This is a genomic window from Dapis brunnea BLCC-M229, from assembly GCF_050015995.1.
Taxonomy (GTDB): domain Bacteria; phylum Cyanobacteriota; class Cyanobacteriia; order Cyanobacteriales; family Microcoleaceae; genus Trichodesmium.
On the sequence record NZ_JBNHEP010000269.1, the window covers coordinates 1 to 51,698 of the forward strand.

Here is a 51,698-nt window from a genome sequence, read left to right on the forward strand (position 1 = left end):
ACCCTACTTCCTACTTCTGATATGTAGCAAACTTTTTTATAATTGGGATAAAACTTTTTAGCATATACACTCTTCCTTGTAACTTTTAACTTCTTTAAAATGCTATAATACCAATTTTAAAAAAGAATGTTACGAATAATAAGCACTATTATAAAGACTCAATAGTCCATGTCTATTTGACGAAAAAGATGATTTACGACATAAAAAATGGTATTAAACTTATTCATTCTGACTCCTGACTCCTGACTTATAAGAAATAGCCTAGCTATTTATAGCCAACATTTATAAATTTCGTATAATACCAATTCCCATGCATTAATGCTATACTTAGATAACACTTCAGTTATTAATTAATTAATTAACACAGACCGAATATTTTTTTTTGCTAATTATTAGCAAATTAATGTTAATTATTAATATTTTTACTTTTCTCCTACTACCCTACTCCCCTGCTCAATAAAATGTAGAAAAGTTTTTGATAAATGGTATAATATATCCCAGTTTTACGATTAATAAACAGATGCTCGAAAAGCGTCAAACAGAGTTAAATTAACTTCTAAATATCAAAAAAATAAGCACTACTATCAGAATAATCGCGAGGCTTTAAATAACCTAAATTTACCATTTTCAGTATAACTTTTTCTTTACTTTCTACAACTGTTTCCAAGTCAGTACGACATTCAACATCAGGGTTAACTGGTGCTTCATAAGGTAAGTCAATACCAGTAAATTCTTGAATTTCTCTTGCTCTAGCAAGTTTGTAAAGTCCTTTTTTATCCCGTGTTTCACAAACTTCTAGAGGTGCATTAACATATACTTCAATAAAGTTGCCAATGCGTTTTTTTACCTCAGAACGAACTTCATTATAAGGAGAAATAGCAGATACTAAAACAATCACACGATTACGAGTTAAAAGATGGGCTAAAAAACCTATTCTCCGGATATTTTCATCTCGGTCAGCTTTACTAAAACCCAAACTTTTACCAATGTCTTGACGTACAACTGTACTATCAAGAATTTCTACTGTGTAACCAAGCGATCGCAACTCTTCTGCCACAGCAAAACTTAGGGTGGTTTTGCCAGCACAGCTTAAACCAGTAAACCATACCGTTAGACCAGTTTGATTGTTATTTTCCATGCACAAAATCCTCTTAAAAACAAAGTTTAAATCCTGACTAAAAAAAGGGATTTAAAGTTCTATTAATCTATTGACTTAATATTTTGACTATGATAACATTAATATTTAGCTTGTAGCAATTAAAATCTAATTTTCACCAGATGTAAATACTAAATCAATAATAAAAAATTATAGTCAACTAACAAGATTATCTCAATCTCCCTAAATAAAGAATCTACCAGTAAATCTTTTCAATAAAAATTTAATTTTTAATCCTTCCTGTTCCCTGTTCCCTGTTCCCAACTTCTGTAACAAGTATAATCAAATCTCCACGTCAAAACTTATTCATATCAATGGAAAATATCAAATATCTTCGTACTTGGTTACGCATATCTCGTCAACCTCAGTACCGTTGGCTTTGGTTTGTAGCTGCGGCACTAATATATATAGGTATTCTTCTGTTTCCCATGACAGGAGTAGAAAAAGAAGCAAAAGGAGCTTTAGCAGTATTTGGAGTTACAGCTTTTCTGTGGGCAACTAATACTCTACCAGTAGCAGTCACAGGCTTAATGGTACTATTTTTAATTCCCCTCAGTGGCAGTATGTCTCCCACAGAAACCTATGCCTATTTCGGTAATAAAGCAGTATTCTTTGTATTAGGAGCATTTATTCTAGCCAGTCCTATTCAACGTTCCGGACTTAGCACTCGTCTTGCTCTAACAGTAGTTTCCCGTTTTGGCAATACCCAAAATACCCTAATTGCCTCTATCTTAATTCTTTCTGCCCTAATGTCCTTTGTGATTAGTTCCTATGCAGTCACGGCCATGTTATTCCCGGTGGTTATAGAAGTTGTTCAAGCAGCAGGTGCAAAGCCAGGTGGACGTTTTGGTCTAGCAGCATTTTTAGCCTTGGGATGGGGTTGCGGTATAGGTGGTATTGCAACTTTACTGGGGGGAGCTAGAGCACCTCTAGCATTAGGAGTGCTCCGCAGCACAACAAAAGCAGAATACGATATTACTTTTGCCGAGTGGTTTATTTGGTCTATTCCCTTAGTTGTCCTCATGTTAATAGTTTGTTATTTTCTACTATTACAAATAGGAAAAGGTCAAGTAGTTTCTTTATCTAACGCCCGAAAATTTCTCGGAATTAGAGCAAAAAGCCTTGGTGCAATTTCATCAAGAGAAGTTGGTACATTGGTATTAGTGACGGGAATAGTTTTATTATGGATTTTTAGAGGAAAAGCTTGGGGACTAGATACAATAGCTTTCTTTGGGGTTATGTGTAGCTTCATTTGTGGTTTGGCAAGTTGGCAAGAAGTAGAAGAGGATGTTAACTGGGGTATTTTTTTGATGTATGGTAGTGCTATTGCTCTAAGTGCAGTTTTAAGAGATACAGGAGCAGCACAAGCATTGGCAGAAACTTTATTGGGATCGTGGATTAATTCTGGTATTGTTTGTTTTGTGGCAATGGTTTTGATTATTACTTTTTTGACAGAGGGAATGAGTAATGCTGCTGCAGTAGCAGTTTTGATGCCAGTTGGACTTGCTTTGGCTGCTAAATATGGAATAGACCCAAGGGCAATGACATTGGGTATTACTTTGCCATCGGGTTTAGCTTTTCTGTTACCAGTCAGTACCCCGGTAATGGCCATTATTATGGGTAGTGGTTATGTGTCGCCTTCTGAAGCTTTTAAGCGTGGGTTGTTGCTAAAATTAGTGGGGACTTTGATATTCTTGGCAATGGCGAAATTTTATTGGCCTTTATTTGGGTTGGGAGTGTAAGACATGAGTATCTGGTTGGTGGTTGCAAATCCCTATGCTTACGATAAAGCAATGTGGAAAGCAGTTTCAGAAGCACAACAAAATCAAACTAAATTGAGAGTTGTGTTTTTTATTAATAATAACTCAATTCATGATGTTATTGGTGAATTGGGGCAAAGTGGTTGGTTGGGATCTAATCCTTTGCATAAACTACAAAACTCTATGTTGGAAGGTTATCGTGCTTTAGCTGGTGATGTTTTGAAACGGGTGAAACGTAAAGCGAAAGAAAAGGAAGTGGAATTAGAAACTCAGGAAGTAATAGAAAAAACTACTATAGAGGAATATATCTTTGAGCTTGTAGAAGAAGGTGCAACAAAAATTGTGATTGCTGGTCCCCAGTTACTTACTGCTAAAATCGGAGACTTACCAAATATAGCAGAGTATATTGAGGAAGATTAGGAATTTTAACGGACTCAGAAGTTAGAAGTCAAATTCTCACTTTATTTTTTTGATCGAATGATGATGAATTTTAGACTAGGAAATGTTTTTATAACTGTTCCTCGTTCTCTTTTCCCTACTATAGTTGAATCAATTTATGTAGTGAGTAGTATATGAAACTGAAAAATTTATTAATTGCATTTATGGGGATATTAACTGTGGGAACCGTGACCAGTTGTACTGGGAATAGTGACCGCCAAGAAAGTTCCCAGGAAGAAATTAAAATAGGTGGTTCTTCTGAAGGTTATCCCATTATCGAAATATTGGTAGATGCTTATGAAAATGACTCTATTGAAATTACCTTTATGCCTAGTAGTCAAAGCAGTGGTGGTATTAGAGGTGTTCAGGATGGCTTAATTAATATCGGGGTTATTAGTAAGCAACTGACAGCAGCAGAAACACCAGAAAATCTTAAATACATACCCATAGCAAAAAATTGCCTGGTTTTGATTACTAATGAAAATGTCAAAGGAGTTTCCAATCTCAGCACCGGGGAAATTCAAGGTATCTACAATGGTACTATTAGCAACTGGAAAGAGTTAGGGGGACCTGATGCTAAGATTGTCTTATTAGACATACCTGAAGATGAAACAGAAAAGCAGATTTTCCGAGAACATCATTTAGGAGAAAATCTTCAAGTTGTATCAACAGCGATTCTTTTTCAAGAAGTTCATCATATTCTTGAAGCTGTAGCAACTACACCTTACAGTATTGGTATTATGTCAAATTCGGAAAAGCTAAAAGAGTTGACTATTAATATACCCAGTATTAATAATATTGTTCCTAACAAGACTAATATACAGAATCGTAAATATAAAATGAGTCAAACTATTGGAATTATTTTTTCTCCTCAAGCTACTTCTGGAACTCAAGAATTTATTGATTTTGTTGTCAGTCGAGAAGCTAAGGAAAAATTAGAATTAGCTAATTACATAGTTGTAGACAAAAATTAGGTCTGAAACAATATTCTTTTCAGACGCCAATATTTAGATATCAATAGGGATATGCGATCGGCAGTCAGCTTTCATTAGCGAGAAGCTTCAGAGGAAACCTCGCCATATGCAATCGACCAAGAGAGCGGTTGTTTGCCGAGCATTCTGTAGGATGGGATGGATGGGTTACCTAACCATATCCAATCGACCAAGAGAACAAAAAAATTCCTTTTAACCAATCCTATCTGTTTTAAAAAGAGGTAATAATTAATTATTAATTATTGAACGCTTTTAGGGAACACTTAACTGGGAACAGGGAACAGGTGGGAGTTTCAGTTTTTTTATCTACTTTTTGATTACCCGTAACCTATTTAGGATTTGGTATAGTAATACTATAGACCTCTCCGGAAAAGAGGGAACACTTAACTGGGAACAGGGAACAGGGAACACTTAACTGGGAACCCACCCCTAACCCCTCCCAGGAGGGGAGTAATTGATAATTTATGGATAATAATTGATTCTATTTTTAATTTTCACCAGATGTCTTATGAGAAAAAAAAGATTTTTGGTGTAGGGGTTTGGTAGATAAACCCCTACAAATTTTTATGCTATCTATCGAGCTTTTTTTGAACTCATTGAAAAAATAATATTGATTCATGGAGCAATCAATCTGATACTAAAAGTTAACCATCAATTTCAAAGTTTTGAGGAATATTTATCATACAATGATAATTCAGAAAATTTTTATGAATTATTTAATGGAGAATTAATTGAAGTGCCTCCAGAATCAGGTTTAAATGTTGAAATTGTTAATTTTTTATTGCTGAAATTTGCTTTACTTTTAGGTCATCGTAGAGTCCGGGGTCAAGGATTAAAATTGGAGGTGAGAGGTGAACCTAAAAATCCCTATACCGATCTGACTATTATCCGAGAAGAACATATTCAACAATTATCAAAACGGAATACAATTCGCCTGTCTATGTCAACTCCTTTATTAGTTGTTGAAGTTGTTAGTCCTGGAGAGTTACAAAGAGAAAAAGACTATATTGCTAAAAGAATTCAATATCAAGATTGTGGTATTCCTGAATATTGGATTGTTGATCCAGAAACTCAAGGCATATTAGACTAATTTCATAAAATATTTCTACAATGTGCTTGTTCTTAGGAGTCAACCCACCCCTAACCACTCCCTAGTGGGGAACTCAGTCGGACCGAGTCAGTCTGTAAGAATTTATAATATTTATTTGTTCTGAGAGTAAAACTGTTCTATTTTTGACTAAAAATAGTCTGATAACTATAATAAATTGTTTTTGATTAAGGGATAATTTGATTTCTACTCCCGAGGTAGGCAGCAAATTTACTAACAGTTTGGTGATTACTTTACTGTAACTATCTTATTTTAATTTGCTATTAGTCTTAGAATTAACAGGAACAACTTATGCAGAAGTTGGAAGCTTTTCTGATAATGATTTAGTATCATCTCCTGGATTTATGGCCATTATTTAAAAGTTTCCGCAGTCTTTGATAGAGAAAATTAAGTAGCGATAGAACTCCTTTACGCTTTGCGATAAAACTACGTTTCGCTTTCGCGATCGCCGACGTAACAAGAGAAAGAGCAAGGGAGTAAGGAAAAGTTTTCTGGCCAATGGCAGATGACTGTCATAGAATGGGATATAGAGTATGATTAATATCTATTTCTCTATAGCAATCCGCGCATAGGTTGTGACAAATTAAAAAGTAAATAAAAAAGTTGAAACTCCCACCTGTTCCCTGTTCCCAGTTAAGTGTTCCCTAAAAAGCAGTAAGATTTTTGCCACGAATAAAATAGGATTGCTATATTCGATCTGCTAATGAAAAATAATAAAAAAAATGATTGGGATGAAAAACCAAGTAATTATCCATAAAAAGGTATTTAATAGATGTTTATTTCCTTTAATTGAATCAGTGAAAAATATTCAGTTCAACCCTTATTCAAATCTACCTTTAAGACAAAAAATTAGTTTGCCGTTTGTTTTAGTATTCCTGGGAATCTGGATTTCAGGAACCTTGAGTATTGGTTATTTCTTTGCTCGATATACTGAAAAAAAGGAAATAAAAGAAGTCAAAAATATTGCTTCATTGGTTTTAAGAGGATTCCAAAAAAAAATTAAGCAGATGTACTTAGATGCTAACTTACTGGTGGAGGTAACAAAAGTTCAAAAAGCATTAAAATCAAAAAATACAACAGAAATTTTACAACAATTATTACCTTTAAGAATAAAATTATCTCTAGATTTAATGCAGGTTGTAGATAAAAATGGCAATCAGTTAGCAGATTTGCGCAGTTCCACACTTTACCAGGCAAAAATCGCTAATCAAACAGCAATTTCACAGGTGATTAATGGGGTAGATTTCTCTAGCGTTGTTGCGGCAGAAAAACCAGCACCATCTATATTAATAGGAACTGCACCAATTAAATCTAATCAAGGAGTTATTGGCGGTATTATTGTTGGTAGAGCTGTCAGCGATAAATTACTAGAAGAAGTAACTAAAGGAATAAGTGAAGATATTATTGCTTTGCAAAATGGAGAAATAATTGCTTCTAGTTTCCCAAAAGCTTACACTTTTTCTGATGAAATAATTCAAGAATTATCTCATAATAACTTAAAAAAAATTAAAATTGGCGATGAATTCTACATTACTAAAACTATAACTATATTAGGGTTAGATGCTACTGAATTAGAATTAGTTATCGTATCTTCTATAACAGATTTAGAAGTAACAAAAAGAAATTTTTGGATTTTGATTGGTTCATTATCTTTCCTAGGATCGGTAATAGCTATTGTAGTGGGTTACTTAGTATCAAATTTAATTGCAAGTCGAGTTAGTATAATGACTAACGCTACAGAAAAGTTAGCTAGTGGTGACTTAAAAATTAGACTTCCTGTTATCTATAACGATGAAGTAGATAGGTTAGCCAAAGGATTTAATATAATGGCAGAACAACTCGAAGCACGGGAGCGAAAAATTCAACATCAAATGCAACAGTTAGAAGAAACTTTAGAAAAGCTGTTGACAACTGAAGGAATTTTAGGCAGACTTTCGAGTAATCAAGCTCAATTAGTTCATACAGAAAAAATGTCAAGTTTAGGACGTATGGTAGCAGGAATTGCTCACGAACTTAATAATCCTGTGAGTTTTATTTATGGGAATGTTGACCACGCAGTTGAATACTTTGATGAGTTATTAGAACTGATTAATGTTTATCGGCAAGAATATCCTGAACCTACACCTTTAGTTAATGATATTCTCTCAGAAATAGATATAGAATTTTTGGAAGAAGACATACATAAGTTATTAAATTCAATGAAAAATGGTGCAGATAGAATTGGTAATATAGTGAGAAATTTGCGGACTTTTTCCAGGTTAGATGAATCAGGGAAAAAGTCAGTGGATATTAATCAAAATATTGAGTCTAGTCTGTCAATTTTGCAGCATCGTTGTTATTCTTCTAAGAAGATAGGAAATCAAAGTGAGAGGCAAATTCAGATTATGAGAGAATACGGGGATTTGCCTCCAGTTGTTTGTAATGCTGGTAAGTTGAATCAGGTATTTTTCAACATTATTGAAAATGCTATAGATGCTTTGGAAGCTTCAATAGATAAGGCAGAAAAAATTAAGAATCCGCAAATTTTGATAAAGACAGAAGTGACAGATACTAATTCGGTAAAAGTCAAAATTGCTGATAATGGTTGTGGGATGAAAGAGGAAGTTAAAACAAAGATATTTGACCCTTTTATGACTACTAAATCTGTCGGTTCAGGAACTGGTTTAGGATTGTCTATTAGCTACTCAATTGTGGTGGATGAGCATCAGGGAAAGTTGAGTTGTATTTCTGCTCCAGGAGAGGGAGCGGAGTTTTTAATTGAGATTCCCATTTACGGAAGTTAAAAGTCAAAATCAAGGGAATAGGGAATAAGGAATAGGGAAGAGAAAAAAAATACTGTATCTTATTAAAGGAAATAGAGAATAGGGAAGAAAAAAAAATATTGTATATAGCAATTCTATTTCATTTGTAATATTTTGGTGGCAGTTAGGAGCCAGGAGTCAGGATTTATAATTTTCAATTTATAGAATAAAAGTGCTAGGATGATTCATAAAATAAATTTAGTGCCATGGAACAGGAAATATATAGTCAAGCTGTAGCTAAATCTCGTGCTGAAAAATATCAAGAGGCAATTCAAGATTTTAGTCGAGTTATAGAAATTAATCCTAACTTTGCTGCAGCTTATTATGGTAGAGGTTTGGCAAAGTTTGATTTAGGAAATAGAGAAGAAGCAATAGTAGATTATACTCAAGCTTTAGCAATCAATCCTAATTATATAGATGCTTATTTAGGTCGTGGTATTGCTAGGTTGATACTAGGAGATATTTTGGGAACTATTACAGATGCTAATCAGATAATTACTATTAATGGTAACTATGCTCCAGCATATAAATTGTTAGGTAATGCTTACCGTAAACAAGATAATCAAGCAGATGCAATTGATAGTTTTAAGCGTGGTGCAGAATTGTATTTAGAACAGAAAGATGCTGTTAATTGCCGGAAATGTTTGGATAATATTAAACAGTTGCAAAATTTAACCTCTACTTCTGCCAAAACTGACACTAATGTTCAGTGGGAAAAAGGTGATAGTAAAACATTTTTAACTCGAATGTTGAGAAGATTTGAAAAAGGCGATCGCCAGGGAGCAATAGCAGATTTAAACTGGGCATTAAAAGTAGATGCTTCAGATTCTCAAGCTTATTGTTGTCGAGGAATTATTCGTTATAAACAAGGGGATAATTTAGGGGCAATATCAGATTTTAATCAAGCTTTGCAATTTAATAATCAAGATGTTTTAGCTTATCGAAATCGGGGTATGATTCGTAGTCAAATGGGAGATTTTAAAGGATCGATCGCTGATTTTGATGCTGCTTTAAAAATTGAACCAAATAATTCATTTATTTATGTCACTAGAGGCAATGTTTATCGGGATATGGGTGGGTATCAAGAGGCAATAAAAGATTATGAACAAGCATTAAAAATTAATCCCAATGAAGCTCAAGCTTTTTATAACCGGGGAATTATTTATTCCCGTTTAGAAGAAATGACAAAAGCTATAGATGACTATCAGAATGCTGCTAAATTATTTGGGGATGCTGAAGACTGGAAGAATTATCAAAAAACTTTGGATAATTTGAAGAAAATTCAGACAACTGTACCTCGTGAGAATCAGAATATTGAGGAAGATACTAAGTATAAGCAACTAGAACAACAACTGTTAAGAATGGTTGGCGGATATTGGGAAATGGCAGAAAGATTAATTGCAAAAGTTCAAGAAAAATATCCTGGTAGAGATAGGATTTGGTATTTAGAAAAAGTTATATCTGATTGGCAGCAACAGCAGGATAGTTGATTCATTAAGGAATGAGAATTTTATTATCTACATAAGTTAAATTGCCTAAGTTCCATACCGTATGAGTTATGAAAAAAAGTTCTGTACTTTATTTAATTCTCATTCTTAATTGATAATTAATAATGGATAATTACCTTTGGTTAAAACCGTAACGGAATTAAATCTAAAGAAATCTTATTTCTTTTTTTTCTCTTGAAACAGAAGGCAATAAAGTCGAATTGATTAATTATCAATTATCCATTGGTAATTTGATGATACAGCATATTTCGGATAAATGAGGTACAAGGTAAATGGTGAAAGTATTGTAGTGCGGGCATCTTGCCCGCAATGGGTGTACCTCATAACAACGGAAAGCGCTGTAAGTATTTCCTGCGGAATGCTGCACCAAAAACTATTAGCAGTCAGCTATAAGCAATACCTAAGTGCGGGATCTTGCCCGCTATTAGTGTACCTGAGTGAATGGTAGATGGGGATGAACAACACCACTTCATGGGAGCATCTTGCTCCCACTGTTGCCTTGAGAAATACTAACCTTCAAAGCTTAAGTCCTGTTACCATAAGTCATGTTGCGATCTATAGCTGAGAAAACTTGATTTTTAGCAGTTTCGGAAGTTAAACATTCACAGACTAACTGAGCTACATCAGCTCGATGAATACTTCCTGCAATTTTATAGTCTGTAGTTAAAAAACCATTACCTGTAGCTGGTTCCGACTTTAAACCACCGGGACGAATAATAGTATAAGTTAATCCACTATTAATCAGGTGCTGCTCTGCTTTTTCTTTTTCTAGCAAAACCGGACCGAGAGTTTCTAATGCTTGGGGTGGTAAAGCAATTGCACTTTCACCGCTACCGATAGAGGAAATGAGAATAAACTGTTGTACCTTAGCTTTGACAGCAATATCAATCAGATTTTTATTACCCAAATAATCAGCACGCTCACCATCTTTGGGTAAACCACCAATAGTGCTGATGACTGTGGCGATCTTTTCCTCTCCTAGCATTGCAGTTTCCACAGATGCTATATCTAAAGCATCACCTATGACAACTTTAATACCCATTGCCTCCAATTCGAGTTTAGTATCGGGTGAACGTAATAATGCTTTAACTTTGTGATTTTCTGCAATTAGGCATTTAGCAATTTCTCGCCCTACCCCTCGACTTGCACCAGCTAAAAAAATGTAAGATTCAGATGTCATATTTGTAATATTCTTTTTTTACGCTTGGTATTATATAGCAATTCCCAAAAAGCGTGAGGTACAAAATTCTTTGGTTTTAGGGAGTAGGGAGTAGTAATTCTGGTTCCGTAGGAATAGATAAAGAAGAAACGCAAGTGTACCTCATTAGGCTGGGAAACGCTATAATGCTTTTCATTAGATAAGCTAAGACATATTTAAACTGGGTATTAGCAAACTAGGGAAGAAACCGTAAAACCCTCCCCCCATCTCCCTATCCCCCCATCTCCCCATTAGCGACAATAACCAATTTAGATGCTTAACAGCTTAGTTAATTATGACTCAAGAGTCGTAGGGATTAATGGCCATTAACTCCTAAAGGTTTTTGTTTGTAACTTGAGCCATCAATCTGAAAAGCACTATAGAACCCATTTGGGATCTATTTAGAGATGGGGAGATGGGGAGATGGGCGCATTTTTCTACCTTTTTCCCTATCCTATTTCTCTGACTCCTGACTCGGTCCTCCTGAGTCGGTCCTCCTTTGCCAAAAACCCGCAGCTTTGCAGAGATACACTTAGAGCTTCTATAAAGCAGTCTAACGATTCTTAGTACAAATTTATCGCGCTTGTAATCCTTAATCTGCTGAATTTCCTGTTAATTCAATGGCCCGTTGATAAGCTGCTACAGACTCGTCAAGTTGACCTATTTCTTGTAAGGCATTTCCTAATAAATGGTAAACTTCTCCCATATCTATATTATTCTCACTTTCAAGAAAAGTTCCTTGAGTTTTATTAGCATCTAATTTAATGACTTGCTCATAACAACCGATCGCCTCTTGCCATTCTTCTTTTTCTGCTAAAGCTTTACCTAAACCATAGTAAGATTCTATAGATTCAGAATTTAATTCTACTACTTGTCGATAATATTTAACTGCTTCATCCCAGTTTTGTTGAGAGCTAAATATTTCCCCTAAACTATAGTGAGCTTCCCACAATTTAGGGTCTAATTTAATAGCTTGCTCAAAACAAGTTATTCCTTGCTTTGTTTTACCTTCTTCTATTAAACCCTTACCTAAAGTACAGAACTCTTGAGGAGTTGTCCAACTGGGATGTTGGATGAGAGCATTATAAGATAGCTCCGCAGCTTCATCAACTTTTCCTTGAGCTAGCAAAACTTCAACTAAATTGCGATAACCATCTTTTAAGTCTGGAGCAAATTTAATTGCTTTTTGGTAAGCAGTTATAGCTTCTGAGTGTCGCTGCTGTTGAACGTATAATTCTCCTAAACTGACATAAACTTCGGCAAAATTTGGCTTTACTTCTAGGGATTTTTCATAAGCAGCGATCGCTTGGTCTATTTTATTCATCTCTACCCAAACTTTACCCATTATTTGATAAGCTACAGCATCAGGTTTAAGAGAAATTATTTCCTCACAAGTAGCGATCGCTTCATAGAATTTACTGTTGGCTAAATTTGCCTCTGCTTGTTTAATTAAGTCTGCTTGATTAACTTGAGGCGACTTCTCTTTTCCTTTTGTATTTAAAGATGAGTGCAAAATATCTTCAGGATTAATATTTTGGGGTTTACTACCGTTAAGTTCTACCTCTACTTTATTATTACTAAGCTCTTTAGCTTTTTGCTCGTAAATTATAGCTTCATCTAACTTACCCTGACGCTTCAAAGTAGCAGCCAAATTATGATAAGCAGCAGCATAATTTGGGTTTAATTTTATTGCCCGTTGATAACAGGATATAGCTTTAGTGAATTGACTTTGACGACACAGAGTATTACCTAAGTTTAGATATTGGTCGGGGGTAATATTTTCTGGTTCCAAAGTATACGCTTGATACCAACAGTCTGCTGCTTCTGATTGTTTGTCTATCTGAGACCATGCTTTAGCTAAGTTACGATATGCTCCAGCAAAATCTGGCTTGATAGCGATCGCTTGCTGATAACAGGATATTGCTTGCTCCCATGATTCTTCTTGTGCATAGAGACTGCCCAGGTTGGAATGAACTGAAGCATCTTGACTATTCAGAGATATTGCTTTTAGGTAATTTGCTTTTGCTTCCTGACGTTGACTAGCACTACCCATTTTTTGCTGGATATTGCCTAATATTTTGTAAGCTATTGCCAGGTCTGGTTTAACTGTTATTGCTTGTTTACATTCAGCGATCGCTTCTTCATATAATCCTTTTTGGTTATAAGCGGTTGCCTTTTGAATATAAACATCTGCTAGGGCGATCTTTGATGCTAGGGCGATCTCTAATTCTTTAGTATCAACAAGGTGAGCATTTACCTGTATAGCTGTTTGCTCGGAGTCTTCTATTTGGTCAGTGGGGGATAAATTATGTGTTTTATCTATTTGTTGTTCTGTTCTTTTTTTCTGGCTTTTTCCATTAGTATTACTTGAATTTGTTTCATCATAAAATAGTAAGTCTTCAAGAGAAAATTTTGCTGTATCTATTATATTAAAATCTATTTCTGCTTTTAAAGGAAAAGAATTATTTTCACCTTGAAGTCTGGGCATATTTGCAGATAGTTCTAAATCTTTTCTTGAGAATTGATTATTAGCATTAAAAACAGAGGTTACTTTACTAACTAGCTTATTGAAAAATCTAGCAAAATGTTTTGATTTTTCTTGGATAATACCAGGTTTTGTTACTAACTTAGTATCGCTCTGGTTGATTTGATAATTATTTCTTTCTGCATCATATTTATCTGCTATACCATCCTTCAGACTGTAAATATGAGGATTTATATAACCATTATTTCCATAAGTTTTAGATTGTGAATTTAAGTTTTGAGCATGACATTGAAGTTTTAAAGCTTCTCCTAAATTTTGATATGCCGCTGTTAAATTGGGATTAATTTTTATGGCATTGCAGTAGCATGATATTGCTCGATCTACCATATTCATTTGTAGCATAGTATTGCCCAGAATGAAATGTTCTTCTGCTGTTGCTGTTTCTGGTTCTAGAGAATAAGCTCGCTCCCAAAACTCAGATGCTTGTGCGTGCTTACCAACATTAGTTAATGCTGTTGCTAAATAACGGTAAACATCTGTCATATTTGGATTAATTTCCAAAGCTTTTTGATAACATTTTATTGCTTCTTGCCACTGTTGCTGTTGTCCGTACAAACTACCTAAATCTCGATAAATTTCTGGGTCTTTTGGTGCAATAGATATAGCTTTTGTATACCACTGCCAAGCTTCTGCTGGTTTGTCTTGGTTTTGCAGTATTTTGCCTAATTGTTTATAAGCTTCTACACCATCTTGATTTACAGTTGGATTGATTAATTTATTGTTGTTTTCTAGGAAATTATTTTTATTTTTATGTTCCGTTTTATGACGATTTATTCTAGCTGAGTTTATGGGAATAACTGGATTTACAGAAGATAAATGAGGCGATTTTTTGACTGAGCTATGATTAATATTTGATGGATTTGTTATCCCTAATTTAATCGCCTTGCGGTAACAGATATTTGACTCTTCAAAATCCCCGGTTTGGGATAATGCTTCTGCAAGATTTTGATATGCTACTGGGGAATTAGGATTTAATTTTAGGGCGCTACGATAACAAGATATAGCTTTTATTAATTGCTTTTGCTGGAGAAGAGTATTTCCTAAATTTATATATTCTGGTTCTGTGATTTTTTCAGGTTCTAAAAAGTAAACTTGATATTGATAATTTGCTGCCTCCGAAACCTTGCCTAATTTTTGGTATGCTTTGACTATATTACGGTAGGCTGGAGTTAAATCTGATTTGATATAAATTGCTTTTTGATAATATTCAATTGCTTCTTGCCATTGTTGTTTTTTGGCATAGAGAGTACCAATATTAACATAAGCCTCCGGAAAATCTGGTTGAATTTTAATAGCTCGGAAATACCAGTCAAAGGCTACTTTTATCTGCCCTTGGTTTTGGAGAATAATACCCATTGTTTTGTAAGCTGCGGCAAAATCTGGTTGATTTTTAATAGCTCTTTCACAAGCTGCTTTAGCTTCGTCTAATTTCTTTTGGTCTATATAGAATAAAGCTTTTTTGTGGAAGTGAGTAGCGGCTTCTGCCTGATTAACTTTAGATAGCATTTTATCACTTACTGCAGTTTTATTTGTATTGTATCCTTCCAATTTCTGGGAGGGTACAGAGGGATAAACTTTGGCATTAGAGAGTTTTTTCTCAAAAATAATCATATCTTGAGAAGTTTCTTCATTCTTAATAAATTTTAGTTTTTTCGGAGAATCTATTTTGATTATACTTGCCTGGGATAGCATTTTTTCAAGTTTACTAAAATTAATAATAATATCTTCCGTTAGAGGATTGGGATACATGATTTGGCGGATAGGATAATAGGAATATTCTTCTCCAATCAAGTAGTAATACTTTAATCCTAATTGTTGGCTAATGACCCAGTAATAATGTCTGATATAGTTAGGAGACACCAATTCAATAACGGTAGTTCCTAGAGAACAAAAAATAATGTTTGTCAACCCACTACCATGAGGAGAAACTATTATTTTGGCATTGGCAAATAATGTTACTTGTTCTAAAACAGAAAGAGTTTCTAGTTCAATGCTTATAAAGCCGTATTGACTTAATAAATCAACTATTTTTTCTTCATTAATAACTTTTCTATATTTAGCTTTATTCCTACTGATGTAAATTCTTTCAGGATAGGAATCATCTCCTTGATTATTTAATTTTTCTCCTAATGCCAAACCATCTTTAAATAAGCCATGATTGAAATTCTGGAAAAATGTTTGACGATGAAATTCTAGAGCAAATTTTTCTAGCCAACCCAAATGGCTAGGGAAAGACGGAACTATTAATTTTTTAGCTTGAATATAAGGATAGCGATCGCTTTCTATAATTTTTTCTTCTGGAATTCCTAATATCCGGAGAGTTTCTTTTTGAAATGGTTGTTGAATACTATTAATTAAAAACCAATCTATTTGCTCAAAATTTATGCCATTACGTCTTAATATTTCGATCCGGGGCAATATATCTACCATCCAATGAAAATAAACGTTTCCTGATAACCCGGATAAAACTGCTACTGTACCGTTTATTTGCTCTAAAGATGGTAATTTTTCTGTAGTAAAAAACTGATGGTTGTTGATATCGTATTTTTCACATCCTGGTAATTGACCAGGGTATTCGCGGGAGATTTCAGCTAATAATTGATTATTTTCATTAATAATGGCAATGGCATTACAAACCATCCAATTATTTTTTTGCGGAACTATCCATGCTCTACCATTTTCTACTTCTATGACAAATTTTGGTGTTTCTGGAAAGTCAACAGATGAAATATTTGTAGATGTTTGTATTTCTGTTGAAAAAGTATGGATACCATTTCCTAAATGAATTGGTTGAAGTTGTTTAAATATTCTTTTGAGACAAGATTTGCAGTTTAATCCCTGACATTCAGTTTCAGAAATTTTATCCTTGCTATCCTCTAATTTTTTTGACTGTGTAGGGCTTGAGTCTTGGGGTTTAGGTGTGAGGGAGGAAAGAATATTTTTTCCACTGAAATTGGCTGTCTTGGGGTTAAAAACTTCATTATTTAAACGGTGGATAAATTTTATTGGGATTGAATCTCCAAGCAAATTATTCTTATCTCCTAATTCAACAGTTGTGGATAAATATTTTGACTCTAACTCTAGATTCAATATTCTTTTAATGCCGTCTGCGTTGGAAATCTGTGGTGAATTATTTCTTGCTACTAAAACTTTTTCTAATGCTTGGTTAATGGAGTGGTTATCAGGTAGAACAGTCAACCCCAGGCGGTAAATTGTAATAGCCGTATTAAAGCGTTTTTGTTTTACCAAACTGTTCCCTAATTTCAGATACAAATCAACATTAAATGGCTGAATTTCTAATCCTTTTTTGTAATAATTTTCAGCTTGTGAATATTCACCATACTCAAATAATACATTTCCTAAATATAAATAGACTAAGGTTAAATTTTTTCTGACTGCTGCTAAATCTGATTTTTGTAGTGTTATCAGAAATTGAGTACAAGCTATTTTTACTTTTTCTAACTCATCTGACTCTGTAAATAAATCTGTTTGTTGACAGTAACTTTCCACAAAAGGATTATTGTTAATTACCTTTTGCAAATAGGGTATTGCTGCTTCGACTTTCCCTAATTCTAAGAAAGAAAAACCACAATCACTGTAGGCAGAAATATTTTCTGGTTGTTGTTTAATTACTTCCTGAAAATGAACAATAGCTTCTGAGTGTAAACCTTGTTTTTGATATACTTTGCCAAGATTATAACGGGCTACTATTAATTGAGGCTGTAATGCCAAAGCTTGCTGATAATTCGCAATGGCTTTTTCTACTTTTCCTAATTCTAAAAATGCTTTGCCCAAATCATTGTAGAGAGTCGAATCATCTGGTTTTTTAGTAATAGCTTGCTGAAGAATTTCTATAGCTTCCTTATATCTACCTTCCTTAACTAAAATACTTCCCCAGTTACGATAAGCCTGAATTTTAATTAGAATATTGGCAGTTCTATTTTCGCATAAATTAATAACTTTGTGATAACTATAAATTGCTCGTTCTATTAAACCTTGTTGTTCTAAAACAATGGCAAGATTATAATGAGCTTGAATATCCTTTGGGTAATAAGCTATCGCTTGTTGATAATGAGTAGAAGCTCCTAGTAAATTTCCCTGATGGTGAAAAATTATGCCTAAATTATAGTGAACAAATGGAAAATTTGGTACTAAAGTTAATGCTTCCTGGTATAAAGATATGGCTGCTTCAAATTTTCCCTGTTTTTGATATAAAAATCCTCTTGATGCTTTTTCTTGAGGTAACTTTAATATTTCAGGAAATCTTTCTGGAGATTCGTTATTCATATTTAGTTTCAGTAGTAGTGCATTATAATTAATTTTAAACTTTGAGTTTAAGCATTGAGAAGAGGAAGTAAAAGCAATTGATAAGAGACTGCTTGTAAAAGAAATATTAAATCTAGGCGTAGTGGACCGACACACCTAAAATACTGCATTAGCTTTTTTCCTAATCACCTCATCTCCCCATCACCCAATCCCCCCATTTTCTAATGCACAAAATTAGCTGTGTCAGTCTAGTAGAGTGGGTTAGGCGACAATACTTATATTGAGGAAGCAAACTCTTAACCGGGAGCCGTAATCCACCGAACATACGGAATATTAAGCACTATAGCTGTCTTAATCTTTGCTTGTGCATTCACTCTCTAGATTGAAAGAGAATTAAAAGTTATTGCCAAATTAGCTTCCCTTAACCTTAGCAATAATTATTCCAGGACTTACGCAGAAACCGGATTTATGAACTAAAATTTGTATTAAATTAGGGTAATAAACCTGGTTTCTTGGTTGGGATGCGTAATATCAAATCCGGGGGAATAAGACATAAAAAAATTCTCCAATCGTCATAACTGCTAAATCTTTGTGATTCTCTCTCCTCCTGAGGACTTGTGACCCGACCAATCTATAACTTTTTAACAGGATTTGATATAACTTCTATATTCATACCCCGCTCTTAAGGCTATCCCTGATAAGGAACTCCTAAAACCCTTTGATGATAAGGAGATGGGGGGGTGGGGAGATGGGGAGGTGGGGGGAGTTTAGCTTCTAATTAAATACGTTTACTCTCCTGAAATATCCATTGAATGGCAAATTCATAACTTCTTTCTAATGTCCGTGTTTTATGTTAAGAAAGATGTTTATAAAGCACACCTATTAATGGCTGGGTTTAAATTAGACATCTCCAATAATTGCACAGAAATCGTTAATTCTTTTCCCTTACTTCTGTAGGGACGTTGCATGCAACGTCCCTACTCCCTACTCCCTACTCCCTCTTTTCTGAAGAGGTCTATTATTAATTGCTGATAGCTAACTGCTAAGAGCTGAATGTTTATTATATTGTTTCAAAATCATCAGGACCAATATTTAGATTAGAATCTAATTGTATGAATTCTATCGCATTGCCATTTTCATCAATATAGTACATTAAACCTTGGTCTGAGTCGTAGACTAGATTCGCATCTGGGTTTTGAGCAAATTCAGCCAGAGTAGTAAATTCATTGGGGTCGAAATTACCATCAACAATTAACTGATCGAAGCTATTAGCATCAAGTTGTATTTTGTCTTCTCCTGGAGTAAAGTCAGTAAGAGTGTCAACTCCAGCATCTGCGGGAACAAAACTGTTGAGGGTATCAGAGCCAAATTCCTGAGTTCCATCGGGAGTAAATGTCTCATCCTCAAAAAACTCAAAACGGAAGATATCCTCTCCCTCACCTCCGGTAAGGGTATCGCTACCTTTACCACCTACCAAGAGGTCGTCACCTGAACCACCTTCAACTAAATCATCCCCTTTTCCTCCGAAAACTGCATCATCACCGCTACCTCCTCTAACCGTGTCATTACCACGGTTTCCCAAAACTAAATCGTTGCCTTCTTCTCCATCAACTAAGTCATTACCCTCCCCTTCTTCTCCATCACCATAGACACTATCATTTCCAGTACCACCTCTAACATTATCAGACCCTCTTTCTCCAAAAACTAGGTCGTCTCCTTCCTCACCTCTAACCAAATCATTACCTTTTCCTCCACGTATACTATCATTTCCCAGACTACCTCTAATCGTATCAGAACCTTGGTTACCGAGTAATGAGTCATTTCCCAGATCCCCACTAATCCAATCATCATCATCATTTCCGTAGACAGTATCGTTACCTTTACCACTAAAGATAGTATCTTGGTCTCCTCTACCTTCAATTCTATCATCTCTATCAAGACCTAGAATCAAATTCCTGTTATCTGTACCAAACAACGATTCGTTAGCATTATTAATTAAATCGATTATAACTTCTGCATCACTAAATTCACTAGGATCAATTGGTGGTCGCAGGATAGTTGGTTCCTGGTCGCCGAAGTCTTGTGGAATCTCTGGAATTGGAATTGACATACTAATTATTTATATTGATAATTTCATCAGTTAATGCGAAGTTTTAGGTCTAATTAAAGATCGTGACAACCTTTTCCTAAAATCTAACTTCACGAATAAATACTTGGGTTGACATATATCGCAACTGGTAGATTCACACTAATAATTTTTACATCTAAAATTAAGGATTTAAGCAGATAAAAAAACTCGTAATAATTCCTTCATTTAGATATATTGATAATAGTTCTATGTTCTATTCTTGAGAAAATTTACCCACGCGAAACCCGGTTGCGAGGAGAAATAGTTGGTTTGAACAATAAACATCTAGGAGCATAACTGGGTTTTGGAGGTTCGCTATGCGTAAGTCCTGATTTATTTATTAGGTTTTGTTTATATCGTAGACTTTTGATGCCATGATTTTGTTTCTGGATTTAGACTATTGCTACCTAGCTTCAGCATTTAGAAGTTCAAGATTTACTTTTAAGTCGCTTTTGTAATACTTAGAGAATGTTTTTCAAGCTGGTATATTAAAACTTATATATACATTGCTCATCCCCTAATAAATTTATACTATTCCCCACCTCACAAAGGGATTAAGATACTTTCTACCTCCTAAATCCACTAGATACTTTACAAATATCTTCTCAGACTTTTCGCAACTTCCGGTTAATATCTTCAAATTTTGCCAAAAAATTGCTAATGTTACAGGCTTTTTTTTGAAATTACAGCACTTTTTAGGATGGTCAAGTAGATTGTAGTCTTAATCTTAATCTATGTTCCCTGTTCCCTATTCCTTGTCTCCTATTTCTTCCACTCTGTTCTCTATTGCCCTCAAACTGTATAACTGATTAAATAGTAAATATAATAGACCTTTCTGCAAAAGAGGGAGTAGGGAGTAGGGAGTAGGGAGTAGGAGGAAATAATTGATAATTTTTGCGTATGGGATTGATTTGATTTTTGATTATCGGAAATGTCTAATAATTAGCATTCATTTATATAGCCATAAGCTTTGTTTCTCTCCCCTATTCCCTATTTCGTATTCCCGAAAATCAAAAACTTGTGTATCTCACCAATTTTATAATTGCTATGCTGATTATGTTCCAAGAGTGCATCTTGATGGATATTTATAAAATTATAAATTCAATATTTGATGTTGATATTTACTGAGCTTATGTGCGATATTCTCTCGATTAAATCCTGATATATTTACCTTTATAATTAGGTATTAAGTTATGTTTATGAGGAGATTGAATTACCTAACTCATTTCTGACTGATAGTCCTGCCATATGCTGTATAATCTTTAAGAAAAAACAAGTTTTTGATGTTTAGTTTGAGATAAATTCCTATTGGCACTAGAAATCCATCTCACTAACAATTCTATTTAATCTCGAAAGATTTAGTAGAATTGTGTACCTCTAACTTGATACTGCTGGGTTCAATTTGAAAAACAATATTAGATGGAAGCAGTAGAGAAATAATTAAAGATGCAGCAAGTCTACTTATAAGACTGGTTTTTTCTGATACTTTTCAGATAATTCATAGATTTTTCCAATCTTATTAGTTTTGATTTTGTCGCTATCTAATTAATTGTAATTTTGACAATACTAAACCCCTTATTATGAATAACAGGGAATACAACTGTTTAGGGATAAACTTTGAAACGTCCTCTTGTTTATCTTTTTTGTAATACTTAGAGAATGTTCTTTAAGCTGGTATATTAAGACTTATATATATATAGTTCATCCCTTAATAAATTTATCCTATTCCTCACCTCAAAAGGCCATAAGATACTTTCTACCTCCTAGATCGACTAGATACTTTACCGAATAATAAAGGTTTAAAGCCTCTCCTTTTAAGGAGAAAAAGCGATCGTTTGCGCAGCATTCCGTCAGGATGGGATGGATGGTTTACCTAACCATATCCAATCGACCAAGAGAATAAAAAAAATCATTTTGGTCAATCCTATCCGTTTTAAGGAGAGGTAATAATTAATTATTAATTATTGAAAAATATCGTCTCATACTTTTCGAAACTTCCGATTAATATCTTCAAATTTTGCCAAAAAATTGCTAATGTTACAGGCTTTTTTTGAAATTAAAGCACTTTTTAGGATGGTGAGCTACAGTGTAGTCTTAATCTTAATCTTCTGTTCCCTGTTCCCTATTCCTCTAAAATTCCATACCTCATCAAATAGTAAATATAGTAATTAACATTCATCTGTTAACCATCAGCTTTTTTCTTCTTCTGTCATTGTTTCATAGCGAGAATTAAAAGTATGAGGAAAACTAGATCAACTGATATTATCTCCAGTAGAATACTGATAAATAAATAATGACGAGAGAAGATCGAGTTATTTTTCGAGGGCTAATTGACAGGATATGATATAAACATTAGTTCTATAATCAATAATTAACCAGATTTTCAGATAACTATCAATTATTTCATTTGTAGGTATAAGCAAATAATTATGGAAAGTACTACTGCTGCTCTTAAAGAATGGAATGTTGCTGTGAATGCTTTAGAAAATGGTAACACAATTATGTTACTAAGAAAGGGTGGAATTAGAGAACAGGGAGGAAAGTTCAATATTGCACATCAACAGGTATTACTCTACCCAACTTTTGAACATCAACAGCCAAATTTACTCAAATCAAAATATGCCAACCAGGTGCAAATTGTAGATTCTGGTTGGCATCCTGAAAAAATTAAAATTAGTAGTTTTGCTGAGATTACTAATGTTTTACCAGTAAGTAATAAGTCGATTTTAAATAAGTTGTTTTTCTACCATATTTGGAATGAAAAGTTTGTCAGCGATCGCCTCAAATGGAAACCCCAACAAAGGCTTTATATTTTACTTTTGAGAACTTATAAACTTTCTCAAGTTTATGAGATTTTTTACCGCCCTGAATATAGTGGTTGTCGTTCTTGGATTGAGTTAGCTACACCAATCAATATTACCGACTTAGTTCCTGTTTTAAATGATGATACTTATTGGAGCTTATCCTCAGAAATTTGTCAATTTTTTACAGAGTAAATAATTAGGATTGGTATTTCATTAATGGATAATGGATAATTGATAATTACCTCTGGTTTTAACCGCTCGGGAATTGAATATAAGGAATATTTTCTTTGTTTTCCCCTATCCAAGGGGAGGCTTCAAGGCGCGAATTATTTAATTATTAATTATTAATTATTAATTATTAATTTTTCGGTAAGTAAACAGCAGTCAGCTATTAGCCATTAGTTTAAATAATTGATTAACATAATAATGATGATAATGATTGATTAGTGGGGATAAGAGAAATGACTCACTACTGGGTAAACAAGGCTCTGATACGGTTAGAGGTGATTTGGGAAATGATACTATACATGGAGGAAAAAGTTATGATTTGGTCAGAGGATAACATAGAAACTACTTTCTCAAGTATAATCCTAGTAAGGCTTTCATTCTTAGCATACAAATTCGTACCATTACTAAAAAGTTGCTAAACCCATATCATAGTATTTGAAGACTGAGCAAATGTCTAATAAGGAAGAAATTGTAAATTTTTAAGTCTAAAATTTTTAGGTATTAAAGGAATTTTTAGCCAATATTATTAAGGCTAAAACTGATAGGAATATTCTATAGATGTCTATAGTAATCCCAAATAGGTTGCGGGTAATCAAAAAGTAGATAAAAAAAACGAAACCCTGACTTGTTCCCTGTTCCCTGTTCCCTATTCCCTATTCCCTAAAAGGGGTAAGATTTTTATACACAAATAAAATAGGATTGCTATATCAAATGAAAATCACCGTAGTAAGATTGCAAAGGATCTATGAATTGTCAAAAAATAGCCCTAAAAAAGAAAACCAGTCTTATAAATAGACTGGTTACACCATTCATTTTTTTATACTTAATATCAGTACATAATACTGTACAAATATCAAAATAAACTAATTTTTTTGCTCTACTAATTAAGTCATATAAGAAAACGAAAATATATACAAATATTTTTAACCATTAAGGAACTAAGTTTACCTATATTGTGGTTTGCCTTAGTTAAAATAATGGTAGAAAACTTATGAATTTCCCCTCAGAATTAGTATTAATTTTAGATATAACTTAATGGCAGAATATTAACATATTAATGATTAGTCTGGCGTGGACAAAAAGAGCTTTACCGATATATTGGAAAATCTTAACCTATAAAGGAGCTAGTAATTTAACAGAACAAAAATCAGTAATTCGTCCAGTATTAAGACTATTAAAAAAATACCAAATAATGAGCGCAACAGATTTACATTAGCATAGCATAAATTAACAATAAAAGGTTTGAATTTGCCACTCTAACAACAAGGCACGACACTGAAGACAAGTTAAATCCTCAAGTAAACTAAGAATACCTGATTTTGTGGTAGGATAGACAGCGCCCAATAATTCGTTGGATATTGATACTGTGGAGTCTATTTTGGCAACAAAACCGTAAAGTTTTTGATTAGAAAATGAGCTATTAATTGCCCATCCAGTGGTATTGAGGGAACTAAGATGAATAATTGCTACTTCTGTTATTCCTAGTTCCCACTGTAAAATTTTTGGCACTGCTGTTACTGGTGTTTGTCCAGATGGCACTCTACCACCAGGAAAATCTAAAGTTTTCTTTCCCAGACCAGGGCGATATGTAGCAATAGGTCATAATAACTGCTCGGATTGAATCGTTAATATAATTACAGAATCAACCTTTTCTACCCGCCAATAATCAATAATTTGTCCTTGCTTATCTTGCAAATGTTCGCCAATTAAGGTCAACCAAGGAGAACGAATTTCGACAAAACTGTTTGGGTTTTCCCAGGAATTTTTGTTAGTAATATTCATATTTAGTAATCAGTTTTTATTGTACGATTTAAAATAATAAAATTGGCCTAAATAAATTATGCATACCCATATTAATTCTCAATATCTGCATCTGGAAAATGCTCGGATTCATTACCTAGAAACTGGCCAAAAAAATTCAGTTAGTATCTTGTTGCTACATGGAGCAGGTTTTACTGCTCAGACGTGGCAAGAAATAGGTACTCTCGATCTTTTGACTACGCAAGGTTATCGAGCTGTTGCAGTAGATATTCCTGGTTATGGTCGTTCCCAAAGAATATCAGTTTCTAGCTTAGGTTTTTTGCGAGAAATATTAAATAATTTAAACTTAAATTTGCCAATTTTAGTATCTCCTTCTATGAGTGGCAGTTATAGTTTGCCTTTTGTGATTAATTATTGCGATAAACTAGGAGGCTTTGTCGCAGTTTCTCCTGTAGGAATTGAGCGTTTTCAGGATGAATTAAAAGGAATTAATTTACCAACATTAGCTATTTGGGGAAGTAACGATCGGATAGTACCTGTAGCACAAGCTGATTTGTTAGTAGAATTAATGCCAAATTCTCAAAAAGTTATTCTGGATGATGCTGGCCATGCTTGTTATATGAGAAAAACTGAAGATTTTCACAAACATTTAATTAAATTTATTGATACTTGCAAAAGTTAGTTATCATATAATATCAACTGCGGATAATTAGTTATAAGTAAAATATCTTATTTTTGGCTATATAAAGGCTATAGTAGAAAGATAAATTATCTGAAATTATCGTCTATTCCTTACTTTTATACTCTTCCTCTCTAAAAAATATTTATAAGTAATAAGAGTGAACTTGATATAAATATTTAGGAGCTGGTTAAAATAGAAATATGAAATGATTAAAATTTAACAAAAATCTCCGCCTAATTTTAGTTAGTTGTGAGAATGCCCAACTATAAGTTTAAGGTAACTATTTCCGTTTCCCTGCCGGAATTCTCCGCAAACAGCTATTAGCAATCAGCTCTGATTTTTTTTAGGAATTAAGTAAGGATTTGTTTAAGAACACTTATATTAACTGAATATCTACTTATTTATCCTAGAAATTATCTGAAATATATCAATAAATGATTTCTTCCCATTAAGACAATATGAGGGTAATTATAATAAGTGCTGAAGTTCGCACTTATATCAAGTCTCATTAATTAGCCATAATAAAAATCTTTTCTCTGATAAATTTCTCCCTGTTCCCTCAATTTTTTATTGTGGGTATTCAAAGAGACATGATATTACGACCCAGGAGGAAAGCTAAAAGCTGACCGCTGTTTACATAGTATTCCGCAGGAAATGCTGATAATTTAACTTCTTACTTATTCAATCAATATCTATCCTTAAACCCCCCGTAGTATCAAGGTCATAATTTGGTATTTTCTTAACTCAATGATAGTGAAAGAATACGATTTATAAAAAATTTATTCATGGAGTTTTATGCTTAATATAATCTCCGGATAATTAGTTATAAATAAAATATCTTGTCCTGACTATCAAGGAGAAAGAAAAGGAATGTATTTCGATTTCTTTCCTACTCCGACTGCTATTTTATTCCACTTACGCTGCTTTCCTACTACCTTAATAATAAGTATTCAACCGAACATGATATAATAAATTCCTTCTGCTAGTGATTTAAGGATGAATACTACCATCTGGCATTATCGCACCTTTGAGGTCAGTATCTCGGAAGTTTGCACTCTCCAATTTTGCTCCGCGAAGATTGACACCACGAAGATTTGCACCCCGTAAATAAGCTTTGCTGAGGTTAGCATTAGTTAGATTTGCACCCCGTAAGTCAGCACCTTCGAGAGAAGCTTCGCTGAGATTAGCATTCTTCAAGTAAGCACCTAATAGATTAGCATTTTCTAAGTGGCCACCTTCAAGATTAGCACCTTCTAGGTCAGCATTCTCTAAATTAACAGCGCGATAACTATGACCTTTTTGACCTGCGAGTACAGTATCTTTGAGATTAGCTTGTTTTAACTTGGCACCCTTGAGGTTAACACCATCCAACTTAGCATTTTCCAAATTAGCATTTTCCAGATTAGCATTTTCCAGATTAGCACTAAATAAATTTGCACCCCGGAGATTAGCATTTTTGAGGTTAGCATTTTCCAGCTTGGCATAACCTAAATTAGCTCCCCAAAAATTAGTATTTTGAAGGTTTGCTTTATTCAGATTGGCATCCCAAAGATTAGCATATCCTAGATTTGCACCCCAGAGGTTCGCAGAGTGTAAATCTGCGTACCGGAGTTTAGCACCTCTGAAATCAGCATCTGATAAGTTAGCATTTGACAAATTAATTCCTGCCAAACTTGCTTTCCATAGTTCTGCATCTTTGAGAAGGGAATTATTGAGGTCGGCACCATCTAGACTAGCATCTTTGAGGTTAACATTCTTTAAGTTGGCATAGGCTAAATTAACATTACTTAAGTCACACCGAGGACACTGACCTGTTTGTAATAGCACTTGTTGCAAATGTTGTTTTCTCCCATTTGAACGAGATACTTCTAGTTCGTGCCGAGTTCTTAACCATTTATTTTCACCCCAGGTTGTTAGTGCTGCAATGGTACTATAAAGTGCCATGAAACATAGACCAATTGTTGCTACTCCAGTAAATATTTTCTTGGGTTTTTGCGTGCCAAATTGCATTTTTTGAGTTGTTGTATTTTCTGAATTACCAAGATATTTAAGCCTTTTGAGGGCAACTTCAGCATTGGGAAAGCGGGATTTTAGGTTAGGTTCCACCATTTTTTCTAGCCAATTAATAAATGCTAGTTCTACTTTCGGCAGCAATTTTTTGAAATTAATTCGATAGTTATCATTGATTAACTTACCAATATCGCTAGATTTTGTATTGGTTAACAAACAGATTAAGGTTGCACCTAAACTGTACAAATCTGATGCTTCGGTTAGTTCCCGGTTAAACAACTGTTCCGGTGGCATAAATCCTAGAGTACCTTTGACTGCACTACTAACTGCTACATTGCCATACCCACTGCGGGCAAACCCAAAATCTACTAGGTAAACTTTTAGTTGAATACCATTTCGTTCAACTAAGATATTTTCTGGTTTAATATCTCGATGAATAATTGGTGGTACTTGCTTCTGTAGATAGACTAAAACTTCTAATACTTCTTGAGCAATTTGTTTGATTTCTGCTACTGTCCAAAGTTGGGTTTGGGCAAGAGAGGGAGCATTTTTGTACTCTTGCACTAAGCAAAAGCCATTTTCTGTCTCAAATGAATCGAGATAACGGGGAATACTAGGGTGATTTAATTGTTCTAGCAGTTCAATTTCTCTATAGTAACTTTCGTATTCTGCCCAATTGGCAAATTGATATTGTTTTGTGACAACGGGTGTATCGGTGGTAGTATCAGTTGTGAGATAAGTAATTCGACCTCCAGTTTGATTGCAACCTAGTTCTTGTTCAACTTGATAACGTTGGTTAAAAAATTCTGGGAGATTCATCATAATTAGGGATTTTTGTCGATAATTAGTACATTAAGCAGGAAGTTAACTTTGACAATATTGTAGCGTAGAGTTAGTTGTTACATACCTGTTCTAAGATGCCTATACAAAACTGGAAAAATCTTGATAAAGACTATATAATCGATCCTTGATAGTCTCTTCCTCCTATTATTACCTTTAGGTTATCAGTATTAGGACTTACGCAAAATGACGTATTTTTGTCATTACGTTCCCGTAGCGTGTCCGTTGGAAGAAACCCTTCTGTCTTCTGTCCAGCAAAAGACCTCTCCGGAAAAGAGGGATTCATTAATGGATAATGCATAATGGATAATTGATAATTGATAATTACCTCTGATTAAAACCGAGAGGATTGAATATAAGGAATATTGTCTTTGTTTTCCCCTATCCAAGGGGAGGCTTCAAGGCGCGAATTATTTAATTATTAATTATTAATTATTAATCTTCGGTAGGGAGTAGTAGGGGGAAAGAATTAATGATTTTTGCGGGTGGGATTGATTTGATTTTTGATTATCACCAGATGTCTAAAGTATAAGTATTCAGGCGGACATAATATTATTACTCAACCAGAAAGGTGTAACAATTTTTAACGCTCTGAGTGGAGCAGGTATGACTCTATGGTTTAGTTTCGCAATAGACACTCCAGAAAAGAGGGAACAGGGAACAGGGGGGAGTAATTGATAATTTTATAGATAAGAATTGATTTTATTTTTAATTTGTAGTAAAAAAATGTTGTAAATTTTTATACATTAATTTTTTGACAGAGAAAACTTTATCTCAATTGTTCAGTAAAATTACATAGAACATTGCTTAAACTTAATTAAGTTTATCACTTTTTTGAGGGTGTCTATCTTTACTTGTTGTCTGAAAATTTTCCGATTCTGCCACAGATAGAAACTTTTTTTACTATAGACAAGTCTGATATTATAAGAATAGCAGTTTATTAAGTTTAAAAGATTTAAAAAATGCCTAAAAAACTTAAGCAGTTATCAACATAATTCAAAAAATATATCAACAATGACTGAAACTATAAGCGCACTTCAAGTGATTTTTACTGATAACAGTAACGATAGTATAAACGCAGCAACTCCTATAGGTACTCTATTTCCTGAAATACCTATAACTGCCTTGGGTACAATCAATGATTTTGATGGTGTAGACTTCTATCGCCTCACAGTTAATACACCTTTAAATTCAGGAATTGCACTACAAAATCTGACTGGCGATCTGGATGTAGCAGTATTAGATAACAATGGTAACTTAATTGCCAGTGGTAATAATTTAGGGGCATCCAATGAAGCATTTCAGGCAACTTTCTCTACCCCCGGTGAATATTTCATCAATGTTTTTCAAACTTCTCCTGGTATTGCTAGTGACTATGAGTTAGGTCTGTTTCCTGCTAGTGCGAATGTTAATACTACTGACAACAGTAATCAGAACCCAAACACACCAACTTTTTTAGGTACTCTACTTCCAGAAATACCTATAAATCAGTTGGCAACAATCAATGATTTCAACTCTATAGACAACTATCGCATCACAGTTAATACTCCTTTAACTGCTGGAGTTGCTTTACAAAATCTGACTGGCGATCTGGATGTAGCAGTATTAGATAGCAATGGTAACTTAATTGCTAGTGGTAACAACTTGGGTGCATCAAATGAGGCATTTCAGGTAGCTTTTCCTACCCCCGGTGAATATTCGATCGATGTTTTTCAGACTGCTCCTGGTATTGTTAGTAACTATGAGTTAGCGCTATTTCCCGCTAGTGCTAATATTATTCCTCCAGCACCTCCACCTCCTCCAGTACCTCCAGTACCTCCACCAGTTCCAATACCCCAACCAGTAAATGTTAGTATTGAGAGTTTCATAGACAACACTGATGAAGCGGTGAGAAATCTTGAAGATACAGCTTTCGTTTTTAAAGAAGATTATTTGTTAAATGCTACACCAAACACTCCTATAACAATTGACCTGGGCAGTATAAACCCTGGTTTTGACCCTCTATTAGAAGTATATCAAATTCCTCAAGATTCTCTGTTACAAACTAGACAAGGGCAAATACCAATTGCAGCTAATGATAATGGTGGTGGTGGTGTTGATGCTAGAATTGCACCAGACCAGATAATATCAGATATTCCAGGAATTTCTTCTCAGTTAACTCTATCACCAGAATTTAACTATTTGTTGCGCGTAACTTATAGAGAGCTACCTTTGATTGGAGGTTTTACCTTAAATGCAAGTGTTGATAATGGTTTTGTTAGTTTGACTAGGGTTCTATTGGGAAATACTATCCCCCAACCAATTATCGGAGGAGATTTATTAATCAATGGTTTGTTTAATGAAGGAAACTTTTTTTAATTACTCAGAATAACCTGAACCTGGTAAATTCTTAGGGACACAGTAATCTTGTTTCCCTATTAAAATTATCACTCACTTATATCATCTCATTGCAAGATTTGACATTCTCTCTCGGTTAACCACAAGGAATATAATATATACAGGACTTACGCAAAATATCATATATTACACAATATGTAGGGGTTAAAGGCCATTAATCCCTACTAGATATGGTGGCTCTTTGTAAGTCCTGATATAGTCTGGTTGACAAGTCGTCCGAAGCAACCAAAGGGAAGCAATCTCCCGCCACCCTTGAGATTGCTTCCTTTCACTCCGTTCCAGTTGCAATGACTACAATAACTAATCATCCAGATTTGATATAATGAGAAGATTACTCAAACTGAAATTCCCTTGCTCGGTGATAATTCAAAATTACCATGATTTATATGAAATCGGGTTATACAATTATCGCACTCTCTAAGTCCACTCAACATAGACTTTCCATAGAATACCCACCCTCAAATCCTTCTTTTGTCCTGACTCCTGACTCCTAACTCCTGTACGTTAACAATTTGACGGCTCCCCGACCTGACTCCTCAATCATACGATAACTAACTTTCTATATAAGTCTTGATTACTTTCCTCCCTAGGAATAGGGACAACCAGGTACTTTCAACAGAACCCTAAATATGGCCTACAAGCAGATATAAAGGGCACAAAAAACTTAAATCGATTTGATCGATCCAAAAACTTACTTTTATGTTACACTGTAGTATGTATCCAAATGATGCTAAAAAAACCATAATTTTTGGCTAGTCTTTTTCAGGAGATTCTATGAGAAGACAACTAAACTTTAAGCCTTATTTGTCAACTATTGCCAAGAGTTCGGTTATCTCTCTGTTGTTGTAGTTGCTTCTTAAGTATATCTTGAGCGATTATGGAATGGAGTCGATAATTAACTAAACGAATAAAAATTTTACCAAAGTTTTGCGGAAATTGAGAAAGATAAGTTGGAGTTAATTTCAGCTCCTAATAGTTTTAAGGAAAAATTAAGATTTTCTACCTATAGAACTAACATTTTATTCAGGAATTTAGTTTAAGCTTGTATTACAAACAAGAAAGACAAACTCATAATTAGTTTACTTTACATGGAAACTGAATTATAAATTTTATCAATATAAATCATGTAAAAATTTAATTTTTCTTATATTTCCATGCAAAAATCAAGATAGTAAAGTCCAATTATAAAGTTTTTCTCACTTTATAGCATTTTTGGGGGATGGGCAAGCCTATCCTCGTGTAGTTGTCTCTATATATACTCCCACTATCAGGAGCCAATTATAACTACTGCAATATTTATTAAAGGAGTTTATTACAAAAATGTCAAAACTAAATCAAGCAAATAAAACTCAAAAGACAACTAAAACTAAATTTAGCGGTAGCTCTTACTCCTCAATGGATACAGTTCGTACTTATTTACATGAGATTGGTCGTGTACCGCTCCTAACTCGTGAGGAAGAGATTATTTATGGTAAGCAGGTACAGCAAATGATGCAACTGCTGGAGTCAAAAGAGAAATTAGAGGAAAAAATAAATAGACCAGCAACTGGGCCTGAATGGGCAGAATATGTAAGACTAAGTGTAGAAACACTCCAGCAAGCAATCAAGCAAGGTCAACGTGCTAAGCAAAAAATGATTGAGGCTAATCTTCGCTTAGTAGTGGCGATCGCTAAAAAGTACCAAAAGCGAAATATGGAATTCTTAGATTTGATTCAAGAAGGTACTCTTGGTTTAGAACGAGGAGTAGAAAAATTTGACCCTACACGGGGCTACAAATTTTCTACTTATGCTTACTGGTGGATTCGCCAGGCAATTACTAGAGCGATCGCACAACAAGCTCGTACTATTCGCTTACCGATTCACATTACTGAAAAGCTCAACAAAATCAAAAGAGTTCAGAGAGAACTAATTCAGAGTTTGGGTCGTAGTCCTACTCCTTCTGAGATTGCCCAAGCTTTAGAACTAGAGCCATCTCAAATTAGAGAATATCTCTTGATGGCCCGTCATCCTATTTCTTTGGATTTACGAGTTGGAGATAATCAGGACACTGAATTGCAAGAACTTTTAGAGGATGAAACATCTTCTCCAGATGACTATATCACTGGTGAATTGTTGCGTCAAGACTTAAATACCCTACTGGGAGAATTGACCGAGCAACAACGTCGTGTATTGATATTGCGTTTTGGTCTTGAGGATGGTAAGGAGATGTCCTTGGCTAAAGTGGGAGAGAGACTTCAACTCAGTCGTGAGCGAGTTCGTCAACTAGAGCATCAAGCTTTGGCCCATTTGCGCCGTCGTCAGGCCAAGGTACGAGAGTATGTAGCTAGCTAGGTATAGCAGTCGAAGCAAAGAGCACGGATATTACTAAATAGACATCTCCAGAAAACACTTAACTGGGAACACTTAACTGGGAACACTTAACCCACCCCTAACCCCTCCCAGGAGGGGAGTAATTGATAATTTCTGGATAATAATTGATTTTATTTTTTATTTTTGGAGATGTCTAATGCTAAAAATCACTCAGAGATGACTTCTGACTTCTGACTTCTGTACGTCGCCAATCCGACGGCTCCCCTATGCGCGTAGCGCTATATGAGTATCTTCCTAGCATAGATCCCTCTATTGTTAATCTCAAATTGACATCATTCCTTGTGGATATAGTTATTTTTAATGATTATCTCCACAAGGAATTTTATTTGAGAAAAATAACTTTTGTTTCAGTTGAGTAAGCAACAAAAATTGTTAAAAAATAGACCTTTATGCTTTAATACGGGTATGATAATGGTGTAGATAATAATTTAGCAATATTCGTGATTTTTAGGTTAGTGGCGATCGCAACCTACTCTATATTGACTTATGGTGTAGTTAATAGGCCAGTAATACAGTATAAATCTATTTCTGTTAAGTTTAAGGAAGAAAGGCCAAAGTTTTCTTCAGAAATAGACAATGATAATATGCGAACTGATGGAATTTACCTTTTTGGTCAGTCTAGGCAGCCAGAGCAAATTCAGAATGAGTATTTTGTCTTCAAGTTGAAAAATGGTAAGGTAATAGGTGCTTTTTATCTACCCCATTCAGCTTTTTACTGCTTTTATGGTATTCATCAAAAAGATAGTTTACAGGTAAAGGTTATAGATAGTTATGATAATAGTGCTTCTGACTACACAGTAGACCTGACAAAATATCACCGAATAAATCATGTTAGTGATAATGATTTCCGAATATTAAAAACTTGTCAAACTAACTATCAATATTTAGTTTGGTAATGGAATGTTATACCAAATCTCAAAAGTTGGTAACATATCTAGAAAAAATGTGTTGTACCAATTTAATAAATGTTTGCTACAAATACCTAGTAGATTTTTCAGTCCTCAGGTAGGGGAACCGTCTCCTTGGCGAGGTGGGGATTGAGACTGAAGGATTTTTTTTGATTTGATCCCCGATCCAAGGGGAGGCTTTCAACCTGAATTGTTCATAGCAATTTTCATTTAGGTAGACCACAGTCAGGATGTTCCATAGAACCTTCCTACTAGGGTCAGGACTTATATACTTATATCATGTTTGGAAGAACAGTTACAATTAGCCTTGTAGTTGAGCTTTAGCCCTAATACTAAGTATTGTATTTGCTCAAGCCCAACTACAAACAAAAACTTTATTATAAGTAATTATCCAAACATGATATTACTCAATACCGCTAGATATAGCGTATAACTTTATCATTATAACCGAATTTTATATGACTCTTTGATGTCTCCAGGAGTTAAAAAACCCTGGATTCTTAAGCGGATGTGCTTATGCGGGCTACAGTGAGAAAGTATATTGAAAATCAGACTGGAAAATAACGCCGCTTTATTACCCGTGTGTCTTTATTCAACCAGCAGTTAAAACTGGCTGGCTAACTTCCTCCCGTTTTTTTTAGGGTTTAACACTGCACTGAATAAACCTGAACTTTCCTGAATAAACCTGAACTTTCCTGAATAAAACTGAACTTTCCTGAATAAAACTGAACTTTTCCGAACAAAGTTATACAAGATTTGTTGTATACTTACGCCAAAATACTGAAGTATAAGTACTTGTATAAAACTAATTTAAGATCAATTTTTAGTTACTGAAAAATAGGTGTATTTCAGGAATAGAGTCAATTATAAGCAGATTTGTTTTTTTCCAGTATAAGTTTATTGTCCAAATTAATCTCACAAAAGTTCAGTTTTATTCACATGGGAAATTCCTGAACTTTCCTGAACTTTTATGTATTGTTTTTTCTGAATATCTCTGCGATAGTAGTATCAACAACAGAAAGTCTAATTGCGGTCATGTTCAAGATATGCCATTAAGCCTTAGAACTTATAACTGTTCTGAGTGTGGGATATCTATAGACCGCGATTTAAACGCAAGTATAAGAGTGAGAAATGCGGTCGGCTTGACCGTTGATGCCTGTGGATGAGTAATCGCCGACGGTCTCAGTGGAAGCAGGGACGTTGCATGCAACGTCCGTACACATTAAAATGTCGCTAATTATGACGTTTTATGTTGGTTTTATAAAGCAGAAACACAATATCGTAGTTATAAAATATATACAACGAAGGAGTTAATAGACCAATGGAACAAACACAAGAAACACAAGAGTATTTAGAAGAACTAGGCTTACCTGAGTTAGAAGGACAGGTAACAGTAGAAATGGTGGTACAAAAGGTATCACAGGAAGAAGAAGAGGAAACTGAAAACGAAGAAAACGAAAACGAGAATGAATCAGAAGAAGGTAGTGACACTAGAAAAGTTACTATTCAACTTAACTCAACAAGTGCCCCAGTAACAGCAGGTAACTTTGTTGATTTGGTGGAGCAAAATTTCTATGATGCTCTGGCATTCCACCGATTTGTAAATGAATTTGTAGTTCAAGGTGGCGACCCCCAGAGTAGAGACCCTGATTTTCTGATTGAAGATTTAGGTTCAGGGAGTTATATTGACCCGGTAACAGAAGCTCCACGGGAAATTCCTCTAGAAATTAAGATTGCAGAGACAGAAGAAATTGTTTATAACCAAATAGTTGATGATCCAGTGGAGTTATCCCATGAAGCGGGGGTAATAGCAATGGCTCGCAGTCAAGAATTAGATACAGCTTCTTCACAATTTTATTTCACCTTAGATGATGTCAGCGCTCAATTAGATGGTGGCTATTCAGTTTTTGGAGAAGTAACTGATGGCTTTGATTTTGTGCAAGAACTTAGAGAGGGCGATCGTATTCTTCTAGGGAGAGTAGTTGATGGAATAGTATCTAGTAGAGTTTCAGAAATAGTAACTGATTCAGATTTACTCAATGAATTAGCTAACAAGGATAATACACAAAAAGTCTCCTATGTTCTCTCCATGGAAGAGAATGAAGAAGATACCGAAAATAGTGATGGGGATGAGACTAACTCTGACCAAGATGATTCTGATATTGAGGAATCTATAGGAGAAGAGATTACGAGTAGTCAACTTTCGGAAAATCTTGACGAAGAGGTTAGTCAAGAGGAAGATCAAGATGAAGAAACAGAAGATGATGATAATGAAGAAGAAACAGAAGATGATGATGAAGAAACAGATGAAAATCTAGAGATTGATGAAGAAGAAGCAAGTGTGGCTATTGAAGAAGAAGAAGAGGAAACAGACGAAACAATATCCGAAACAGAGGGTGATGATATTATTGATATAGGTACTGTTGAGTCTACTTCCTTCAGCATGATGGGGTCAGAAGGTGACGATGAAATGTCTGGCAGCGAAGATAATGATATTATGAGTGGCCGTCAAGGTGATGATTCTATTGAGGGTCTAGAAGGTAATGACTGGTTGCGAGGTGGAAAGGGACGTGATGTCTTAATAGGTGGGGTCGGTAATGATTATCTAGTTGGTGATTATGGTCTTGATACTCTGACAGGTGGAGAAGGAACAGATAGTTTTCTGTTGCGAGCTGATACTGTCGAGGGAGTAGATGAAATAGAGCAGGCGGATATGATTACTGATTTTAGTCTCGCAGATAGCGATCGGATTATTGTAATTGCTGAGTTCACTGCTTCTGATGGCCTAGAGTATGAATTAGTCGATGGTGACACTGTAATTAAATTGTCCGACAGTAGTCATATATTGGGAGTAGTGACAGAAACTTCCATAGAAGACGTTGAAAATAACATTTTTGCAGTTAACCCTGATGATTATGCTTTACGTCTTGGTTAATTACAGCAATTTCCGAGGCGCGTGAGGTACAAAAAATTAGGACTTTAGGCAACAGCTCATCTGGCAACAGAGAATTAAAACTCTACCTCACTGTCCGGGCAAAGTGCTATAATATAGAATCCGAGTAATTAGTTATCGTATCGCCCTCGGAGTTAGGAATATCAAGTCAGGACGATGTTGATAATGGGCAAGTTAGTGGCTCTTGCAGAGCCGCTCCGAAGTACGCCATATCCAATCTCCCCTCGAGAAAAAAAATTGTGATTTCCTTATCTTCAATTCCCGTACGGTTTTAACCAGAGGTAATTATCCATTATTTATTATCCATTATCAATTAATGAAAGCGCTTTTCATTTGAGTAGACCAAAAAGTAGGGACGTTGCATGCAACGTCCCTACAAGTTTATTATTTTTTTTAATGTGGTTTATTGACCTGAAAACCTTTGTATGCTAATAAACTCACTCATATATTGCTTTTGACTTTTGACTTTTGACTTTTGACTTGAAGTAACTTTTGACTTAAAGAAAGCGATCGCTACAACATGATAAAATATAGCATTATACATTATATTTGTATAGATTATACAACTAAACTATGCTACAAACCACCAAAACAAAAGATGTTCAAGTTGTAATCATTGCGGAAGACACAAAAGTATTACGGTCTCGGACTTGGGATAGACTAAAATTTGAAGTCGAATATTCCCTCCAAAAAGGTACCACTGCTAACTCCTATCTCATCCAAGCAGAAAAAACTGTAGTTATCGACCCCCCTGGTGAATCATTTACTACAAATTATTTAGAGTCTTTGCAAATACGTCTTGATTGGCATCGCCTTGATTATGTAATTCTGGGTCACTTTAATGCTAATCGTGGAGCTACCCTTAAAGCATTGTTAGCTGTAGCACCTCAAGTTACTTTTGTCTGCTCAAACCCCGCAGCTTTAACTCTCAAGGACTATTTCAAAGACGAAGAGTTGAAAATTAAAGTAGTTAAGGGTGAAGATACTCTTGACTTAGGTGGTGGCCATCAATTGCAGTTTATCACTACTCCGACTCCTAAATGGCCAGATGGTCTGATGACTTATGACCCGCAAACTCAAATTCTGTTTACGGATAAATTTTTCGGCGCTCATGTCTGCGGAGACCAAGTTGCTGATGAAGGATGGAGCGTCTATAGCGAGGATAGACGCTTTTATTATGATTGTCTCCATGCAGCTCAGGCAAAACAAGCACTTTCTACCCTCGAAAAAATTTCTGAGTTGACTGTGAAATTCTATGGTTCTGGTCACGGGCCGATGGTACGCTATGGGATGATGGAGTTAACCAGTCTGTATCGGAAGTGGAGTCAGGAACAAAGTTCGCGAGATTTGAATGTAGCCTTGCTTTATGCTTCAGCTTATGGTAATACAGCGACTGTTGCTCAGGCGATCGCTAGAGGTTTAACTAAAGCAGGGGTAGCTGTAGAATCAATTAATTGTGAGGCTGCCACATCTAATGAAATTAAGGAAGTAGTAGAAAAATGTGATGGATTTATTATTGGTTCACCTACTCTTGGCGGTCATGCACCAACTCAAATTCAAACAGCTTTGGGTATTGTATTGAATACAGTTTCTAAGGATAAATTAGCAGGAGTATTTGGTTCCTTTGGTTGGAGCGGTGAAGCAATAGATTTTTTGGAAAGTAGATTAAAGGATGCGGGTTATAAGTTTGGTTTTGAACCTATTAGAGTAAAATTTAAGCCAGATGATGTGATGATTCAAACTTGTAAGGAAACTGGTACTGATTTTGCTCAAGCTTTGATCAAATCCAAAAAACGTCGCGCTCCTAAACCTTCGGGGGGTGGTTCGGGAAGCGATCGTACTGCTCAAGCAGTGGGAAGAGTTGTGGGTTCTCTATGTGTAATGTCTGCTAAACGTGAAAATGTCACCAGTGCTATGTTAGCTTCTTGGGTATCTCAGGCAACTTTTAATCCTCCTGGTGTAACTGTCGCTGTTGCTAAAGACCGCGCTCTAGAATCTTTGACTCATACGGGGGATAAATTTGTGTTGAATATATTAGCTGAGGAAAAGAAGGATTTACAAAGGCATTTTCTCAAGTCTTTTGCGCCCGGAGAAGATCGTTTTGTTGGGGTTGAGACAAAGGAAGCTAATAATGGTTGTCCTATTTTAACTGATGCTCTGGCTTATTTGGAATGTAAAGTCGCAAACCGGATGGAGTGTGGCGACCATTGGTTAGTTTATGCTGTTGTAGAGAATGGTCAACTATTAAATGATGGGGTAACTGCCGTTCACTTCCGCAAATCAGGCAGTCATTATTAGAGGGAGTAGGGAATAGGGAATAGGGAGTGGGGAATAGGGAGTGGGGAGAAACTACAACCAGTATGTCGGTCCAGTAGGGTGCGTTAGACGGCTAAAATTTAGAATGTGAAAAGCATTTAACAATCCGTCGTAACGCACCATTTTAGGTGTGTCGGTCTACTGCTATATTATTTACGACTATATTTTTCTTTTTTATAGTTTTTCTCCGCCAAATTCCTATTTGTCTACTAAAAATACAAAGAGTAGCACCGACCCAACAAATTTCTAAAAAAGACATAAATATGTGATATTTCATTTTTTCTTATGGGTAAATAACACTATTTAATATAATATCCGCTTGAATAGTTATAAATAGAAAGGTGGCAGTCAGGAGTCAGGAGTCAGGAGTCAGGAGTCAGGAGTCAGGAGGGAAGAGAGGAGAAAGAAAGTATAAAAAGGAGAAAGTTTTTTGGTCACGTAAGCGGAACGGAGTTCTATCGTTAATTATCCAGACATGATATTAGGAGATAAGAGGAGGGAGTTTGAATGCTGAATGCTTCAAGCCATAGCAAAGACAGAATTGGTTAGGACATAAAGTAATAGACATCTGGTGAAAATTAAAAATAGAATCAATTATTATCCATAAATTATCAATTACTTCTCCCTGTTCCCTGTTCCCTGTTCCCTGTTCCCTGTTCCCTGTTCCCTGCTATATATCATAGGAAATGTTTTTCCAACTGTTCCCTGTTCCCTGTTCCCTGTTCCCTGTTCCCTGTTCCCTGTTCCCTGTTCCCTATTCCCTATTCCCTGCTATATATCAACTGATTTTCAAAACTTGGACTGACTTACCTGCAGGAATCAAAGTTTCATTCAATGGTACAACAGCTAAACCTGTAGTGCCAGCTAAATTAATTAAATTTCCCGAACTGTGACTACCGACCGCAAGTTGAAACTCATAGCCATTATTGCCTGAATTGAGCTGACCCCAGAGATAAGTTTCTCGTTTACCATTAGAGCGTAAATCTTGAAGCGATCGCGCAGTTACAAACTCAGGTTTCCATGCAGTTTCTTCAACTCCAGCCAATTTTTTCAGCGCGGGTTGTACAAAGCGCCAAAAACTAACCAACGCTGAAACAGGATTTCCTGGCAAACCAAAATATAAACATTGAGCATCAGAAAATTTAGCAACAGTTAAGGGTTTTCCAGGTTTAACCGCCACAGAATGAATATGAATTTCTGCTCCTAACTCTGTGAGAATATCCTCAACATAATCATAGTCTCCCACTGATACTCCACCAGTAGAAAGTAAAAAATCTGTAGATGTGACAGCTTTAGCAATAGTCTGTTTCAAAATTTCTCGTTCATCTGGCACAATACCAAATCGTATTACTTCCGCACCCATCTGGGCAACTGCTACTGCTAAAGCATACTGATTTGAGTCTACTAACTGACCTGGTTGTAGGGATTGCTCTGGCGTAACTAATTCATTACCAGTGGAAATAATTCCCACCTTTGGTCGCCGATAAACAGGGATTTTCGGACATTGAAGTGCTGCTAAAATAGCTATTTCAGTAGCACTAAGAGGAATTCCAGGATTGAGTAAAGGTGTATTTGCCTGATAGAATGAACCTTTATATCTTACAAATTCTTGGGGTTGGGGAGTTTCTAAGATAAGTACCCTGTTACCTTCCCTTTGAGTCACTTCTTGCATGACCACTGTATCTGCTCCTGGAGGCATACAAGCACCTGTAAAAATACGAGCTGTTTCCCCTGATTCAATTTGCCCTTGAGGTTGATATCCAGCAGGAATTTCTTCTATAATTTCCAAAGATACAGGATTTTCTGGACTACAGTCTTTGACATCTGTAAATTTTACTGCATAACCATCCATTGCAGAATTATCCCAGTGGGGAAAATCTAGTTTACTGCTGACTGGTGTAGCTAATATTCGCCCTGATGCGGTTAATAGGTCTACTATTTCTATATCCTTTTGGGAATCTAAGGGTTGTACTAAATTCAAAATGATTGACTCTGCTTGGTTGACTGGTAGCATTTTAATTTCTAGAGTTTGGGTTATTTCTATTATAGAACCCATTTGAGATCTATTTAAAATTAAAAAGAGATGGGGAGATGGGGAGGTGGAGAGTATTTTTCAACCTGCTTGGTGCCCTACCAACTGCGCCGTGCGACGGTGAGTACAGTGCGTTAGGCGGGTTAAGCGACAGTCACGCAACTGTCGTTCGCGCAGTGTCTCTGAAAGAGATACTCGAAGGGTGCGGGGTCGCATCCGCTTTTTCGCTTATGCCTTCCCTCCATCTTCTGACTCCTGACTCCTGACTCCTGACTTCTGGTAAAAAACACGGGTCGCTGACAAAGATACCTTCAGGGGTTCTATAGAAGCCATTTGATATCTCCAGAAAAGAGGGAATAGAGAGAATTAATTAATAATTTATGGGTAATAATTGATTGGATTTGGGATTTTGCCAGAGGTCTGGTACACCCAAACTCCCCACACTCCCCAAACTCCCCACCCCCCCATCTCCCTATATTTAAGTACACAAATAGATACGCTTAGGGGTTCTATAGATTGTATTTGAAATTATCTCTCCATACATCAGTTTAGGAGTGCTAAAGCGCAACAACAAACAAAAACTTTTTTAGCGGGATTTATACCGTTTATCAAAAATTTTTCTATATTTACTTGAGTAGGGGAGTAGGGGAGTCGGGGAGAAGTAAACACAAGACGGGATTAACTTTAAATTACCTCAAATTAGCAAAAAGATGTTTTTCCTGTATTAATTACTTAATAGGGGTTGTGTTTCTCATCTTCAGAAAGCTTTGACATAAAATCATTGATATACAAGCATTATAGCCTAATTTTACTCATTAAGTTGTGTAATATAAAATCCGGATAATTAGTATATCCAAGTCCGCAGCGACTGGAACGGAGTGGAAGGAAGCAATCTCAGGGTTTTAGGAGATTGCTTCCTATCGTCGCAATGACGACTATTCTACCGGATTCTATATAAGTCCCATTAATTGCTATAGCAATCCTATTTTATTCATGTCAAAAATCTTGCCACTTTTTGGTATGGAGCTTTGGAATAAATGCCCAATGGGCAAGAGTTTCGGAGATACTGTTGGCGAAACTTTCCCCCAAAAATAAGGACGCAACTTGACAAAAAGCAGCATATTTGGTTAAGCTATGGTACAGCAAAACCCAAGCAAAAACCAAAATTAAAAATAACCTATTATAATAGAGGTGCAGCAATTCTCAAACTCTAACAAACCCTCTTATACTAATTCTTGAAAATAGGACTATATATAGGATGATAATTAACGCTCCCTCTTCCGTCATTTTTGTTGATAGCAATATTGCTGACTACCAATCTCTAGTTAACAGCGTTGAACCAGGGACAAAAGTAGTTGTATTGGATGCCAACCGCAATGGTGTCGAGCAAATTACTGAAGTATTAGCTAACTACAATAATTTAGATAGCGTACAAATTCTTTCTCACGGAGATTCAGCTGTCTTACAGTTGGGAAATAGTAGCCTAGATAACAGTAATATTGAGAGCTATGAAAACCAATTGCAACAGTGGGGAAAAGCCCTAAGCGAAAATGGTGATATTCTTTTATATGGTTGTAATGTCGCAGAAGGCCAACAAGGACAAGCTTTTATTAATCGCTTGGGAGAGATTACCGAAGCGGATATTGCTGCCTCTGAAGATTTGACTGGTAGTAGCGATCTGGGGGGAGACTGGGTATTAGAAGCGACTACGGGATTTATCGAATCACCTCTAGCGTTTCAAGTCGAGGCAATGTCTGCGTTTAATTCTGTATTGCAAACTTTTAGAGTTACTAACAACAGAGATAGTGGTGCGGGTTCTTTGCGGCAAGCCATTCTAGATTCGGAAAACAATAACAATGGCGGGACAAGAGACATTATCCAAGTAGATGAAGGTTTAACTATCAATTTAACTGATAGCTTGCCAACTATTAGCGAGGATGTTGAGATTCGAGGTAACGGCGTTGTAATTAATGGCTCGGATGAACATCAGATTTTAGCAATTAATGGCGAAACCGACGCTACACAAATAATCTTATCCGATCTTTCCTTAACAGATGGTCGTGTCAGGGGTCGTGTTGGAACTACTGGCGGAGGCGGTGGCTTAGGTGCTGGTGGTGCTTTGTTTATTAACAACGGTACGGTAATTGCGAATAACGTTGATTTTACTGACAATAGTGCTGTTGGTGGCAATAGTGGCCCTGGAGCCAGAGGCGGTAGTGCTGAGAGAACGGGTGAAAATGGAGGTCGTGGGGGAATTGCCAATGTAAATGGTACTGCTTTTGCTGACACAACTCGTGCTGATGGTGGAACAGGAGGTAGAGGTGAAAGAAGAAATGGTCGTAGTGGCGGTAGTGGTAGTGATGGTGAGGATGGTAGCTTTGGCAATGGCGGAGGTGCTGGCGGCGGCGGCGGCGGCGGCGAATCTGGTGGAGTGTTAGAAGGCTTCGGTGGTTTTGGTGGTGATGGTGGTGATGGTGGTTTCGGTGCTGGAGGTGGTGCTGGAGGCGGTGCTGGCTCGAATCCCAGTAACCGCAGAAGAAAAAGAAGAACCGGATTAGGCGGTGATGGCGGTGATGGCGGAGCATTTGGCGGTGATGGCGGTGATGGTGTTGATGTCCCAGCAGGTGGAAGTAGAGGTCCGGCTGCACTCGGTGGCGGTGGTGCTGCACTCGGCGGTGCTATTTTTGTCAATCGGGGTGCTGATTTAATACTTCTTAACAGTGATTTTTCTGATAATTCCGCTACTGGAGGAACTGGTGCTAACAATGGTCAAGCAAAGGGACGTGACATTTTTGTTAGAGAAGGGTTGTCTATATTTGGGATAACCCTCATCCCTGGTGGTCAAGTTTCTCAAGCTAGTACCAATGTTGCTACGGGAAATAACCTAGATAATGGTCGCGTCTTTGGTGACATCAGCAATTTTATTCTGCCCACAATTAATCTAGCTCCAGGAGATAATTTATCAGAACCCGATCGAAATGGTTCTTTTAATCTTTCCCTAAATAGAAGCTTGCCCATAGATTTAATAGTTAACTATACAATTACGGGAACTGCTATTAACGATCCCGATCTCTTTGATGATGAGGAGATTGATAGTGCCGATCTGAGTATTCCCCTGAGCGTTACAATTCCTACGGGAGCAAGACAAGGTTCTATTAATGCCGAACTAATTGACGATCGCCTTTTCGATCCTGATGAAAATATCATTGTCACCTTAGAAGATTCTCCACTTTACAATCTCGGTGCTTCTATTGCTGCGGAATTGGCTATTGTGGACGACGAGGCAGATATTAGCCTCGATGCGAGAAATGCAGTAGAAGGGGAGCGTAATGGTAGGTTGATCTTTAATTTAGACCCCAATGCTCCTGAAGGTCGTCAGTTAAGCTTTAGGATTACTGGCGGAACAGCAGAACTGGATACAGATTACAGGTTTCTCAATGCTGACGATGAGCCTATCGTCACAGATGAAGAGGGTAATTTTTTCCTAGATATTTCTGGTGAAGACCGAGTTGTGGTTCAAGTAGATGCCACAGGAATTTCAGGGGGGATTCCCGATTTTGACGATTCTGCTGCTGAAGGAAATGAGACAATAGAAATTACTCTCAATCCTAGTGAAGAGTATGGTGGTGGAGGAAATACCATAACTACAAATATTGTTGATAATGACAGTCCCCCGACAATTGACGTTGTTGCGGAAGATAATGCTACTGAAGATAACTCCGAACCTGGTATTTTCCAGCTTGATTTATCCAATCCCTTACTTAGTAATGGCAATGAAAACGATGATGAGGATGCCATCTTTAACTTCACTATCGGTGGAGATGCTACGCGAGGTGAAGACTACAACTTAGTCTTAGTGGCTAATACTACGGAGCGAGATAATATCGGCGTCTTAGTGACTAATACTACGGAGCGAGATATTATCGGCAACAGTTTCTCTTTGCCAGAAGGTACGAATACTGTCAGCATTGAGGTCATACCAATTGATGACAATGAAGAAGAAGTCAATGAAAACGTTACTTTTACCCTCAATGAAGGAGAAGGATACGAACTAGGAGAAACTTCAGCAGAACTAACCATTGAAGACAGTGGTAGAGATGATGCGAGTAATGTAGTAGGGGTGCAAATTATCGAATCTCAAGGTGAGACTAACGTCATAGAAGGACAAACTACAGATAACTATACGATCGAGTTAACCAGTGAACCTACTAGCGATGTCACTATTAATTTTGCTACCGATACAAATCAGGTAGAGAGTATTGACTCCATTACTTTTACTCCCGAAAACTTCAACATCAGGGAAAATGTTACGGTGGTTTCTGTTGATGACAATATAACTACAGAAGACCGCACTTCGGTTATTTCCCATACTGCAACCAGTGATGATGATGCTTATCAGGGAATTGCCATTAATGATGTTACCGTCAATATTACCGAAAATGATGTTCCTGGGATTATTATTGCCAACGGAAATAATTTCAGCATCGCCGAAGGAGCAGCGGGGGGAATCTACACCATTGCTCTAGAAACCCAACCCACAGCAGATGTCAATATTAGTTTTGAGATTAGCGACGATCTCGAAGCCATTGCACCCATAACTTTTACTCCAGATAACTTTGCTACTCCTCAAGAAGTTACAGTTACTGCTGCAATTGATGATGAAGTAGAAGAAACGGAATTTCAAAACATTGCTCACGTTATTGAGAGTGACGATCCTCTATATGATGGCTTGTCAGTACAATCTCTTCCCATTGCCATTAACGAACTAAGTTTCGACAATATCGAGACAGCAGGGGGTTTAAATAACGCCCTCAATTCGATTCAAGATTCGATTGACGCTCAATTTCGAGCCATTGAATTACCCTTTGTTGGTTCTCTAGAAACTCTCGCACCAGATTTGATCGGTAGTTTCCAAAATACCTTAATTAATCGGGTGCAGACAGGAGGAATATTAGACGTAGAGAAACTTAGGGGGTTAGTTGAAGAAACTCTTGAGGAGATTCTTGATGTTAATGTAGAAGTAAGAGAAAATCTCTCGGAAGAAGAAGCAACTTTTGATATTACAGTTGCCAAAGAATTTAACCTTGCCAATATCGATCTGGATGCGGATTTAGGTTTGCCTGGATTGGGAATTGATGTTGATGGTAGTATCGATCTCGATTTTGATTATCAATTCGATTTGGGATTTGGCATTAACCAAGAATTCGGTTTCTTTATCGATACAGAAAAAACCAACTTTACCGCAGGAGTCGATCTTGGTTTGAGCGATGATTTCCAAGCAACGGGGAATCTAGGCTTTTTGGAACTCGATCTAATCAATGATGAAGAAAACCCCACGTCTGTCGGTGCTGATTTTACTCTAGGACTCAATGATATAGATAATGACGAAAACTCAAATAATACCGAAAATTCAAATAATACCGAAAATTCAGATGATGAAGAAGATATAGATGGCGATCGCCTCACCAGTACGGAACTAAGGAATGCTTCTTTCGATGACTTATCCGATCTCTTTAATCCCAGTGCTTCGGCAACTGCAAATCTCGGTTTAAATGCCGTAACTAGTATACAAGCAGATACTGCTTTTCCCAGTATTAATTTCGATTTGGCAGGGGAATTTGGCTCGTTTGCGTTTGAAGAGGGAGAAGCAGTTGGCGATTTTTCACCTACGATCGCCTTTAACAACGTGCAACTAGATTTAGGCAGTTTTCTCTCCGACTTTGCTCGCCCCGTAATTGATAGCATTAACACCATCATCGATCCTTTTCGCCCTATAGTTGATTTTCTCAACACCGATACGGAAATCCTCAACGATCTGAGCATTGCAGACGGTTTGGATGGCAATGGTGATGGTGAAATTAGCGTCATCGAATTAGCACTCGGCATTGCAGAATTGTCTGGAAGCGCTCCCAATGTCAACTTTCAGGCTGCTTTCAACCAAATCACAGAACTGTTCGCTCTGTCAGACGCTCTCAATGAATCGATCGAGGGTGATGAAGGAATTATGATTGATGTGGGTTCTTTCGAGTTGGGAAATTTTGATGCTAGCGATCCCGATGCCGATCCAACGGGCGTTGAAGCAGACCAAACCGAGTCCGCACCAGATTTAGAGGAACAACTCGATGATGCTCCCGATGATGGTAGCAGAAATACCCAGAAAGCAAATACCAATAGAATACTTAATAACGGTAATTTCGATATTCCTTTAATTGACAATCCCTTTAGCGCGATTGACTTACTCTTAGGTAAAGATGTCGCTCTCTTCACTTACGATCTTCCTGCATTAGAAGTTGGATTCGACGTACAACAAACGTTTCCCATTTTTGGCCCAATTAGCGGTTTGTTAGAAGGGGATTTTAATGTCGCTTTGGACCTCGCTTTTGGCTTCGATACCTTTGGTTTCAATCAATGGTCTGCTAATAATTTCGACCCCTTAGAATCCTTCAGAGTCCTTGATGGTTTCTTTGTTAGCGATCGCGAAAATCCAGACGGTACAGGGGAAGATGTGGATGAGTTGGTTGCTACTGCAACTATTGCAGCAGGATTGGGTGTCGATCTGATTGCTCTTTCGGGGTTCCTCAAAGGAGGTTTAGAAGGTATTATCGGTCTGGATCTGATTGATGGCGGAGAAATCAACGGTACGGATGACGGCAGACTGCGGGCTTCGGAGATTGCAGATCGCATTTCCACACCTTTTGAACTATTTCAATTAAACGGTATCGTTAACGCCTTTTTGGGTGCAGAAGTTCAATTATTTCGTAGGACGGTATTCGAGCAACGAATTGCCACTTTCCCCCTAGCTGAGTTTAGTATTGGGGGTAAGGGAAATAGTTTTAGTAGTGTCTTGGATGGGGTTATTTCTGGCGGTACGGTCTTCTTTGATGCCAACTTCAATGGTATTCAAGACCCCAACGAACCCGTTACCATTAGTAATGCCGATGGTAGTTACGATCTCGATATACCATTCTCTCCCTTCGATCTTAATAGTAATGGTGTTATAGATCCCGAAGAAGGCAGAGTGGTTATTGTTAACGGCATTGATATCTCCACTTCCTTACCTCAAACCGCACCCATTATTACTACTCCCAATGCAACTGTTGCCACACCTTTAACTAGCTTGGCTGCGGAAATTGCTGAACCCGATCTCGAAGCAGCACAAGCACAAGTAATTAATATTTTCGGTTTATCAGAAAATAGCGATTTATATAATGATGACCCCCAAACTTCCCAAGTATCAGTCTTGGGTTTACAATCTCAACTGCAAAATCTGATTATTTTAGCTACCCAAACTATCGGTGCGACTTCTTTAACAGGGCAAACCATCAATGGTAGCGAGATTCTGAGTAAAGATGGTCTGATTTATCTCGATAACAACAATAACCAACAGTTTGACGATGGCGATTTAGAAGTAGTTCAAGCTGATGATGGCTCTCGTTTCTTCGATATTAATGATAACGGAGAATTAGATAATAACGAGGTTTCTTCTACAGTAAATGAAGCACAAATTGCCAGTGCTATTCTTCAAGAAATTGCCGATAGCGCTAGTAATGGGGAAGTTCCCGATCTAGCCGATACTGATACCGTAACTGCTATTATTAACGAGGCTTTAACCTTTGCCATAGCCGAAGATTCCAATACCAATCTTAATGAAAATGCCATTTCTCAACTAACCGCAAGCATTGTGGAGAAAAACCTCAATATTGATGGTATATTAGGTAAAGCTTTCCTTTCTGAAGCCGAACAAAGACAACAAATTAGCGGTCGTTATGTCTTTATTGATGTTAACGAGAATGGGATACAAGATAGCGACGAACCTTCTTCTTTAGTAGACGAAACAAGCGGAGACGAGCTAGATATTACTCCCTTTGACACCAACGAAAACGGTCTGTTAGACGTGCGCGTTGTTGTCGAAGGAGAATCCCCAGATTTTGTCTTTGTAGATAGTAATGCCAACGGCGAATTCGATCCGGACGAACCATTCTCAGTTGTCAATCCCAGCGGTGACAACAACTTAGAAATTGATTTTATTGATAATAATGGCAACGGTGTACAAGATGACAACGAATCCTTCTCGATCGCTTCTCCTCTCAATCCCGATGGTACTGAAGTTGTAATTTCTCCTTTCGACCTTAATGAGAATGGAGTTTTAGAATTAGGAGAAGACGATAACAATAACGGTATCTTAGATCCAGGAGAAGATAATAATGAAAATGGTGTCTTAGAATTAGACGAACTAGGAAAAGTAGTGCTTGAAAGTACGCCTGTAGATCGATGGTCGTTTGTAGATAGTAATAGCAACGGAGAATTCGATCGCGGAGAACTCTTCTCTCCTATATTTGATGATGGCACAGATCTCCTCGATCCTTTTGTCGAACCTGCTAAAGTATTTGTCGATGCTACAGAATCTCCCGAATTAGCTGGAGGGTTCCAACATCTAGTCATCAATCCTTTAGCAACCATCTCCCGTCTGCTTGCCGAAGGTACCGATACCGCAGTAGCTCAAGACCTAGTTAAAACCGCATTCGGACTACCAGAAGATGTGGATCTGCTCAACTTCGATGCTTTACAAGCAGCCTCTAACCAAGACCCCAACTGGCTAGAAGTATATGCAGCACAGGTTCAGGTGCAAAATACCCTCGTCCAAATAGAGGCAGTAACGGGAGTTTCTGAAACCGAAATTGTTGAAGCACTATCAAATCAAATCGCTAACTCTGAAAATCTCGATTTGAGCGACTCAACTCAAGTAGAAGAAATTATCAACGAACTTGCGCCCGAATTAGCAGACAATACTGTTGATGGTGCAGCAGAAATCATTACTGAAACTAACGAACGCATTGATGACATCGCTGACGATGGCACCATGGGCGATCGCGAAAAATCGATAGAAATCGTCCAAGTACAGCAAGTAGCGCAAAGCGATGACCCAGAAGGTCTAGTAGAAGATTTACTACAATTAGGAACAGAAGAGGAAAATGTTGAAGAAATTGTTGATAATAATACAGGAGAAGAACTTACCGAACAAATTGAAAATACAGAAGAAATAGACCCTACTACCCGTCCTGACTTTAGCAATAGTCGCCCCATCGCTGAACCAGATATTGCAGATACTGATATTGCTACATCAGTCACGATCAATGTTTTAGACAACGATAGCGATCCAGACAACGATGCAATTGAAATTGTAGATATTTTTGCGTCTGATAATGCGGAAGTAGTTATTAACCCAGATAATACCCTGACCTACACTCCCAATAATGGTTTTACAGGAGAAGACATTATCTTCTATGCTATTCAAGATAGTAACGGCAATGTTGATAATAATATTGTCACTGTGACAGTTAGACCTGCTGGAATTCTCCGTGAAGGTAATGATGATAATAATTTTATTAATGGTAGTGAAGGTAACGATACATATATTGGCCGAGGAGGTAACGACTTAATCAGGAGTCATGAAGGTGACGATAGCTTGAGTGGCGGTCCTGGTGAGGATACTTTGGAAGGTGGTGCAGATGATGATAGTATGAATGGAGGCAGTGGAAGCGATCGTATGCTTGGTGTATCTGGCGAGGATCTATTGATAGGTCGCCCCGGTAACGATATCTTGTTAGGAGGTGAAGGTGATGATACTCTAGAAGGTGGTACTGGTCGCGACAGACTCAACGGTGGACCAGGAAACGACCAACTCACAGGAGGAGGTAGTATTGACCGCTTTATCTTTAACACTAATCAGGAATTTCAGACTGAGGATATAGGTATAGACACAATTACTGATTTTTCCCAAACACAAAGAGATATTATTCTCCTAGACCTGAGAACTTTTAGTGCTATCAACAGCGAACCAGGAACAGGTTTCAGTATTGCCAGTGAGTTTGTAACAGTTAGTGATGATGAATCAGCAGAAAATTCTAATGCAGTCATTGTCTATAACAGTGAAAATGGTAACTTATTCTATAACCCCAATGGTAGTGAAGCAGGTTTCAGCGATGGAGGTCAATTTGCCACTTTGACAAATACCCCAGAGTTAGAAGCAGAAGATTTCTTTCTGAGAGGTTAGCGATCGCTCTTTATGGGTTTTGGGTAGATGATAGAAACAACCCCTACCGCGATGCCTCCTTGGGCGTCAAAGCTGGTCTGAACAGTTTAACGATTGTGGGAAAAATCCACCTCAAAAAATAGGATTTCGCCATTATTTAGGTGGATTACTAGGAGAGAGCGAAAGGAAAAACATATCACGAACATTGCCAATAATTCTATTGGAGTTTGGGCTATATTTTGGCTTAAAAGTTGTGTAATATAGAATCCGGTTATATAGCACTACACAAATAGGGCGCGGACATTTCTAAATCCTGAAACCTTTTGATAGTCAACTGTTCCCAGTTAAGTGTTCCCTATTCCCGATTCAAGTAGCGCTATATAATATATGTTGATAATTCTATCAAGACTTACGCAAAAGATAGAATTATACACAATATGTAGGGGTTAACGGCCGTTAACCCC

Annotated in this window: 26 protein-coding genes and 1 pseudogene; 17 read left to right on the top strand and 10 right to left on the bottom strand. The window is 36.5% G+C overall.

Going from position 1 to position 51,698, the window contains the following annotated elements; genetic code table 11:
- Positions 1–556: 556 nt before the first annotated feature.
- Positions 557–1,138: an adenylyl-sulfate kinase gene (cysC, locus tag ACP6PM_RS30770; RefSeq protein WP_426590682.1), complete on the bottom strand. Its 582-nt coding sequence runs from the start codon at positions 1,136–1,138 to the stop codon at positions 557–559.
- Between the two features lie 332 nt (positions 1,139–1,470).
- Between cysC and ACP6PM_RS30775 the strand changes: the two genes are divergently transcribed.
- The 6 genes from ACP6PM_RS30775 to ACP6PM_RS30800 all read left to right on the top strand — a co-directional run bounded on the left by ACP6PM_RS30775 (position 1,471) and on the right by ACP6PM_RS30800 (position 9,745).
- Complete coding sequence (locus ACP6PM_RS30775; protein ID WP_426590683.1) at positions 1,471–2,898, top strand: SLC13 family permease; 1,428 nt, start codon at positions 1,471–1,473, stop codon at positions 2,896–2,898.
- Between the two features lie 3 nt (positions 2,899–2,901).
- The gene (locus ACP6PM_RS30780; protein ID WP_426590684.1) at positions 2,902–3,336 is read left to right on the top strand and encodes a hypothetical protein; all 435 of its coding nucleotides are present in this window, start codon (positions 2,902–2,904) and stop codon (positions 3,334–3,336) included.
- A 152-nt stretch (positions 3,337–3,488) separates the two neighbouring features.
- The gene (locus ACP6PM_RS30785) at positions 3,489–4,328 is read left to right on the top strand and encodes a substrate-binding domain-containing protein (protein ID WP_426590685.1); all 840 of its coding nucleotides are present in this window, start codon (positions 3,489–3,491) and stop codon (positions 4,326–4,328) included.
- A 628-nt stretch (positions 4,329–4,956) separates the two neighbouring features.
- Positions 4,957–5,436: a Uma2 family endonuclease gene (locus tag ACP6PM_RS30790; protein ID WP_426590686.1), complete on the top strand. Its 480-nt coding sequence runs from the start codon at positions 4,957–4,959 to the stop codon at positions 5,434–5,436.
- 740 nt (positions 5,437–6,176) lie between these two features.
- The gene (locus ACP6PM_RS30795; RefSeq protein WP_426590687.1) at positions 6,177–8,237 is read left to right on the top strand and encodes a sensor histidine kinase; all 2,061 of its coding nucleotides are present in this window, start codon (positions 6,177–6,179) and stop codon (positions 8,235–8,237) included.
- A 224-nt stretch (positions 8,238–8,461) separates the two neighbouring features.
- Positions 8,462–9,745 (top strand): tetratricopeptide repeat protein, encoded by a 1,284-nt coding sequence (locus ACP6PM_RS30800; protein ID WP_426590688.1) that lies wholly within the window; start codon positions 8,462–8,464, stop codon positions 9,743–9,745.
- A gap of 541 nt (positions 9,746–10,286) precedes the next feature.
- On the opposite strand, the gene ACP6PM_RS30805 is transcribed toward ACP6PM_RS30800, so the two are convergent.
- The 3 genes from ACP6PM_RS30805 to ACP6PM_RS30815 all read right to left on the bottom strand — a co-directional run bounded on the left by ACP6PM_RS30805 (position 10,287) and on the right by ACP6PM_RS30815 (position 19,882).
- On the bottom strand, positions 10,287–10,943 hold the full coding sequence (locus ACP6PM_RS30805; RefSeq protein ID WP_426590689.1) for an SDR family oxidoreductase: 657 nt from the start codon (positions 10,941–10,943) through the stop codon (positions 10,287–10,289).
- A gap of 610 nt (positions 10,944–11,553) precedes the next feature.
- A complete protein-coding gene (locus ACP6PM_RS30810; protein ID WP_426590690.1) occupies positions 11,554–17,793 on the bottom strand; it encodes a tetratricopeptide repeat protein in 6,240 nt (2,079 codons plus the stop codon).
- A gap of 1,039 nt (positions 17,794–18,832) precedes the next feature.
- Complete coding sequence (locus tag ACP6PM_RS30815; RefSeq protein WP_426590691.1) at positions 18,833–19,882, bottom strand: calcium-binding protein; 1,050 nt, start codon at positions 19,880–19,882, stop codon at positions 18,833–18,835.
- Positions 19,883–22,329: 2,447 nt separating this feature from the next.
- Between ACP6PM_RS30815 and ACP6PM_RS30820 the strand changes: the two genes are divergently transcribed.
- A complete protein-coding gene (locus ACP6PM_RS30820; RefSeq protein ID WP_426590692.1) occupies positions 22,330–22,896 on the top strand; it encodes a DUF1802 family protein in 567 nt (188 codons plus the stop codon).
- 247 nt (positions 22,897–23,143) lie between these two features.
- A complete protein-coding gene (locus ACP6PM_RS30825) occupies positions 23,144–23,266 on the top strand; it encodes a hypothetical protein (protein WP_426590693.1) in 123 nt (40 codons plus the stop codon).
- A gap of 893 nt (positions 23,267–24,159) precedes the next feature.
- On the opposite strand, the gene ACP6PM_RS30830 is transcribed toward ACP6PM_RS30825, so the two are convergent.
- Both ACP6PM_RS30830 and ACP6PM_RS30835 read right to left on the bottom strand, forming a co-directional pair.
- Entirely contained in the window at positions 24,160–24,471 is a 312-nt protein-coding gene (locus ACP6PM_RS30830) for a hypothetical protein (RefSeq protein WP_426590694.1), read from the bottom strand.
- 60 nt (positions 24,472–24,531) lie between these two features.
- Positions 24,532–24,714: a hypothetical protein gene (locus tag ACP6PM_RS30835; RefSeq protein WP_426590695.1), complete on the bottom strand. Its 183-nt coding sequence runs from the start codon at positions 24,712–24,714 to the stop codon at positions 24,532–24,534.
- A gap of 58 nt (positions 24,715–24,772) precedes the next feature.
- Here ACP6PM_RS30835 and ACP6PM_RS30840 point away from each other — a divergent pair, with 58 nt between their 5' ends.
- Positions 24,773–25,375: an alpha/beta fold hydrolase gene (locus ACP6PM_RS30840; RefSeq protein WP_426590696.1), complete on the top strand. Its 603-nt coding sequence runs from the start codon at positions 24,773–24,775 to the stop codon at positions 25,373–25,375.
- A 990-nt stretch (positions 25,376–26,365) separates the two neighbouring features.
- Here ACP6PM_RS30840 and ACP6PM_RS30845 read toward each other — a convergent pair.
- On the bottom strand, positions 26,366–28,207 hold the full coding sequence (locus ACP6PM_RS30845) for a pentapeptide repeat-containing protein (RefSeq protein ID WP_426590697.1): 1,842 nt from the start codon (positions 28,205–28,207) through the stop codon (positions 26,366–26,368).
- Positions 28,208–29,239: 1,032 nt separating this feature from the next.
- On the opposite strand from ACP6PM_RS30845, the gene ACP6PM_RS30850 reads away from it, so the two are divergent.
- From ACP6PM_RS30850 to ACP6PM_RS30870, 5 genes are all read left to right on the top strand, one after another.
- Positions 29,240–30,583, top strand: a complete 1,344-nt coding sequence (locus tag ACP6PM_RS30850) for a PPC domain-containing protein (protein ID WP_426590698.1) — start codon at positions 29,240–29,242, stop codon at positions 30,581–30,583.
- Positions 30,584–31,942: 1,359 nt separating this feature from the next.
- On the top strand, positions 31,943–32,953 hold the full coding sequence (locus tag ACP6PM_RS30855; protein ID WP_426590699.1) for an RNA polymerase sigma factor, RpoD/SigA family: 1,011 nt from the start codon (positions 31,943–31,945) through the stop codon (positions 32,951–32,953).
- A gap of 479 nt (positions 32,954–33,432) precedes the next feature.
- A complete protein-coding gene (locus ACP6PM_RS30860) occupies positions 33,433–33,888 on the top strand; it encodes a hypothetical protein (protein ID WP_426590700.1) in 456 nt (151 codons plus the stop codon).
- Between the two features lie 1,019 nt (positions 33,889–34,907).
- Complete coding sequence (locus tag ACP6PM_RS30865; protein WP_426590706.1) at positions 34,908–35,066, top strand: zinc ribbon domain-containing protein; 159 nt, start codon at positions 34,908–34,910, stop codon at positions 35,064–35,066.
- Positions 35,067–35,221: 155 nt separating this feature from the next.
- Positions 35,222–36,835 (top strand): peptidylprolyl isomerase, encoded by a 1,614-nt coding sequence (locus ACP6PM_RS30870; protein WP_426590701.1) that lies wholly within the window; start codon positions 35,222–35,224, stop codon positions 36,833–36,835.
- Positions 36,836–37,256: 421 nt separating this feature from the next.
- On the opposite strand, the gene ACP6PM_RS30875 is transcribed toward ACP6PM_RS30870, so the two are convergent.
- Positions 37,257–37,397 (bottom strand): hypothetical protein, encoded by a 141-nt coding sequence (locus ACP6PM_RS30875; RefSeq protein ID WP_426590702.1) that lies wholly within the window; start codon positions 37,395–37,397, stop codon positions 37,257–37,259.
- A 29-nt stretch (positions 37,398–37,426) separates the two neighbouring features.
- Between ACP6PM_RS30875 and ACP6PM_RS30880 the strand changes: the two genes are divergently transcribed.
- Positions 37,427–39,151, top strand: coding sequence for a diflavin flavoprotein (locus tag ACP6PM_RS30880; RefSeq protein ID WP_426590703.1), 1,725 nt, complete (start codon positions 37,427–37,429; stop codon positions 39,149–39,151).
- A gap of 796 nt (positions 39,152–39,947) precedes the next feature.
- Here the strand turns inward: ACP6PM_RS30880 and ACP6PM_RS30885 are convergent.
- Together ACP6PM_RS30885 and ACP6PM_RS30890 are read right to left on the bottom strand one after the other, a co-directional pair.
- Positions 39,948–41,183, bottom strand: a complete 1,236-nt coding sequence (locus tag ACP6PM_RS30885) for a molybdopterin molybdotransferase MoeA (protein ID WP_426590707.1) — start codon at positions 41,181–41,183, stop codon at positions 39,948–39,950.
- A gap of 99 nt (positions 41,184–41,282) precedes the next feature.
- Complete coding sequence (locus ACP6PM_RS30890; RefSeq protein ID WP_426590704.1) at positions 41,283–41,417, bottom strand: hypothetical protein; 135 nt, start codon at positions 41,415–41,417, stop codon at positions 41,283–41,285.
- Positions 41,418–42,459: 1,042 nt separating this feature from the next.
- Here ACP6PM_RS30890 and ACP6PM_RS30895 point away from each other — a divergent pair.
- Together ACP6PM_RS30895 and ACP6PM_RS30900 are read left to right on the top strand one after the other, a co-directional pair.
- A complete protein-coding gene (locus tag ACP6PM_RS30895) occupies positions 42,460–51,255 on the top strand; it encodes a DUF4347 domain-containing protein (RefSeq protein ID WP_426590705.1) in 8,796 nt (2,931 codons plus the stop codon).
- Between the two features lie 27 nt (positions 51,256–51,282).
- Positions 51,283–51,462: pseudogene (locus ACP6PM_RS30900) on the top strand (IS701 family transposase); the annotation flags it as partial.
- Positions 51,463–51,698: the final 236 nt, after the last annotated feature.

Excerpts from the sequence above, each read along its gene's own strand:
- cysC (WP_426590682.1), bottom strand. The coding sequence starts at position 1,138 with ATGGAAAATAACAATCAAACTGGTCTAACGGTATGGTTTACTGGTTTA.
- ACP6PM_RS30775 (WP_426590683.1), top strand. The coding sequence starts at position 1,471 with ATGGAAAATATCAAATATCTTCGTACTTGGTTACGCATATCTCGTCAA.
- ACP6PM_RS30780 (WP_426590684.1), top strand. The coding sequence starts at position 2,902 with ATGAGTATCTGGTTGGTGGTTGCAAATCCCTATGCTTACGATAAAGCA.
- ACP6PM_RS30785 (WP_426590685.1), top strand. The coding sequence starts at position 3,489 with ATGAAACTGAAAAATTTATTAATTGCATTTATGGGGATATTAACTGTG.
- ACP6PM_RS30795 (WP_426590687.1), top strand. The coding sequence starts at position 6,177 with ATGATTGGGATGAAAAACCAAGTAATTATCCATAAAAAGGTATTTAAT.
- ACP6PM_RS30800 (WP_426590688.1), top strand. The coding sequence starts at position 8,462 with ATGGAACAGGAAATATATAGTCAAGCTGTAGCTAAATCTCGTGCTGAA.
- ACP6PM_RS30805 (WP_426590689.1), bottom strand. The coding sequence starts at position 10,943 with ATGACATCTGAATCTTACATTTTTTTAGCTGGTGCAAGTCGAGGGGTA.
- ACP6PM_RS30810 (WP_426590690.1), bottom strand. The coding sequence starts at position 17,793 with ATGAATAACGAATCTCCAGAAAGATTTCCTGAAATATTAAAGTTACCT.
- ACP6PM_RS30815 (WP_426590691.1), bottom strand. The coding sequence starts at position 19,882 with ATGTCAATTCCAATTCCAGAGATTCCACAAGACTTCGGCGACCAGGAA.
- ACP6PM_RS30820 (WP_426590692.1), top strand. The coding sequence starts at position 22,330 with ATGGAAAGTACTACTGCTGCTCTTAAAGAATGGAATGTTGCTGTGAAT.
- ACP6PM_RS30835 (WP_426590695.1), bottom strand. The coding sequence starts at position 24,714 with ATGAATATTACTAACAAAAATTCCTGGGAAAACCCAAACAGTTTTGTC.
- ACP6PM_RS30840 (WP_426590696.1), top strand. The coding sequence starts at position 24,773 with ATGCATACCCATATTAATTCTCAATATCTGCATCTGGAAAATGCTCGG.
- ACP6PM_RS30845 (WP_426590697.1), bottom strand. The coding sequence starts at position 28,207 with ATGATGAATCTCCCAGAATTTTTTAACCAACGTTATCAAGTTGAACAA.
- ACP6PM_RS30850 (WP_426590698.1), top strand. The coding sequence starts at position 29,240 with ATGACTGAAACTATAAGCGCACTTCAAGTGATTTTTACTGATAACAGT.
- ACP6PM_RS30855 (WP_426590699.1), top strand. The coding sequence starts at position 31,943 with ATGTCAAAACTAAATCAAGCAAATAAAACTCAAAAGACAACTAAAACT.
- ACP6PM_RS30870 (WP_426590701.1), top strand. The coding sequence starts at position 35,222 with ATGGAACAAACACAAGAAACACAAGAGTATTTAGAAGAACTAGGCTTA.
- ACP6PM_RS30875 (WP_426590702.1), bottom strand. The coding sequence starts at position 37,397 with ATGTATAATGCTATATTTTATCATGTTGTAGCGATCGCTTTCTTTAAG.
- ACP6PM_RS30880 (WP_426590703.1), top strand. The coding sequence starts at position 37,427 with ATGCTACAAACCACCAAAACAAAAGATGTTCAAGTTGTAATCATTGCG.
- ACP6PM_RS30885 (WP_426590707.1), bottom strand. The coding sequence starts at position 41,183 with ATGCTACCAGTCAACCAAGCAGAGTCAATCATTTTGAATTTAGTACAA.
- ACP6PM_RS30890 (WP_426590704.1), bottom strand. The coding sequence starts at position 41,417 with ATGCGACCCCGCACCCTTCGAGTATCTCTTTCAGAGACACTGCGCGAA.
- ACP6PM_RS30895 (WP_426590705.1), top strand. The coding sequence starts at position 42,460 with ATGATAATTAACGCTCCCTCTTCCGTCATTTTTGTTGATAGCAATATT.